The 57,671-nt window shown below is 37.9% G+C and carries 67 protein-coding genes and 1 riboswitch; of the genes, 5 read left to right on the top strand and 62 right to left on the bottom strand.

Annotated features, from left to right (window positions below):
- Positions 1-185: 185 nt before the first annotated feature.
- The 4 genes from rpoD to ACP3VS_RS14565 all read right to left on the bottom strand — a co-directional run bounded on the left by rpoD (position 186) and on the right by ACP3VS_RS14565 (position 4,848).
- The gene (gene rpoD, locus ACP3VS_RS14580) at positions 186-1,313 is read right to left on the bottom strand and encodes an RNA polymerase sigma factor RpoD (protein WP_012295242.1); all 1,128 of its coding nucleotides are present in this window, start codon (positions 1,311-1,313) and stop codon (positions 186-188) included.
- Between the two features lie 32 nt (positions 1,314-1,345).
- Complete coding sequence (dnaG, locus tag ACP3VS_RS14575) at positions 1,346-3,178, bottom strand: DNA primase (RefSeq protein WP_012295243.1); 1,833 nt, start codon at positions 3,176-3,178, stop codon at positions 1,346-1,348.
- A gap of 207 nt (positions 3,179-3,385) precedes the next feature.
- Positions 3,386-4,198, bottom strand: a complete 813-nt coding sequence (locus ACP3VS_RS14570; protein WP_008178459.1) for a pyruvate, water dikinase regulatory protein — start codon at positions 4,196-4,198, stop codon at positions 3,386-3,388.
- A gap of 17 nt (positions 4,199-4,215) precedes the next feature.
- Positions 4,216-4,848, bottom strand: a complete 633-nt coding sequence (locus ACP3VS_RS14565; protein WP_008178461.1) for a helix-turn-helix transcriptional regulator — start codon at positions 4,846-4,848, stop codon at positions 4,216-4,218.
- 679 nt (positions 4,849-5,527) lie between these two features.
- Between ACP3VS_RS14565 and ACP3VS_RS14560 the strand changes: the two genes are divergently transcribed.
- On the top strand, positions 5,528-6,913 hold the full coding sequence (locus ACP3VS_RS14560) for a glycine--tRNA ligase (protein ID WP_012295244.1): 1,386 nt from the start codon (positions 5,528-5,530) through the stop codon (positions 6,911-6,913).
- Between the two features lie 50 nt (positions 6,914-6,963).
- Here ACP3VS_RS14560 and ACP3VS_RS14555 read toward each other — a convergent pair whose 3' ends face one another.
- Positions 6,964-8,682, bottom strand: a complete 1,719-nt coding sequence (locus ACP3VS_RS14555) for an HD-GYP domain-containing protein (protein ID WP_031417025.1) — start codon at positions 8,680-8,682, stop codon at positions 6,964-6,966.
- A 749-nt stretch (positions 8,683-9,431) separates the two neighbouring features.
- On the opposite strand from ACP3VS_RS14555, the gene ACP3VS_RS14550 reads away from it, so the two are divergent.
- Entirely contained in the window at positions 9,432-10,835 is a 1,404-nt protein-coding gene (locus ACP3VS_RS14550) for an S-layer homology domain-containing protein (protein ID WP_036162156.1), read from the top strand.
- Between the two features lie 24 nt (positions 10,836-10,859).
- Here ACP3VS_RS14550 and recO read toward each other — a convergent pair whose 3' ends face one another.
- The 13 genes from recO to rpsU form a co-directional block, all read right to left on the bottom strand.
- Complete coding sequence (gene recO / locus ACP3VS_RS14545; RefSeq protein WP_036162158.1) at positions 10,860-11,648, bottom strand: DNA repair protein RecO; 789 nt, start codon at positions 11,646-11,648, stop codon at positions 10,860-10,862.
- Positions 11,649-11,839: 191 nt separating this feature from the next.
- Positions 11,840-12,757 carry a GTPase Era gene (era, locus tag ACP3VS_RS14540; protein WP_036162160.1) on the bottom strand — a complete coding sequence of 306 codons (918 nt, stop codon included), beginning with the start codon at positions 12,755-12,757 and terminating at the stop codon, positions 11,840-11,842.
- Positions 12,744-13,157 carry a cytidine deaminase gene (locus tag ACP3VS_RS14535; protein WP_008179431.1) on the bottom strand — a complete coding sequence of 138 codons (414 nt, stop codon included), beginning with the start codon at positions 13,155-13,157 and terminating at the stop codon, positions 12,744-12,746. The genes era and ACP3VS_RS14535 overlap by 14 nt, the downstream gene beginning before the upstream one ends.
- A gap of 65 nt (positions 13,158-13,222) precedes the next feature.
- Positions 13,223-13,573: a diacylglycerol kinase family protein gene (locus tag ACP3VS_RS14530; RefSeq protein WP_012295251.1), complete on the bottom strand. Its 351-nt coding sequence runs from the start codon at positions 13,571-13,573 to the stop codon at positions 13,223-13,225.
- A complete protein-coding gene (gene ybeY / locus ACP3VS_RS14525; RefSeq protein ID WP_012295252.1) occupies positions 13,574-14,047 on the bottom strand; it encodes an rRNA maturation RNase YbeY in 474 nt (157 codons plus the stop codon).
- Positions 14,048-14,055: 8 nt separating this feature from the next.
- Positions 14,056-16,176 carry an HD family phosphohydrolase gene (locus ACP3VS_RS14520; RefSeq protein WP_426389070.1) on the bottom strand — a complete coding sequence of 707 codons (2,121 nt, stop codon included), beginning with the start codon at positions 16,174-16,176 and terminating at the stop codon, positions 14,056-14,058.
- Positions 16,177-16,443: 267 nt separating this feature from the next.
- Positions 16,444-17,400, bottom strand: coding sequence for a PhoH family protein (locus ACP3VS_RS14515; protein WP_031417032.1), 957 nt, complete (start codon positions 17,398-17,400; stop codon positions 16,444-16,446).
- Positions 17,401-17,402: 2 nt separating this feature from the next.
- Entirely contained in the window at positions 17,403-18,515 is a 1,113-nt protein-coding gene (locus ACP3VS_RS14510) for a sporulation protein YqfD (protein ID WP_426389067.1), read from the bottom strand.
- A 1-nt stretch (position 18,516) separates the two neighbouring features.
- Positions 18,517-18,765: a hypothetical protein gene (locus tag ACP3VS_RS14505; protein ID WP_012295256.1), complete on the bottom strand. Its 249-nt coding sequence runs from the start codon at positions 18,763-18,765 to the stop codon at positions 18,517-18,519.
- A 55-nt stretch (positions 18,766-18,820) separates the two neighbouring features.
- Positions 18,821-19,300, bottom strand: coding sequence for a hypothetical protein (locus ACP3VS_RS14500; RefSeq protein WP_426389065.1), 480 nt, complete (start codon positions 19,298-19,300; stop codon positions 18,821-18,823).
- Positions 19,301-19,325: 25 nt separating this feature from the next.
- The gene (gene floA, locus ACP3VS_RS14495) at positions 19,326-20,330 is read right to left on the bottom strand and encodes a flotillin-like protein FloA (RefSeq protein WP_008179446.1); all 1,005 of its coding nucleotides are present in this window, start codon (positions 20,328-20,330) and stop codon (positions 19,326-19,328) included.
- Positions 20,331-20,333: 3 nt separating this feature from the next.
- A complete protein-coding gene (locus tag ACP3VS_RS14490) occupies positions 20,334-21,662 on the bottom strand; it encodes an NfeD family protein (protein ID WP_031417037.1) in 1,329 nt (442 codons plus the stop codon).
- Positions 21,663-21,963: 301 nt separating this feature from the next.
- A complete protein-coding gene (rpsU, locus tag ACP3VS_RS14485) occupies positions 21,964-22,137 on the bottom strand; it encodes a 30S ribosomal protein S21 (RefSeq protein WP_004227078.1) in 174 nt (57 codons plus the stop codon).
- A 256-nt stretch (positions 22,138-22,393) separates the two neighbouring features.
- Positions 22,394-22,533: riboswitch (cyclic di-AMP (ydaO/yuaA leader) on the top strand.
- A 113-nt stretch (positions 22,534-22,646) separates the two neighbouring features.
- Here rpsU and ACP3VS_RS14480 point away from each other — a divergent pair.
- Positions 22,647-23,984, top strand: a complete 1,338-nt coding sequence (locus ACP3VS_RS14480; protein WP_036164226.1) for a TrkH family potassium uptake protein — start codon at positions 22,647-22,649, stop codon at positions 23,982-23,984.
- A 26-nt stretch (positions 23,985-24,010) separates the two neighbouring features.
- The gene (locus ACP3VS_RS14475) at positions 24,011-24,667 is read left to right on the top strand and encodes a potassium channel family protein (protein WP_012295261.1); all 657 of its coding nucleotides are present in this window, start codon (positions 24,011-24,013) and stop codon (positions 24,665-24,667) included.
- A 48-nt stretch (positions 24,668-24,715) separates the two neighbouring features.
- Here ACP3VS_RS14475 and ACP3VS_RS14470 read toward each other — a convergent pair whose 3' ends face one another.
- The 8 genes from ACP3VS_RS14470 to ACP3VS_RS14435 form a co-directional block, all read right to left on the bottom strand.
- Positions 24,716-25,285: a manganese catalase family protein gene (locus tag ACP3VS_RS14470; protein ID WP_031417041.1), complete on the bottom strand. Its 570-nt coding sequence runs from the start codon at positions 25,283-25,285 to the stop codon at positions 24,716-24,718.
- Positions 25,286-25,309: 24 nt separating this feature from the next.
- Entirely contained in the window at positions 25,310-25,573 is a 264-nt protein-coding gene (locus tag ACP3VS_RS14465) for a spore coat protein CotJB (RefSeq protein ID WP_144787431.1), read from the bottom strand.
- Positions 25,570-25,794: a spore coat associated protein CotJA gene (locus ACP3VS_RS14460; protein ID WP_031417042.1), complete on the bottom strand. Its 225-nt coding sequence runs from the start codon at positions 25,792-25,794 to the stop codon at positions 25,570-25,572. Before ACP3VS_RS14460 ends, ACP3VS_RS14465 begins: the two co-directional genes overlap by 4 nt.
- Positions 25,795-25,920: 126 nt before the next feature.
- On the bottom strand, positions 25,921-26,592 hold the full coding sequence (gene deoC, locus ACP3VS_RS14455) for a deoxyribose-phosphate aldolase (protein WP_012295263.1): 672 nt from the start codon (positions 26,590-26,592) through the stop codon (positions 25,921-25,923).
- A 524-nt stretch (positions 26,593-27,116) separates the two neighbouring features.
- Positions 27,117-27,656 (bottom strand): hypothetical protein, encoded by a 540-nt coding sequence (locus tag ACP3VS_RS14450; RefSeq protein ID WP_426389059.1) that lies wholly within the window; start codon positions 27,654-27,656, stop codon positions 27,117-27,119.
- Positions 27,657-28,193: a replication-relaxation family protein gene (locus tag ACP3VS_RS14445; RefSeq protein WP_426389057.1), complete on the bottom strand. Its 537-nt coding sequence runs from the start codon at positions 28,191-28,193 to the stop codon at positions 27,657-27,659.
- Between the two features lie 4 nt (positions 28,194-28,197).
- Complete coding sequence (locus ACP3VS_RS14440) at positions 28,198-29,493, bottom strand: FtsK/SpoIIIE domain-containing protein (protein WP_426389055.1); 1,296 nt, start codon at positions 29,491-29,493, stop codon at positions 28,198-28,200.
- Positions 29,494-29,674: 181 nt separating this feature from the next.
- Entirely contained in the window at positions 29,675-30,559 is an 885-nt protein-coding gene (locus ACP3VS_RS14435) for a helix-turn-helix domain-containing protein (protein WP_426389053.1), read from the bottom strand.
- Positions 30,560-30,732: 173 nt separating this feature from the next.
- Between ACP3VS_RS14435 and ACP3VS_RS14430 the strand changes: the two genes are divergently transcribed.
- Positions 30,733-30,936 carry a helix-turn-helix domain-containing protein gene (locus ACP3VS_RS14430; RefSeq protein ID WP_036123276.1) on the top strand — a complete coding sequence of 68 codons (204 nt, stop codon included), beginning with the start codon at positions 30,733-30,735 and terminating at the stop codon, positions 30,934-30,936.
- A 107-nt stretch (positions 30,937-31,043) separates the two neighbouring features.
- On the opposite strand, the gene ACP3VS_RS14425 is transcribed toward ACP3VS_RS14430, so the two are convergent.
- From ACP3VS_RS14425 to ACP3VS_RS14250, 36 genes are all read right to left on the bottom strand, one after another.
- Entirely contained in the window at positions 31,044-31,514 is a 471-nt protein-coding gene (locus ACP3VS_RS14425) for a hypothetical protein (RefSeq protein ID WP_426389051.1), read from the bottom strand.
- A gap of 105 nt (positions 31,515-31,619) precedes the next feature.
- Positions 31,620-31,958 (bottom strand): aconitate hydratase, encoded by a 339-nt coding sequence (locus ACP3VS_RS14420; RefSeq protein ID WP_426389049.1) that lies wholly within the window; start codon positions 31,956-31,958, stop codon positions 31,620-31,622.
- Positions 31,952-32,176 (bottom strand): transcriptional regulator, encoded by a 225-nt coding sequence (locus tag ACP3VS_RS14415; protein ID WP_426389048.1) that lies wholly within the window; start codon positions 32,174-32,176, stop codon positions 31,952-31,954. Before ACP3VS_RS14415 ends, ACP3VS_RS14420 begins: the two co-directional genes overlap by 7 nt.
- 126 nt (positions 32,177-32,302) lie before the next feature.
- Complete coding sequence (locus tag ACP3VS_RS14410) at positions 32,303-32,959, bottom strand: M15 family metallopeptidase (protein WP_426389046.1); 657 nt, start codon at positions 32,957-32,959, stop codon at positions 32,303-32,305.
- On the bottom strand, positions 32,956-33,360 hold the full coding sequence (locus tag ACP3VS_RS14405; RefSeq protein ID WP_036217002.1) for a phage holin family protein: 405 nt from the start codon (positions 33,358-33,360) through the stop codon (positions 32,956-32,958). Before ACP3VS_RS14405 ends, ACP3VS_RS14410 begins: the two co-directional genes overlap by 4 nt.
- Positions 33,361-33,416: 56 nt before the next feature.
- Positions 33,417-34,193 carry a DNA-methyltransferase gene (locus tag ACP3VS_RS14400; protein WP_207889419.1) on the bottom strand — a complete coding sequence of 259 codons (777 nt, stop codon included), beginning with the start codon at positions 34,191-34,193 and terminating at the stop codon, positions 33,417-33,419.
- 169 nt (positions 34,194-34,362) lie between these two features.
- On the bottom strand, positions 34,363-34,524 hold the full coding sequence (locus tag ACP3VS_RS14395) for a hypothetical protein (RefSeq protein ID WP_426389043.1): 162 nt from the start codon (positions 34,522-34,524) through the stop codon (positions 34,363-34,365).
- 1 nt (position 34,525) lies between these two features.
- The gene (locus ACP3VS_RS14390) at positions 34,526-34,879 is read right to left on the bottom strand and encodes a hypothetical protein (RefSeq protein ID WP_426389042.1); all 354 of its coding nucleotides are present in this window, start codon (positions 34,877-34,879) and stop codon (positions 34,526-34,528) included.
- Between the two features lie 2 nt (positions 34,880-34,881).
- The gene (locus ACP3VS_RS14385) at positions 34,882-36,546 is read right to left on the bottom strand and encodes a phage tail protein (RefSeq protein ID WP_426389041.1); all 1,665 of its coding nucleotides are present in this window, start codon (positions 36,544-36,546) and stop codon (positions 34,882-34,884) included.
- Between the two features lies 1 nt (position 36,547).
- Positions 36,548-37,195: a phage tail protein I gene (locus ACP3VS_RS14380; protein WP_426389039.1), complete on the bottom strand. Its 648-nt coding sequence runs from the start codon at positions 37,193-37,195 to the stop codon at positions 36,548-36,550.
- Positions 37,188-38,318 (bottom strand): baseplate J/gp47 family protein, encoded by a 1,131-nt coding sequence (locus ACP3VS_RS14375; protein ID WP_426389038.1) that lies wholly within the window; start codon positions 38,316-38,318, stop codon positions 37,188-37,190. Before ACP3VS_RS14375 ends, ACP3VS_RS14380 begins: the two co-directional genes overlap by 8 nt.
- A complete protein-coding gene (locus ACP3VS_RS14370) occupies positions 38,308-38,610 on the bottom strand; it encodes a hypothetical protein (protein WP_426389036.1) in 303 nt (100 codons plus the stop codon). The genes ACP3VS_RS14375 and ACP3VS_RS14370 overlap by 11 nt, the downstream gene beginning before the upstream one ends.
- Positions 38,611-39,285 carry a phage tail protein gene (locus tag ACP3VS_RS14365; protein ID WP_426389034.1) on the bottom strand — a complete coding sequence of 225 codons (675 nt, stop codon included), beginning with the start codon at positions 39,283-39,285 and terminating at the stop codon, positions 38,611-38,613.
- A 10-nt stretch (positions 39,286-39,295) separates the two neighbouring features.
- On the bottom strand, positions 39,296-39,487 hold the full coding sequence (locus ACP3VS_RS14360; protein WP_426389032.1) for a hypothetical protein: 192 nt from the start codon (positions 39,485-39,487) through the stop codon (positions 39,296-39,298).
- A complete protein-coding gene (locus ACP3VS_RS14355; RefSeq protein ID WP_426389031.1) occupies positions 39,487-40,503 on the bottom strand; it encodes a phage late control D family protein in 1,017 nt (338 codons plus the stop codon). The genes ACP3VS_RS14360 and ACP3VS_RS14355 overlap by 1 nt, the downstream gene beginning before the upstream one ends.
- Complete coding sequence (locus ACP3VS_RS14350) at positions 40,500-40,715, bottom strand: tail protein X (protein WP_036217015.1); 216 nt, start codon at positions 40,713-40,715, stop codon at positions 40,500-40,502. The genes ACP3VS_RS14355 and ACP3VS_RS14350 overlap by 4 nt, the downstream gene beginning before the upstream one ends.
- The gene (locus ACP3VS_RS14345) at positions 40,708-43,683 is read right to left on the bottom strand and encodes a phage tail tape measure protein (protein WP_426389029.1); all 2,976 of its coding nucleotides are present in this window, start codon (positions 43,681-43,683) and stop codon (positions 40,708-40,710) included. Before ACP3VS_RS14345 ends, ACP3VS_RS14350 begins: the two co-directional genes overlap by 8 nt.
- Before the next feature lie 148 nt (positions 43,684-43,831).
- A complete protein-coding gene (locus ACP3VS_RS14340; protein ID WP_426389027.1) occupies positions 43,832-44,233 on the bottom strand; it encodes a hypothetical protein in 402 nt (133 codons plus the stop codon).
- Positions 44,234-44,260: 27 nt separating this feature from the next.
- Positions 44,261-44,782, bottom strand: coding sequence for a phage major tail tube protein (locus ACP3VS_RS14335; protein ID WP_012295287.1), 522 nt, complete (start codon positions 44,780-44,782; stop codon positions 44,261-44,263).
- A 17-nt stretch (positions 44,783-44,799) separates the two neighbouring features.
- Positions 44,800-46,230, bottom strand: coding sequence for a phage tail sheath family protein (locus ACP3VS_RS14330; protein WP_426389025.1), 1,431 nt, complete (start codon positions 46,228-46,230; stop codon positions 44,800-44,802).
- A gap of 1 nt (position 46,231) precedes the next feature.
- Complete coding sequence (locus tag ACP3VS_RS14325) at positions 46,232-46,537, bottom strand: hypothetical protein (protein WP_426389023.1); 306 nt, start codon at positions 46,535-46,537, stop codon at positions 46,232-46,234.
- Positions 46,527-47,012, bottom strand: a complete 486-nt coding sequence (locus ACP3VS_RS14320; protein WP_426389021.1) for a hypothetical protein — start codon at positions 47,010-47,012, stop codon at positions 46,527-46,529. Before ACP3VS_RS14320 ends, ACP3VS_RS14325 begins: the two co-directional genes overlap by 11 nt.
- Entirely contained in the window at positions 47,012-47,563 is a 552-nt protein-coding gene (locus ACP3VS_RS14315) for a phage tail protein (protein ID WP_426389019.1), read from the bottom strand. The genes ACP3VS_RS14320 and ACP3VS_RS14315 overlap by 1 nt, the downstream gene beginning before the upstream one ends.
- A gap of 12 nt (positions 47,564-47,575) precedes the next feature.
- Positions 47,576-47,908: a hypothetical protein gene (locus ACP3VS_RS14310; RefSeq protein WP_426389017.1), complete on the bottom strand. Its 333-nt coding sequence runs from the start codon at positions 47,906-47,908 to the stop codon at positions 47,576-47,578.
- Positions 47,901-48,266: a hypothetical protein gene (locus ACP3VS_RS14305; protein ID WP_233301332.1), complete on the bottom strand. Its 366-nt coding sequence runs from the start codon at positions 48,264-48,266 to the stop codon at positions 47,901-47,903. Before ACP3VS_RS14305 ends, ACP3VS_RS14310 begins: the two co-directional genes overlap by 8 nt.
- A gap of 13 nt (positions 48,267-48,279) precedes the next feature.
- Positions 48,280-49,311 carry a major capsid protein gene (locus ACP3VS_RS14300; RefSeq protein WP_426389015.1) on the bottom strand — a complete coding sequence of 344 codons (1,032 nt, stop codon included), beginning with the start codon at positions 49,309-49,311 and terminating at the stop codon, positions 48,280-48,282.
- 3 nt (positions 49,312-49,314) lie between these two features.
- Positions 49,315-49,686, bottom strand: coding sequence for a head decoration protein (locus ACP3VS_RS14295; RefSeq protein WP_426389013.1), 372 nt, complete (start codon positions 49,684-49,686; stop codon positions 49,315-49,317).
- A 15-nt stretch (positions 49,687-49,701) separates the two neighbouring features.
- Positions 49,702-50,715 (bottom strand): head maturation protease, ClpP-related, encoded by a 1,014-nt coding sequence (locus ACP3VS_RS14290; protein WP_426389011.1) that lies wholly within the window; start codon positions 50,713-50,715, stop codon positions 49,702-49,704.
- Positions 50,705-52,270, bottom strand: a complete 1,566-nt coding sequence (locus ACP3VS_RS14285; protein WP_426389121.1) for a phage portal protein — start codon at positions 52,268-52,270, stop codon at positions 50,705-50,707. The genes ACP3VS_RS14290 and ACP3VS_RS14285 overlap by 11 nt, the downstream gene beginning before the upstream one ends.
- Positions 52,271-52,294: 24 nt before the next feature.
- Positions 52,295-52,528 carry a DUF6148 family protein gene (locus tag ACP3VS_RS14280; RefSeq protein ID WP_426389009.1) on the bottom strand — a complete coding sequence of 78 codons (234 nt, stop codon included), beginning with the start codon at positions 52,526-52,528 and terminating at the stop codon, positions 52,295-52,297.
- Positions 52,529-52,531: 3 nt separating this feature from the next.
- On the bottom strand, positions 52,532-54,343 hold the full coding sequence (locus ACP3VS_RS14275) for a phage terminase large subunit family protein (protein WP_426389007.1): 1,812 nt from the start codon (positions 54,341-54,343) through the stop codon (positions 52,532-52,534).
- Positions 54,336-54,881, bottom strand: coding sequence for a hypothetical protein (locus ACP3VS_RS14270; RefSeq protein ID WP_426389005.1), 546 nt, complete (start codon positions 54,879-54,881; stop codon positions 54,336-54,338). Before ACP3VS_RS14270 ends, ACP3VS_RS14275 begins: the two co-directional genes overlap by 8 nt.
- Before the next feature lie 146 nt (positions 54,882-55,027).
- Positions 55,028-55,222 carry a hypothetical protein gene (locus ACP3VS_RS14265; protein WP_396628888.1) on the bottom strand — a complete coding sequence of 65 codons (195 nt, stop codon included), beginning with the start codon at positions 55,220-55,222 and terminating at the stop codon, positions 55,028-55,030.
- A gap of 381 nt (positions 55,223-55,603) precedes the next feature.
- Entirely contained in the window at positions 55,604-56,185 is a 582-nt protein-coding gene (locus ACP3VS_RS14260) for a tyrosine-type recombinase/integrase (RefSeq protein ID WP_426389003.1), read from the bottom strand.
- Complete coding sequence (locus ACP3VS_RS14255; protein ID WP_426389002.1) at positions 56,182-56,625, bottom strand: ArpU family phage packaging/lysis transcriptional regulator; 444 nt, start codon at positions 56,623-56,625, stop codon at positions 56,182-56,184. The genes ACP3VS_RS14260 and ACP3VS_RS14255 overlap by 4 nt, the downstream gene beginning before the upstream one ends.
- 189 nt (positions 56,626-56,814) lie before the next feature.
- Entirely contained in the window at positions 56,815-57,405 is a 591-nt protein-coding gene (locus tag ACP3VS_RS14250) for a hypothetical protein (protein WP_426389000.1), read from the bottom strand.
- Positions 57,406-57,671 lie beyond the last annotated feature (266 nt).

The following is a 57,671-nucleotide window of genomic DNA, read 5'->3' as shown; positions in this document are numbered from 1 at the left end:
TCTCACACTTTTGGGAAATACATCTGTATAAAGTAGCAAATCTCTCATTTCCTTCATTCTAATTATCTATTATTAGCGAAAACAAGTTTGCGGAATATCGAGGCTAATTACCTTTTCAATGGTATAAAAAAGGAGCTATCCAACTAGGTATTTTTACACTAGTTGGATAGCTCCATCTATTTAAATTATTCTAAGAAGTCTTTTAGACGTTTACTACGAGAAGGGTGGCGTAATTTTCTTAAAGCTTTCGCTTCAATTTGACGAATACGTTCACGTGTTACGCCAAAAACCTTACCTACCTCTTCTAAAGTTCGTGTACGACCATCATCTAAACCAAAACGTAAACGAAGTACGTTTTCTTCACGGTCTGTTAAAGTATCTAGGACATCTTCTAGCTGTTCTTTTAACAATTCATATGCTGCATGGTCAGATGGAGATTGTGCTTCAGAATCCTCAATAAAGTCTCCTAAATGAGAATCATCTTCTTCTCCTATCGGTGTTTCAAGAGATACTGGTTCTTGAGCAATTTTTAAAATTTCGCGTACTTTTTCTGGTGTTAGATCCATTTCTTCACCAATTTCTTCTGGCGAAGGTTCACGGCCAAGATCTTGTAAAAGTTGACGTTGTACACGGATTAATTTATTAATGGTTTCGACCATATGAACCGGAATACGAATGGTACGTGCTTGGTCTGCAATCGCACGCGTAATAGCCTGACGAATCCACCATGTAGCGTAAGTAGAGAATTTAAAACCTTTGCGGTAATCAAATTTTTCAACGGCCTTAATCAGCCCCATATTCCCTTCTTGAATTAAATCAAGGAATAGCATTCCACGACCTACATAACGTTTAGCGATAGATACTACCAGACGTAAGTTTGCTTCTGCAAGACGTTTACGTGCTTCTTCATCACCTTGTTCAATACGCTCAGCAAGTTTGATTTCTTGCTCTGCAGATAGTAAATCAACTCGACCGATTTCTTTTAAATACATCCGTACAGGGTCATTGATTTTAACACCCGGTGGTACACTCAAATCATTTAAGTCGAAAGTCTCTTCGTTTGCTTCTTCTTTCATTAGACTTTCTTCTTCAAATTCTTCTTTTCCAATAATTTGAATGTCTTTATGCTTTTCAAGATCCTCAGCAAAATGGAAAATTTCTTCGTTTTCCAATTCATAAGGTGTTAGTTTCTCTGAAATTTCTTTCATAGAAATTTCACCCTCTGTTTTTGCCTTTTCTTGTAGGAATTTTTTTGCATCATCTAATGTAATTTCTACTTCTATCTCTTTTGAACGTTCTGACTTGTCCGCCATAAACCTTCCTCCTTCTAAACAACCGAATCGGGTTAAATCGCCGATAACGATTTTCTTAAATGAATAATCTGTTGGGCGATTTCAAGTGCACGTGCATACTCATGCATCTTCTCCGCTTCCTTTGACTCATGCATCTTTTGATAAATTTCTTGCTCAATTCTATATTTTTGAAGCTGACGGATTGAGTCCACAACCTCTGCCTCTGCTTGATCAGGATCTCGCTCGACTAAAGCCGCTTCCATAACAATCTTCCGTAATTCAGCGTCATCCAAAATCTCCATAAAGCGTTGATAATCAGGATGACCATATTCCTCATAAAATCCTACTAAGCGAACAAAAACAGCCATATAAGCATCTCGTACAAATGGCTCTTTTTGCTCACTCCGTAATACCCTGTCCACTACATCTATATTATGAAGCATATGGGCCAGTAATAAACGTTCGGCACGTTCAGCTGCATCCATAGGCTTTTGTTGTTGCGTGACTGGCATTGAAGGCATTTGTGTCGGCATTTCTGGTTTTGCAGAACGTACCTGATTAGCCTCCAGCTTTCGGAATTGGGCATAAATGGCTTCTTCCGAGATATTTGTTTCATTTGATAGCTGTCGTATATACAAATCTCGTTCAACTGGCGAAGATCTACCTGTGAGCTGTTCAAGGACTTCTTGTATATATTGAAGCGTATCATTTTCAAATTGAAAGTTCTTATTTCGTCTAGCATGCATCATCATAAAAGCAATATACGCATGAGGGTTTTCCAAAATTTGTTCCTTAAATGCTTGTCCGCCTAACGTGCGAATATATTCATCAGGGTCCAACTTTTCTGGTAACACAGCAATATCTACTTTCATGCGCTCCGTATGCAAAAGCTGTGCCGCTCTTTTCGCTGCATCAAATCCAGCATTATCACCATCATAGCAAATCGTAACTTGCTCAACTAAGCGCTTTAGCTTTGTGATATGCTGATTTGTTAGGGAAGTACCCATTGTTGCTACGGCATTCATAACACCTACAGAGTTAGCTGCTAATACATCCATAAAACCTTCCATCAATACTACTTGACGATTTTTTCTGATAGAAGTTCGTGCTTTATCTAGGTTATAGAGCACTTCACTTTTTTGAAATATTGGTGATTCTGGGCTATTTAAATATTTCGCTTCCTCACCCGTTGATGAAAGTATTCGTCCTGAGAAGGCAATAATTTTACCATTCTCATCTCGAATCGGGAACATGATCCTTCCTCTAAAACGATCAAAATAACGTTCTTCTCCCTCTCGCTTAATAATTAACCCACTTTCCGCCATTTCTTGTAAGTTATAACCTTTTCTTTCAAGCAATATTGTTAATGCGTCAAAGCTGGGGAGAGACCAACCAATGTTATTAGATTCTATAAGCTCCCTTGTAAATCCTCTTTCTAGCAAATAATTTAAAGGTTCTTCGCCATCCTCTGTATTTAACAGTAGATGGTGGAAAAAATCTGCTGTAAAAGCGTGTGCTTCTTTCATCCTTTCTTCCGCTTTAGAAATCTTTTTTGTTCCTCCAGGAAAAGTTGGCTCAACATCTAAATGTATGCCAGCTCGTTCTCCAAGTTTCACAACTGCATCAGGAAAAGATATGCCTTCAATGTCCATTACAAAAGTAATGGCATTACCCCCTGCACCACAACCAAAGCAATGGAAAATTTGCTTGTCCGATGATACAGAAAAAGACGGTGTTTGTTCTCCATGGAATGGACAGAGGCCAAACCAATTTCGCCCACGCTTGGTCAGCTGCATGTATTCACTAATAACATCAACGATATCCGATTGTGTACGAATCTGTTCAATTACTTCCTCTGGAATCTTCCCTGCCAAATCCATCACCATCTTTAATAATTACGTTCTAGAAACACAATTCGCTATTCGTTTTAAAATTCCTTTATTTCTCGACAAAAAATTAGGATTTTTCTCTTATAAATATTTTTACCACAATTTTATTATTATAAAACAAAAATTAGTTTTTATCTATACTAATTTCAAAATCCACTCAAAAAAACCGCCTCTATGAACCGAGGTGGTTTATTTTCGTACAATTTATTTACAAGTCAAAATATGTTCAATGATGGTATTGGCAGTCTCTTCCACAGCTTTATTAGTCACATCAATTACTCGACAGCCTATCTTGCCGACAATTTTTTCAAAATGTTGAATCTCTTCTAAAATACGATTATGTTGTGCATAGATGGCATCATCATTTAATCCAAGAGACATTAATCTTTCTTTCCTTATAGAATTTAACTTCTCAGGAGAAATGATTAATCCGAAACATTTTTTAGGGTCCAACTGTAATAGCTCTTCGGGTGGTTCTACTTCAGGAACTAAAGGGACATTCGCCACCTTATATTTTTTATGTGCTAAATATTGTGAGAGGGGCGTTTTAGATGTTCGGGATACGCCTACCAACACGATATCGGCCTGTAATAATCCACGAGGATCTCGTCCATCATCGTATTTAACTGCAAATTCTATTGCTTCAATTTTTTTAAAATAATCATCGTCAAGCATATGAACAATCCCAGGTGTCTCCAATGGATTTTCTTCCATAAAGGTTGCCATTGATTGTAATGCAGGACCTATTATATCGACAGCATGTATCTTTTCCTGTTCACATAAATCACGTAATAGCTTTCGCATTTCTTGACGAACAAGTGTGTAAACAATAAATGCTTGTTGTTGTGCTGCAAGGAAAACAATCTTACGAATAAGCTCCTCCGATTGAATATGTGGAAATCGTCGGATAACAGTATTCTCTAGACCGGGCCGAAACTGGCTAATCACTGCCTTCGCAACTTGGTCGCCAGTTTCACCAACAGAGTCAGATACAACAAATACGCGTAGTCTTTTCATGCAGCTCTCCTTCAAATTTAGTCATTTTGCGCAAGAGATAAGAAAGCTCGTGTAATCGTTGTTTTTGTAAGACGGCCTATAATCGTCAAACCACCCTCTTGTGGTTCGACTACTGGTAGCGAATCAACTTCTCGTTCAATGAGCTTGTTCGCGGCAACAACCAAAGAATCTGATCTTTCACAGTACGAAATATTAGGCATACGTGTCATAATTATATGTACAGGAATTTTATTTAAATCCTGCGTGCCAATACTTGTACGCAGTAAATCTTTGCGAGATAGTACGCCTGTCAAAAACTCATTCTTATCTACGACAAAGAGTGTACCAACATCTTCTGAAAACATAAAGCAAATTGCATCATAAACCGTCATTGTTTCTGGGACAACTACAGGGCCTGAATGAAAATCCTTTACTTTTAAATTGTGAATACTATCCATCAATGTAACGGATGCCTTTTTCCCTGAATAGAAATAACCAACTCGTGGTCTTGCATCTAAAAATCCCGCCATCGTAAGGATCGCTAAATCTGGTCTTAAAGTCGCTCTAGTCAGATTGAGACGTTCTGCAATATGTTCCCCAGTGATAGGACCGTTTTCTTTCACAATTTGTAAAATGTTTTCCTGACGTTTATTGAGTTCGATTGGACTCACCGCCTCAAATCTAATAGTGTTATACTTATGCTCAATTATTATATACTATAGAATGATAGGTATGCAAAGTATTACACTAATTCTATATAAAAGGTGTTATAATAATGCTTTGTATGATTAAAGCAATAGTTCAATTATACAACAGTCTGTATAAAATAGCAGTAATCTGTGGTGAATTATAGCTGATATGTGTACAGGATTTTAGATTAAGGCTAATTCCTTTCATTTTTTTTATTTGATTTTTGCTATGAAGGCTGCTGTCCTAGTCGGTTAAAAACCAACATCTTCGACCATGATAGTAAAAATACTGGTTTTTAATAATGATTGCGAATCAAAGAACTACATGCTACAATGTTGACACATACGCTTGCTCTATCTTTATATTCGAGCAAATTGCGTTATACAGGCGATGATGGGAAAAAAGTATCTGTTCCATTCAAGAGCGAGTAGAAGATGGTGAAAGTCTACATAGTAACAGAGAAAAGGCACTCCCTGAGCTAACTTTTTGAAAAGAGGTTTTAAACGTTTTGTTTAAAACAATCAGGGTGGAACCGCGGGTATTAGCACTCGTCCCTGGGCATACATTGTGCCCGGAGACGGGTGCTATTTTCATTTAGTCTACACTGAATGAATATCTTTAGCGTTTTACCGCTAACAAAATTTTAAAGGAGGCTATTTTATGGCTAACAAATCAATGGAAACAATTGTATCATTAGCAAAACACCGAGGCTTTGTCTTTCCAGGCTCAGAAATCTACGGTGGTCTAGCAAACACTTGGGATTATGGTCCACTTGGTGTTGAATTAAAAAACAATATTAAAAAAGCTTGGTGGCAAAAATTCGTTCAGGAATCAGAGCACAATGTTGGTATCGATGCTGCCATCCTAATGAACCCAAAAGCTTGGGTGGCTTCTGGTCACGTTGGAAACTTTAATGACCCGATGATCGACTGTAAATCATGTAAGGCACGTCATCGCGCTGATAAAATCATTGAAGACGCAGCGTTAGCAAAAGGCGATGAAATCATTGTTGATGGTATGACATTCGATCAAATGAAAGAAACAATGATTAAATACGATGTAGTATGCCCTGATTGCGGAAAAGCGGATTTCACAGATATTCGTCAATTCAACCTAATGTTTAAAACATTCCAAGGTGTAACGGAGTCTTCTACAAACGAAATTTTCTTACGTCCAGAAACAGCACAAGGTATTTTCGTAAACTTTAAAAATGTTCAACGTTCTATGCGCAAACGCACTCCATTTGGTATTGCACAAATTGGTAAATCCTTCCGAAATGAAATCACACCAGGTAATTTTACTTTCCGTACACGTGAATTCGAACAAATGGAACTTGAATTCTTCTGCAAACCAGGCGAAGATCTTGAATGGCACTCTTATTGGAAAGAATTCTGTAAAAATTGGTTATTAAATCTAGGCATGAAAGAAGATTCTATGCGTCTTCGTGACCACGAGGATGATGAACTGTCTCACTACTCTAACGCGACAACAGATATCGAATTTAAATTCCCATTCGGTTGGGGAGAGCTGTGGGGTATCGCTGACCGTACAGATTATGATTTGAAACAACATATGGAGCATTCAGGTGAAGATTTCACTTATATTGATCCTGTTTCAAATGACCGTTATATTCCATATTGTATCGAACCATCTTTAGGGGCTGACCGTGTGACATTGGCATTCCTATGCGATGCATATGATGAAGAGGAGTTGGAAGGTGACGATAAACGTACTGTTTTACGTTTCCACCCAGCAATTGCACCATTTAAAGCTGCTGTCCTACCTCTTTCTAAAAAATTATCTGATGAAGCTACAGACGTTTGGGCTGAACTTCGCAAAGCCTTCCCAGTTGATTTTGATGAATCACAATCAATCGGTAAACGTTACCGTCGCCAAGATGAGATCGGTACACCATTCTGTATCACATATGATTTTGACTCAAAAGAAGATGGTCAAGTAACAGTACGTCACCGCGATTCTATGACACAAGAACGTATGCCAATTTCAGAAGTGAAAGCATATATTGAAAAACATCTTCAATTCTAATCGTTTTAAATAATAAGGAGGGGGTCGCCATTGTAGGCAACTCCCTCTTCTTATGCTTTATAGGTTGAAAATAAACGCTCTTGCATTTTTTCCTCAAACGAAAACTTTTTCACGCTCATACCAATCAAGCTAACAAGTAATTCCTCTATATCCGCTAATGAATAATATAGAAAGGCTCCTTCTCGCATCGGACGAACTCGCTTTTCAACAGTTTGTTCATCCTCAATAAAATAAGCAACATTAACATCACAATGCCCCATTAGCTGAGTAATACGTTGATCATCACCTGGATTTATGAAGAAAGGTACAATTTTATCAATATACAGAATACTTTGCACAAGCTTAATGAAGAAATTTTCACGAAGGGTTGTTTCCACAACTAGAATGGTCGTTTTTTCATGCTGATAGTCCATATACAAAACGTTTAATTGCTCTTCTAATAGTTTCTTTAAAATAGAAATAGAATTTCTATATTTCGTCATATCCGTTTGTATTTCTCTTGTTAACAGACGTAATATGCGAAAAGCTGGTAAGAAAATTTTTAGGACAATTTCTTTCGGGTGTAAATGATCAATTAATTTACTAAAATGCATTCTTAAATTAGGCTCGTCACACCTGATTAATTGTTCCACGAATAGGTTGAAAATCTCTTCAAAGCTATTTGCACGATAATCAATCATTTTTGCGATTCTAACACTATAATTCAAGGGCAGGTTCATGGATTTTTGCTCATCCAATAATTTCACTTTGGGCAAGGTAGGAAATAAATCATAAACAAGCTCGACTTGTGCACTACGATTATCTGAAAGCATTACAACGGAGTTGACAGGGTAGATGCCTAAACATTCTACAAATTTATGCATAAATTTTTCGTTATACAAATGTCGGTCCTTGTATAAAACAGCTAGCGCATCCGTTGCTCCATAACCATCGTGATAGACTCGCTTAGACGTCATCGCTGAATACACATCAATGATTTGTAGCAACTGTACCCCTTCACTCATATCATCTGCACAGAGCTGATTAGGATAGCCTTTCCCAGCAAAGCGTTCATGATGATCTCGTGCTAAATAGGCGATTTCTTCCTCGTTATTTTCTAAAAGTAACTCATAGCCCTTAGTTGTATGTGTTTTAACAATTTCAAACTCATCCTCTGAGAGTTTTCGTTTTAAATTTAAAATTTCTTGGGGGATAAAGACCTTTCCAATATCATGGAACAAATAACCTCTTGCTAATGTTTCGATATCTGTCAAACCTAAATAACGAGCAAAAATGGTTCCTAATACAAATACATCAAATGAATGGACAAAAGAATATTCATCCCATTCCTTTAAACGCATAAGTAACTCATAGCGATGTTTCTCTTCTAAAATCTTTTCAAAAACCCCGCGAACATAAGCAGTGTCTTGTATGCTTTTTAGTATTTGACCATAACGCAATTCATGGACAACATTCTCTAGGGTTGTCATAAAAAGTTGATGGACAGTTTCTTTATAGTCATCGATTGGGTCTTTTTCCTCCATTAGTGGTGAAAATAAATCTTCGTATTCTCTCGTTCGCTGAGCACTTAAATCATGAACAATTCGAATCGAATCCGATGGTAGATAGACAGATAATTCATCCACTTTTCGAAGTTTAAGTAAAGCAATAATTCGCTCCGTTAACACTAAATCCTTTTTAGCCAATAAACGATAATCCGAAAAAATATCTTCCGCTAAAATATCATTCGCTTCAACTTCACGAATACTTAAGGTTACTTTTCGTAGCATATTTTCTGCCACATACGCAATGTACTAAGCACTATGTGACTCCCTCCTTCTTCCATAGGACTGCGTTATTCTGATAAACGTATAAAAATACGCTTTGCTGATAGAGGCTTGTTTTCTATTTCATAGGCATGTCAGATCTATATTAAGTACATTTATTTCGACAGGGGATTAAACGACTAAGTTATTTTAAAAAAATATAAATAAGAATATCTATACCAATTACAATATCATAGGTTAAAATACCTTTTCAACTAGTATATGGGACTTGAGTGATTAGTTTCTACTATTTATATATTGAAAACCGCATAAAAACACATGACTATTTTCACAATATTGTATTCTTAGATAAAGAATAAAATGGAATAACACGATATTTAGACTCACAAAATAAATATATAAATTTATTATTTAATAAAAAAAACTAAAATTATGTAAAAATTTTATTTTGTAAAAATTGAAATTTTATTCATTTATAACATAGCTTAATAGGAACTGTTGGTTTAGGATTTTGACGATTCATGACCTATTACATAATACAAAGGATATAATTTCCTCTATTCGCCGCTCCAAAATTTTGGTATAAATAAGGTATTATAGTTAGTTTTAGCTGTTAAATATTGAATAATTAGCAAGCTAAAACTATACCACCCTTTCCACATTCATTCGTCCGGAAGTCTGAACTGATACATAGGAAGGTCCGCAACATTCATACTATAAAATTTTTAATATTACCATTTGGAGGAATACTTTTGAAGTCTCAGCGTTTATTTCAACTAGCGATGGCATCAGCACTTGCAACAAGTGCGATTGTCATTACACCAACAGCACATGCAGCAACATTTTTCCCTGATGTCAATCCAGCAACAGAAGAAGGAAAGGCTATTATGGAATTAGCCGGACGTGGCATTATTTCTGGCTATATGGATGGTACATTTAAGCCAGCTAATCCAATCACACGAACACAAGCGGCTAAAATTTTAGCAGGTATATTGAAGCTAGATACGATTCATGTCAAAAACCCTCAATTCAAGGATATTAAGCCGGGATCGGAAAACTACGGAGCCATTGCGGCCTTGGCAAATGCGGGTATTATTAATGGTGCAAATGGTTATTTCTACCCAAATCAAAATATTACACGTGAACAAATGTCAAAAATGATTGCAAAAGGTTTTGGCCTGACAAGTTCAACTAGCGCAAAGCTACCCTTTACGGATGTAAAGAGGGGAACTGAATTTGAGCCTTATATTCAAGCTTTGTTTGACAATGGCATAACAAAAGGAACATCACCAACAACCTACGGACCAAAAAGCAATGTGAAGCGTTCCCAGTTAGCCGCTTTTGTAGTTCGTGCTGAAAAGATGCTTGGAAATGCAACTGTTTATGCTAGCCAATTTAACCAAGAATATATCATGGCTGTATATGGTGGTATCGAACCTGCAGAGGCTATTTTCACATGGGATGAAAATGAGGATATGTCGGAAGCTATTACGATGAAGCCTCTAAAAGAAGGTACAGGAAAATTAGTGATAACTGGATTTTCCGATGATTCAGAGGATTTTATAGATATCTTTTATTTAGTACATGTTAAAAATGTAAATGGCAAATTGAAGGTAACTCTTGAACAAGTACAAGAAGGGGATTATACAGAAAATTTACCACTGGATTTATCTGAGAGCAAACTATCATTTGTCCCAACACAGGTCACTGTGCAAAATGCGAATGGGCAGGCACTTGCTTCTAATTTATATAATTTCAATACAACTGATCAAACTTTGTCTATTTTGCAAAATGGAGAGTTCATTGTTACCTTTTCAGATGGTGAGCATCAACAAAAGATGGCTGCTGATGTATACTCGCTTGATTTAGTTCGCTATATTGATTTGTACCATTTTACAGATGAATTAACTTTGACGACACAAGCATTGTCTTTTGAACCAGCTAGTGTGGCTCTAGAGGATTTAGGTTTTGAACCCGCCTCTGTAAAAGCTACAATTGTTAAAGGACAACTTCTTATTACACCTAAAGCGGAAGGCTCAGCTGTTCTCCATTTAACAGGTAAAAATGGAGAAACGGAGTACCTTTATATTGAAACTAAAAAATTCGCAGGTCAATGGGCATTACTATATAACCTAATGTCAGATGGAGAATTTTAAATCACATAAAATGCCAGAGGAATGTTAAGGTTCCTCTGGCATTTCTTCGTTTGTAGGGCGTATTTGTAATTCAGGGGTTCTTTCCAGTTGCTCGATGAATTTTCTCGTTTTAAAACGAATTCCGGTTTGTTCCTCATAGATAGTTGTTATAATTTTTTTGATAAAATATTTCGTTTCCTTTTTTAATTCTATTTTCCCAATTTGATCGATGGGAACGGTATAAAACATACGGATAAGCTTAAGCTGCGTTGGCGTTAAACGAATAATATAGGGATCATGCTGATAACAGCGATGACATAAAAAACCTCCTTGTGCAAAGGAAAAAGCAAATTCCCCATCTACAGCACCGCATGCAGCACAGGCATGTAATATAGGTTGGACTCCTGTATAGGGTAGCATCTTCCATTCTGCAAAGAGTGTGATGGATTCAGGGTCATAGCCATCCTCTATCGCTTGTAGTGCTTGCAGCAGAACATCAAAGGCGAAAGGCTCTGGTTTTCCTTCTTCTACGACTCGCTCCACAAGTTCCATAATATAGCTAGCATAGGCAGTAGCCATAATATCCTCTCGAATATGGCGCATTGAATTCAAATGCTCCCCTTGCTGTAATGTGCCCATACCAGTATGGTGTTGTACCATAAACATGCCATATGTAAATGGTTGTGTGACCGAAGCTAATCTACTAGAAGGCTTTTTAGCACCTCTCGCCATAGTAGCTACCTTTCCTGCCTCTCGTGTAAGCAACGTAACGATTTTATTGGACTCACCATAAGCGCGTACTTTTAACACAATTCCTTCCCATTTATGAAGCATAGTCCCCCTCCTTTCCTGTAAACTGTCCATGAAAATAGAGCTCTCCAAAATGTTTTGGACAGCTCAAAGTAAAAACTATCAATTTTGTCTAGGTATAGAGAAATCTCTCACCATTTAGGAGGGTATTCACACCGCCAATGCCATAAACTTATTTTTTGACGGTGTTTCCCTACCTATGTCAGCAAAGCCTGTTAATACTCATCATCTCGGAAGCCGAAATCACGTAAATGTGTTGATTTATTACGCCAATCTTTTTGGACCTTGACCCATAGTTCTAAATAGACTTTAGAACCTAAAAGCATTTCGATATCCTTTCGTGCACGTGTCCCTACTTCTTTTAATAGGGCTCCACGCTTACCAATGACAATACCTTTTTGTGAATCACGTTCAACCATTATCGTGGCTGCTACATGAATTTTATCATTGTTCTCCTCATCTCGACGGATTTTATCAATAACAACCGCAATAGAATGCGGAATTTCTTCGCGTGTTAAATGTAACACTTTTTCACGAATAAGCTCAGAAATGATGAAACGCTCTGGATGGTCCGTCACTTGATCTGCAGGGTAATATTGAGGCCCCTCTGGTAAATACTTCGGCAATGTGTCCAATAAGCTTTCTACGTTATTGCCTTGTAACGCTGAAATAGGAATAATTTCAGCAAATTCATAGCGTTCCTTATAGCTCTCTATAATTCCAAGTAATTCATCTGGATGAATCTGATCGATTTTATTAATAACAAGGAATACCGGCGTCGAATTTCCCGCCAACATTTCAAGAATAAATTCATCGCCTTTGCCAAGCTTCTGCTCAGCATTAACCATGAACATAATCACGTCCACTTCACGCAATGTATTTTTGGCAACTTTCAACATAAAATCGCCAAGTTTATGTTTGGGCTTATGGATACCTGGTGTATCAATAAAAATCATTTGGCTATCAGTTGTTGTCAGTACACCTTGTACTTTATTTCGTGTTGTTTGTGGTTTATCACTCATGATCGCAATTTTCTGGCCAATGACACGATTCAAAAATGTCGATTTGCCAACATTCGGGCGACCAATAATAGAGATAAAGCCTGACTTATAGCCACTTCTAGTTTCCAGCATTCTCTAAATCCTCCGTTGTAAATGCAAACGGTAATAATTCGCCCACTGACGTTACCGTAACATCACCTTTTAAATTCGTTAAATAAACAGGCATCGTCGGTGCGCAAAATTCCATCATCACCTGACGACATGCTCCACAAGGTGCGCATGGGCCTTCTGTATCTGCAACAATGGCAATAGCCTCGAATTCATAAGTACCTTCTGACACAGCCTTAAAAAATGCTGTACGTTCAGCACAATTCGTCATACTATAGCCTGCATTTTCAATATTACAACCGTGAATAACTTCTCCGGCCTTCGTTAAAAGAGCTGCTCCTACTTTAAATTTTGAGTATGGAACATATGCTTTTTCACGCGCTTTTTTAGATTCCTCTAGTAATGCATGCATATCAATTGTCATCTATCATATTTCTCCCTCACGTTAGTATAATACAGTTCTTTTTTCATATCAGATACTCACTTCGATTACAACCATTTGGGTAGGAAGATAAGTAATCCGATTATAGCACTGAATAGCGCAAATACAAGCACAGCACCTGCTGCGATATCTTTTGCCTGCTTGGCGAGTGGATGGAAGTTCGGCGAAGCCAAATCCACAACCCTCTCAATAGCTGTATTGATCATTTCCAATGCAAACATAAGTGCTATTAATAGTAGCACAATATACCATTCCGTTCGAGACAAACCTGTAAAATAACCAGCCAGTATGACAATGACTGCACTCACAATATGTGATTTAAAATTTTGTTCTGTACTTGCAGTTATAATGCCTTCAAACGCATAGCCAAATGATCGCAAGTATTTACGCAAATTCATTTAATCTCGTCCTAAACCAAAAGTTTGTAATATTTCATCTTGTTTTGTAAACATTACTTTTTCCTCTTCAGGCTCCATATGGTCATAACCGAGTAAATGTAAGAAGCCATGGACCGCTAAAAAACCTAACTCTCTTTCAAAGGAGTGATTGTATTCCTCGGCCTGCTCTTTTGCACGATCTGTAGAAATAATAATATCGCCTAGTACACGGGGCATTCCTTCAAAAGTTACTGCCATTTCACCTTCACCTAGTTCCTCCAATGCAAAGGAAATGACATCGGTTGGTTGATCTTTCCCACGATACTCGCGGTTTATATCTTGAATCGTGTCATTTGTGACAAACGTTACAGAAACCTCTGTTTCTGGTTCAATGCTTTCTACACTCGCTGCATGTTGCAAAAGCTTTTCTACAAGCTCTGTATGCTGTGCTGCAACTTCATTTGTTTCATCAGTAAAATCAATTGTTAAAATCATAGATCCTCCTACTTATCTGCCTTAGGATACTCAATACGTGAATGGAAAATTCCGTTCAATGTTTCGCAAAGTACTCTCTCTATACATTTTAACTCTTTTATTGAAATATCGCATTCATCAAACTGGTTATCTTGTACTCGATCGTCAATGATAGCTCTTACTAGCTTATGAATTTTCTCAGAATTTGGCTCTTTCATTGAACGCACTGCTGCCTCTACACTATCTGCCACACTTATTACGGCCGCTTCCTTTGTTTGCGGTTTAGGACCAGGATATCTGAAAGTAGCTTCTTCAATGGATTTCCCTTGTTCTTTCGCTTTAAACAAGAAAAACTTTAACAGACTTGTCCCATGATGCTGCAGCGCAATATCAATAATTTCCTGAGGCATTTTATAGCGTCTTAACATGTCAGCACCGTCAGTTGTATGGGCAATGATAATTTCTGCACTTGTTTCAGGAGGCAATGAATCGTGCGGATTAATACCTGACATCTGATTTTCAATGAAAAAAGCGGGTCTCTTCGTTTTTCCGATATCATGATAGTAACACCCTACACGTGCTAGTAAACCATCTGCTCCTATTTCTTCGCAGGCAGCTTCAGCTAAGTTTGCGACCATTACACTATGATGATATGTTCCTGGTGCTTCCATTAGTAATTTTTTTAGTAATGGATGATTCGGATTCGATAGCTCAATTAAACGTAATGACGATAATAAACTAAATGCTGACTCAAAGAATGGTAAGAGCCCCATTGTCAACGCTCCAGAAAGCAATGCAGATAACATGGCTGCAACAAAGTAAAACACTAATTCTGGTAAACCATAGGATGATTGTGTCATTAATAAATAAAAGGCGATAAACGCCATATTCACAAGGGAGATAACCGCAACTGCCTGTAAAATATGTGAGCGCTTTTCAACACTACGTAAAAAGAATAAACTTGCAAACCCTCCAAAAATGATATAAAGCGTAATTTCCATTTGCATAACGGATGAATAGCCTTCTTGAAAAATAACGCCAGCTGAAGCAGCAGTCATGACTGTAACAAGCACTGCGGCTTTATCATCTGCCAGCAGGCGCACAAGCATTGTAGCCAATGCTGTTGGGAAAAGAAAGGCAATGGTCACATCAAACCCGCCAGAAACTAAACTAATGAATTTCATTAGCACGATGGTCAAACTATAAACAATCACTGTTACCAACAATGCATTACGTTTTTTCCGTTCGTTAGCCTCCCAGCGCTCGAATAAAATATACATAAACACCATTTGGAGCAGTGTTAAAATTATGAGTCCTGCAATCGGTTTTAAGGAAGCTTGATTACTAATCATCCCTAAAAGCTCTAATTGTCGAAATGCCTCTTTATCAATAATCTGGCCTTCCTGCACAATAATCTGACCTTGTAAAATTCTTGTAGGCTCAACGCTTTCCTTCGCTTGCTCTCTTCTTATTTTTGTTTGCTCTTCGTTAACGGTTTCATTTTCAATGATACTTGTACGACCAATTAAAACAACCGTATTGAATATTTTATCGGGATACCCTCTTTGTCCTCTAATCTTCGTCTCAAAGTCATTTTGAGCGACAAAGACATTTTCAGGTCGAATGGATTTTTGTAAGTATTCCTCTACTGTTTTGGATAATTGGATACTTGTTCTATTTAAATCCTCATCGCTTTGCACTAATAGTCCTTCTAGCTGTGAATCCGTAAAGATGAGTGGCATTTGATCTTCATCGAGCGATTCAAATTTTTTGCGAAGCTGCCCTACTTGATCGGCAATTGCAATTGGTTCCTTGCTATTGGCCACATCCTTTTTTACCTCTAGTACATAATCAAATAACGATGTGACAATCGCTGCTCGCTGCTTGGCGACATCCTCCGAAAATTGATAGACCGGGCCTACTGCATTTGCGGCTTTTTCCCGCTCTTGTTGTGTCTTGTAGGTATCTTCTATTGTTTTAGTAGATCGTACGGTTTCAGGCGCTAGCTGTAAAGGTTTGAAATCATATGTAACTCCTTTAACATTGCCATACATCAAGCCAAATTGTAGGCATCCTGTTAAAATGAGAATGATGATAATAAAATAGCGAAAACCGATAAGCTCAGTAAATTTTCGAAGTTGTTTCTCCATCTGGCACCTCCTCTATCTACCTACTATCATACCAATTCAACATACATTTTTCTCGAAAAATGTATAAGAAAGCAAAAAACAGCTATACAAATTCGTATAGCTGTCACATTTTTTTCCATATTTTGATCATTTTCTTAATTCACAGTCATGGGGCAGACTTTTTTTAAACACGGTGCCCCTGTCGCTTCGCTTTCGGGGCAGACTTTTTTAAACACGGTGCCCCTGTCGCTTCGCTTTCGGGGCAGACTTTAGAATGGCTTTGCCATTCTAAAGTTGCTGTTCTTCGTAGGCTTGGATGATTTTGGCTACTATTGGGTGGCGGACGACATCACCTTGTTCTAACACTTGGAAATGAATCGATTTTACATATTTTAATGTGCGTTCTGCCACGATTAAGCCAGACTCCGTATTTTTAGGCAAATCGATTTGTGTTTTATCACCTGTGATGACCATTTTCGAACCAAAGCCTAGTCGTGTTAAGAACATTTTCATTTGTTGATGAGTTGTATTTTGTGCTTCATCTAATATAACAAAAGCATCATCTAGTGTACGGCCACGCATGTAAGCCAATGGTGCAATTTCAATGGTCCCGCGCTCAATTAATCGTTGCGTCTGTTCAGCCCCGTAGATATCATTTAAGGCATCATAGAGAGGTCTTAAATAAGGATCTACCTTTTCCTTTAAATCACCTGGCAGGAACCCTAGAGACTCTCCTGCTTCAACAGCAGGACGAGTTAAAATAATACGCTTGACATGCCCATTTTTAAGTGCCTGCGTTGCCATGACTACCGCTAAATACGTTTTCCCAGTACCGGCTGGACCAATACCAAAAACAACGTCTTTATGACGGATTGCTTGTATGTATTCTCGTTGACCAATTGTTTTTGCACGAATGGGTTTACCTTTGGTCGTGCGTGCTATTTCTTCATCATAAAGCTCTGCGAAATATTCAATGGTACCTTTTTGAGTCATTTCAATAGCTGTCGTTACATCACGTTGATCAATATTAATTCCTTTGCGAATGACCTTCAATAATGCATGCAGCAGAAATGTTGCCTGTTCCTTAGCACTTTCTTCACCCGCAAGTTGAATTTGTTCACCACGGGTAATGATATGAACATTAAGTGCTTCCTCAACTAGCTTCATATTTGCATCGGAAATTCCGAGTAGCATAACCGCTTCGTTTGGATTATCCACTTGTAATACAGTTAACTGTTCTGACATAATCATTCTCCTTGTAGGCCATGTATTGGACTTGCAATGTTTTCATTGACTAAAAATAGAACTTTCCCTTCAACTGTACCATTACCCCACTTTGCCTGTAAAAGGTTTTCTTTTTTGATGATTGATTTGGCAGGTAACGAACGTATTACTTTTTCATGAAGAAGCGGGATAAGTAAAGACTCGATTTTCGATTCATCAAGCTCCACCTGCATCGTTTTCGTTTGCTGCTCCTCTACAATTGAAACATAAGGGTCTAGCCAATTCGGTAAATCCTTTTTTTGCACATAATCAACCTTTTCTTGATGAATACCTTTCACCAAAACGCGCCATTGCTTTTGTTGCAATGTTTCCATTGTAATTTTTGTAGGAATTTTAAAGGTACATTCAAGCCAATAATCTGCAAAAACCTCGCCCTTTGCGCCGACAAAAACATAATCCGCTCCACTTTCAATCACGCCACTAACAAGAACATCCCCCTCATAGGCTGTATCATTCACTGAAATTTTCCGCTCGCCATTTTGGATATCAAAGTGAGTAATAATACCACTTTTGGTTGCTACTAATTGCGACGCTAATTTTTCATTTGCCTGCTTCGTTTGTTTAGGCGATTCCTGTGGCCTTAGTACAACTCGCCCTCCATTTTTTTCAATATGCACCCACGAGAGCTCTAGATGCTGTTCTAACAGCTTTTGGCGAATAACCGTATTAGACGGTAAATTTTTTTTAGAAAGCGGTGTTTCTATTTGAAAGGTATCATGAAACGTTTTACCTAGGCGCTGCTCCAGTTCTGGTGTTGCTGCTTCAATGTCTACCTTCCAAATCACCTGCGCACCAAGTATTGGAATGGCAATCATTAAAGCCAGACCAAGCAAAGTCCAAACCTGAGCTCGAAAAACTTGCTGCTCATCGGCGTAAAATACAGCCATTTTCAAGCGAAAGCCTCTTCGTATACGACGAATTTTAGGTAAATGATGCATCGTTGTTTCAAACGAAACCTCTTGTTCTCTAAAGACGACACGCTTTAAAGGAACATGTTGTGCGTGCAATGCTTGAATAAAAGGATGAACATTTTCATGGCGCTTTATACGTATAATGATTGGCCGATTATTCCACATTTTAACTCACACCCATATTCTTTGTCATTTTCATATGAATCTCTTGTAAGTTTTCAACAGAGAGATGAAGCATTTCTTCTTTTAGTGCATGAATTTTCACCAAATCAGCCGTAACAGTAATATGATAATCTGCATAAGCAAACGAACAGGTCGTTGCATCTGCATGAATAAAACGGTAAGGTCCAATAATTTTTAATGATTCATATTCTGACAATTCAAGTAGTGGCGTTAATTGAAATAATTTTTTCATAAAAAAATGCCTCCTTCTTCGGCAATATATGCATCGAAAAAGGAGGACATGCTAGTTATTTTCTTTTTGCTTTTGGAGGGCCTAATATTTCAGCCATTACCACAGCCTGCATGAGAGCATTTTTAGATTGCGGGACTTGAAAAGGAGAATGTGTCCCAGTTACTTTCACTTCTTCTTTCCCAGCTGCTAATCGTCCTTTTTGCTCTCGGATAAACGAGCGCTTTGGCACATCCGCTGGAATGACAGGTGGCGCAACATAGCTTGGGACTTCCTTCGTCACTTGTTCCTCAACCAATTTCTTAGTCTCTTGAACCTTTTCATTTTCCGGAATCCAATCCCCTATAAATTCTCGAGCAAAATCTTCAAAACTTTGTGGTTTTTGATGATGCTGTGGAGTTTCTTCAAGCACAGGTGACTCTACACGTGTGTCCTTATTATTAAAAGGAGGCATTGATTTTTGTGGTTTTTTATTTTTTGATTTTCCGAAAATAGAGCTGACTATGGCAATTATTGCAATAATAATTAATTGTTCCATTTGTTAGTTCTGCTCCTTTCCGTTTTTAAACATTTGGTTCGTTTGTTTCTGGTTTATCGTTACTTACTTTTGAAATGGAATCACGCATAGCCGTATCAGCTTGAATATTACGATAGTTCATATAATCCATTATGCCAAGATTACCTGAGCGTAATGCTTCTGCCATCGCTTGAGGTACTTCTGCTTCTGCTTCTACTACTTTCGCTTTCATCTCTTGGACGCGGGCAATCATCTCTTGCTCATTCGCTACAGCCATTGCACGACGTTCCTCAGCCTTTGCTTGAGCAATGTTTTTATCTGCTTGCGCTTGTTCAATTTGTAATTCTGCCCCAATGTTTTTACCGATATCTACATCAGCAATATCAATGGATAAGATTTCAAAGGCTGTTCCAGAATCCAAACCTTTTGATAAAACGGTTTGTGAAATCATATCCGGATTTTCTAATACTTCCGTATGGCTAGTTGCTGAACCAATTGTAGAAACGATCCCTTCCCCTACACGGGCAATAACAGTTTCTTCACCAGCACCACCAACTAAACGCTCAATGTTGGCACGTACGGTAATACGCGCTTTAGCCTTTACCTCAATCCCGTTCATTGCTACACCTGAAATAAATGGTGTTTCAATCACTTTTGGGTTTACAGACATTTGAACTGCTTCAAGTACATCTCGCCCAGCTAAATCAATTGCAGCACAGCGCTCAAAGGATAATTCAATATTCGCACGGTGTGCAGCAATTAATGCATTGACAACTCGGTCTACATTACCACCAGCTAAATAGTGACTTTCAAGCTGGTTTATCGTTACAGGTAAACCTGCTTTATGTGCTTTAATCAATGGATTTACAATTCGAGACGGAATTACACGACGTAAGCGCATCCCAATTAATGTGAAAATACTAACACGGACGCCTGCAGCCAGTGCAGAAATCCATAGTGCTACTGGTACAAAGGTAAAGAATACCGCTAGTACAATAAATAAAATAACCAGTCCAGCTATAGGACCAATTAATGCTAAATCAAAACCCATTTCCTATTCCTCCATCTCTTTTTTTGTTTGTCTCACGACAATACGTGAGCCTTCAACTTTAATAATTTCTACATGTTTATTTGCATCGACATAGCCACCCTCTGATACAACATCAATGCGTTCACTGTCAAGAACCATTGTACCCGCTGGACGTAAAGGAGTAAGTGTAGTCCCTACTTTTCCTAACAATTCTGTGCGATTGACGTTGGAGACATAGCCCTCTTCTGTCGTAGTTGCATCCATTAACACCAGCCTGTTTAAGACATGCAGTTTTTTCCCGAAAAATTTCATCAGAATCACCATTCCTATAATCGCTATTACAAGCGCAATGAGAATTGCTATTATCATTTGCATAATATTTGCACCTGCCAGTAATAAACTTAGTATTATGAGCACACCACCTAAAATACCGACAATTCCACCAGGAACAAAAAACTCTGCCACTACAAGTGCTAAACCAATAATCAATAACAATAAGGATTCATAGCCAGCAAAGCCCGCAACCATATGTCCAAAGAAAAATAAACCAAGCGCTGATAATCCCATTATACCCGGAACGCCAAATCCTGGCGAATAGAGCTCCATGACAAGACCTAGACTTGCAATGGATAATAAAATTGGAACAATAATTGGATTTGTAATAAACCGAGCTAATTTCTCAGAGAATGTTGGTTCGATTGAAACGACATCACGATCTTGTAAGTCTTTTTTCTCTAAAAGTTCCTGAAAATTTTTCACGGTACCCTCTGAGTATTTGACCTTTAATGCCTCCGATGCTGAAAGCGTTAATAAATTTTTTCCCTCCGCACGATACTCTGGCAATTCATAATTGGAATCAGCCATTGCTAAAGCATACTTTGGATCTCGACCAGATGTCTCTGCTGCTGCTGACATTTGAGCAAGCCACGCACTATTTGCTTTCAAATCAGCTGTATTACCCGCTGAATCGATAACCGCTGCAGCACCGATTGTTCCATTGGGCACCATGTAGATTTCATCCGCGTGTAAGGCTAAAAAAGCTCCTGCTGAATGGGCATCCTTATTAATAAAAGCAATTGTCCATATATCCGTTGCATCCATAAGCATGGCGATATCACTTGCTGCATTTACAAATCCGCCAGGCGTATGTATATCTAAGATAATCGCTTTCGCATTGTTTTCTTTAGCCTCATTAAAAGCTCGTTCTAAAAATGCGTGAAGCCCTCGCTCTACTTCATTATGAATAGGAACGTGGTAGACCTTACTGCTTGCAAACGCCGAAGTTAATGGAAACGCTAACAAAAAAGTCATCCATATTACTAGTAAATAGCTAAGGATTCTCCGTTTTCGCACCTTTTTCCCTCCCTTCTAACATGCTTCTCCTCTGTATATACGGTCAAACATGTAAAAAGTTTCACATATCTGAAAAATTATTTCGACTATTTGTACATGTTGCTTACAACTTAGTATTACACAAAAAAGCCGAATGAATCTAGTTGATATCCATCCGGCTTTTTCATATGTACGTAAATCGAGCAATGTAAAATACCTGAAATTAATTACATCTGTAATTAATTCCAGGTATATCTTTGTCTGCTCAGTGAATCATACGATTGCGTGTTATGAACGTAGGGATTTTTAATGGGAAATTAAATTACCACTTACGTTTACGTGCAGCTTCTGATTTCTTTTTACGTTTTACGCTAGGTTTTTCGTAGAACTCGCGCTTTCTAACTTCTTGAATTGTACCACTTTTTGATACAGTACGTTTGAAGCGGCGAAGAGCATCTTCAAGCGATTCGTTTTTGCGAACGACAGTTTTTGACATCTCTCTTTCCCTCCCTCCGAACACACGTCAATACACAATTTAGGCAAATCACCTTCTGTTGTGTACTAAAAAATTATATCGTATTGTCTAATAATGGTCAATAGAAAGTGTGCGAAAATATCAAGTGAATTTTTGGTTTTATTTCTAATTGGAATTCGAAGAGCAAATTTGGCTCCCAATAAAAAAATAATTGTATTTTTCTATTCATATAGGGGTTTACAAAAAATAGAATATGGGCGTAGAATAATCACATTCAATTTAATACTGGCCAAATCTCAAACATTGAGAACGGAGGACCCAATATATTGGGGTTAATTCTGCACATGCAGAAAGGATGAGAAACTCTTTCGCCATCCTACCCGTCAGCTAACTTCGTCGGCTAAAGCGAAGGAGGTCCTATTCGACCACCTATTAGCATGTTTTCTCCTATTCTTTACATGCTTTTTTAGTTGGTCTTTTTTTATGCATATTTAAAATCAAGTAATTTAACATCTATAGAGGAGAACAAGATGAACACTTTTAGAAACACATTAAATCCTCCCAAAATTCTTGTACTTGGCTTTGCACTTATTATTATCATCGGGACTTTTCTTTTAACGATGCCTCTTTCTACAGAAGATGGAAAAGGACTTTCGTTTTTAGATGCATTATTCACCGCTACATCAGCAACTTGTGTAACGGGATTAATTGTTGTCGATACAGGTGATACATTTTCAGTTTTCGGAGAAGTAGTCATTTTATGCCTAATCCAAATTGGTGGTTTAGGATTCATGACATTTGCAACATTGTTATTTTTACTACTCGGGAAAAAAATATCTTTAAAAGAAAGACTTTTGCTTAAGGAAGCATTTAATAATATTTCCATTGCTGGTCTTGTTAAATTAGTAAAGAGAATACTGCTCTTTACAGCATTGATTGAAATAATTGGTGGTCTTATTTTATCGATTCGTTTTTCTTTTGATATGCCTATAGGAAAAGCTGTATATTTTGGCTTTTTTCATGCAATTTCTAATTTCAATAATGCAGGTTTTGATTTAATGGGCGGATTTAATGGAATGACAGCTTATGTAGATGACCCATTCGTCGTTTTAACAATTTGCGCGCTCATTACAATTGGAGGCTTGGGGTTTATTGTCATGAATGAACTATATGAATATCGAGTTACTAAAAGACTTTCCGTTCATACAAAAATTGTTTTAGCGTCTACAATTATTTTAACGGTAAGCGCTACAATTTTGATATTTTTGTTTGAATTTGGAAATGATAAAACACTTGGTCCTTTAACTGAATGGGGCAAAGTATTAGGTTCTTTTTACCAAGCTGTTACACCAAGAACAGCAGGTTCCAATACACTGGCTATCGGTGACTTAACACATTCTACATTATTTTTAATAATTCTCTTAATGTTTATTGGAGCTGGATCTGGTTCCACTGCAGGTGGTATAAAAATAACAACTTTCGCAGTATTAGTTGCTACAATGTGGTCACAAATCCGGGGAAAAGAAGATGTTGTTTTATTTAAACGTAGAATTGTCACTGAGACTATCTTAAAGGCTTTGACTGTCACAATGTGTGGCGTACTTATCGTTGTTGTGGTGACAATCATTCTTAGCATTACTGAACAACGTCATAGTTTCATGATGTATTTATTTGAAGCAACCTCTGCATTTGGTACTGTCGGTCTTTCGATGGGGTTGACACCTGAGTTATCCCCTACTGGTAGAATTCTCATTATTTTAACGATGTTTGCTGGAAGACTAGGTCCATTAACCATTGCTTTCGCTATTACAAAACGACGAAAAACAGAAGCCTTTCGACATCCTAAAGGTAATATTATGATTGGATAACAAAATTAGAGGAGTGTGCTATAGCTATGGCTATTAAACAATATGCAGTTATTGGCCTAGGAAGATTCGGAACAAGCGTTGCCCGCAGGCTCCACGAAGCTGGACAGGAAATTTTAGGAATTGATATTAACGAAGAAAGAGTGGAGGATGCAGAACCCTATGTTACCCACGCTGTAGTAGCTGATACAACTGAAGAAAAAGCTTTAACCTCTATTGGTATAGGAAATTTTGATTGCGTTATAGTGGCTATAGGTAACGATATGCAGTCAAGTATTTTAACGGTATCTCTATTAAAAGAACTAGGGATAAAAAAAATTATTGCTAAGGCCCTTGGTAAAAGACATGGGCAGGTTTTGGATAAAGTAGGTGCTGATTGGATTATTTATCCCGAGCGAGATATGGGAGAGCGCGTGGCAAATCAGCTATTGTCTCCGAATATGCTGAATTATATCGAATTGTCTAAGGAATATAGTATAGAAGAAATTATGATCCCTTCAAAAATGGCTGGGCAAAATCTGCGAGATTTAGATTTGCGTGCGAAATATAACGTTAGTGTTATTGCCATTGTTCGAGTAGGAGACATCATTATTTCCCCTTCCCCTGAGCAAAACTTGGAACAGGAAGATATTTTAGTGATGATTGGTCATCGAAAAGATCTCGCTTTTTTTTCAAACATACAATAACAAAAAAAGGCTGTTTCAAGACCCCTTGATACAGCCAGCCACTTTTTCTTAGAAAATCTTCTGTTGATCCCTATCATCTTTTAAAATTTCTACTGCCTCTCTAAAACGTTGAGAATGGACAATTTCACGTTCACGTAAAAACTTCAAACTGTCATTTAAATCGGTATCATCAGATAAATCAATAATCCATTGATAGGTGGCACGTGCCTTTTCCTCAGCCGCAATATCTTCATATAAATCTGCTATTGGGTCCCCTTTTGCCTGAATATAAGTTGCTGTAAATGGCACACCAGAAGCATTTTGATAGAATAAAGCTCTGTCATGATTTACATAATGGTCCCCTAATCCCGCTTCTTTTAGCATTTCTGGCGTAGCATCTTTTGTAAGCTTGTAAATCATCGTAGCAATCATTTCTAAATGGGAAAACTCTTCAGTCGCTATATCTGTTAATAATCCAACCACTTTATCAGGAATCGTATAGCGTTGATTCATATAACGAAGGGCTGCTGCTAATTCCCCGTCAGCTCCTCCATATTGCTCAATTAAAAACTTAGCAAGCATAGGGTTACAAGTACTAACCTTTACCGGGTATTGAAGTTTTTTTTCATAATACCACAAGAATAAATTCCTCCTAATGATTTGTTATACTTGCCACGGCCATGGGGTATCAACCCAATTAAAAGGATAATCTGAATAACTTCTTCCAAAATTCATTAATGGTCCAAACTTTTGTTCAAAATTCACTTTGAGCTTCATACTTTTTTCGGTGTTTTCATTAAATTGTTGAATAGCAGTATAGTCATGTGGATGTGTATCTAAATAGAGATTTAACTCAACGATGACGAAATCAATTGCCTGTATTTCTTCAAGTAAGGTATAAAATTCGGGCGGCATCTTTTTAGTCATGCTTTCTCCCTCCTTTTCATCGGAAATGGATAGGGGCTAAATAATTGTGGCCATAGTGTTCCCGCCCTAAGTGTCTCTCTCGGGGTTTGGAATTGGGGGAGTCCAGGTGGTTGAAAGCCCATATATAATTGTGGTGGCGTAGCATAATACTTTACTTCGATGGGCTTGCAGGGATCAAAGGGACTAATATAGGGCTTCCAATACTTATACTGCGTAAACATGACATCCTCCTTTCTATATTCAAAATCATCAGTGGAGTATATGTGATGGTAGTAGGCATTATTCTACATGCAAAAAAGCCACTAGCTTCTTACAGAGCTAGTAGCTTAATATCCATAAAGAAATTATTAATAATTAGAATCTGCTATTAAACCATTCATGATGGCTACGCCAGAGCTTGCACCAATACGAGTTGCTCCTGCTTCCACCATGCTTTTCATATCCTCTAAGCTACGAACACCGCCTGAGGCTTTAACACCAAGTTCAGGACCTACTGTTTTACGCATTAGGGCAATATCTGCTGCCGTTGCGCCACCAGTTGAAAAACCAGTAGATGTTTTTACATAATCAGCACCAGCTGCCACAGCAAGCTCACATGCTTTTACTTTTTCTTCATCTGTTAATAAACATGATTCAATGATGACTTTTACAAGTGCGCTGCCTTTAGCTGCTTGTACAACTGCAGCGATGTCAGCTTGTACAAGGTCATAATTTTTATCTTTCAATGCGCCAATATTAATGACCATATCTACCTCATTTGCACCGTTCGCAATTGCATCTTTTACTTCAAATGCTTTCACAGCTGGTGTATTGGCACCAAGAGGGAATCCAATTACCGTACAAACTAACACGTCTGATCCTTGTAATAATTCACTACTGTGTTTCACCCAAGTCGGATTTACACATACAGAGGCAAAATTAAATTGCTTCGCTTCTGCACATAGTTTTTCAATTTGTTCTTTTGTTGCCTCAGCCTTTAATAATGTATGATCGATCATACGCGCAAAATTTTGTTCCATTTTTTAACGCTCCTTCTTCAATCAAGATGTACGTACCTCTTCGAATCATACCATTTTTTCACGTTGTCGTCTAATTTCTTTCTATTTAAAAAGATTGTTGGTGTTGTCCTTGTGAATGTAGCTTTTAATTATTAGCTATAATGAGGGTCCGTTCAAGTAATAGTATCCTTGAACAACTTTTACATAAGTATAGTTTACCCCCTAGTGAAACAATTAGTCCTTTAAAAAAAGAGGACAAAAACAAGCATAAAAAAATCTTTAAAGTATTGATTTTAAAAGGTTTATGTTATCATAAATCACGTATCTAAAATAAGTACACTACAAAATAATTTAAAATGAGAAGAAACACAAGGTAATGTGAAGTTGAAAGGATGATATACATTATGAGTAACGAGCGATCAAAAATCGTGAGTTTCCATACTCTAGGTTGTGGAGTAGTAAACAATAATATGATTGCGTAGGAACCTATTAATATCAACGTCTCACCCCCTTGGATTTTTCCCTCTAATTCACTACTTTTTATATTAAATCGCCTCTCCTATTGTCTTTAAGATTTCTAAAAACAATGGACTTAGGTTTATCAATACATAACCTAAACCAGCATTCATAATCATTGACCACGCTTTTTCAGAATTTCCAAGCATGAAGAAGAAACATGCACCTACCATGATCACTGAAGCTATAGGAAAACTAATTGCTACTAATATTTGAACGACAGGATCTAAAGCAGTTGCTAATATTTCTAAAGACTTATCAGCAATGATTCCAGTATGTTGAGGTATTGTATTAACAGGGATTGTGGATAGTGTGGATGGTATTTGTGCAGTGACTGGTTCTATTGCTTGTTGTATTGGTGCACTTACAGGTATAGCTGCGGAGGAATAAGTGTTATTGAATTTATTGAACATGAATAGTCCAGTGCCAATGGCTGTTAATGTTGGAACTGATGCAGCCAAAGCTACATGTCTTAAAGTTGCATACTTTTCATCACTTTCAAATCGATCACTGTAATCCGTGTATTCATTAAACGGTACCACTTCAGGTTTAATACGTTTCTTAAACATCTATATTCCCCCTCTAATTTCATTAATTGTGTACACCTTGCACTTTAGCCCTCCACAGGATGCTTCTAGCTGTTGCCTACGCAATTCTGTTGTTGTTAGCCATACAAGTGTTGGGTAATAACCTAATTGCTTCACAACGCTTGGCATGAGCTCCTTATAGCTTTTAATCTTTTCGCGATTTTCCTTCATCGTTTGAATATTATCAACCTCTAAAAAATGTTGAAATCCATTTCGTGAGAACATGCTATCCACAACGATACTATTGGTGCTATCCGATATTTTGACTTCATTCTTCCAGTCATGCGGACACTTATAAAATAGCCAGAATTCGTTTCGCATGATTGTATGTTGAACATGTGCATTTTTCCTGCGAATCTTGTCACAGTCAACATACAGTCGCCCTAAATTGTTGAGGTAATAAATTGTTTCATAACTATTCCGAACGGATGATAGATAGCAGGATAAATTGTGGAGGACCCTATTTGTATTTCGCTTTTTACCTAAATTAAAATACCGACTAAGCTGATCACGCGTCATAAAATCAAACTTCTTCAAAAGTAACAGTATCTGTTCGTCTCGGCTGGATAGCTGTTTCTTCAACGCGCTCCCCTTTCGTAATGATATGAGGTTGAATAGTATCGTGGATAATTTGAGGTGTGATTAGTGGTGTTTGAAGTATTTCTCTTTTGTCGGCTGTTTGGTAAATGGCGCGACCTTTAATCATTGGTAATGACTCGGCACCCTCTGTATCCAGTACAACCCTTGAAGCTACTCCTGATTGCACTCTAAAACATAGCTTGGCATCAGCATTTTGCTTAACTTGTCTAGGGATGACGTCACCTACTGGATACTGCGTGGCTACAACTAGCCTAAAGCCTAAGCCTGCACCTAGTCGTACGATCTGTGACATAAGCGTCTGGCATTCCAGTTTTAATCGTTTCTCTTCTTTCGTCACTGCTTCTGCTGCATTCAATTCGCCTACTTCATCAATGACAACAAAGTAACGTTCCTTTATCCCTGCCTCTTGTACATTCTTCTTTCCTATGCGCTTTAATTCACGTTGTATATGCCGCATTTGATCATATGCCAACTGTAATGTGTGGAGGGCATCATGTGGTTCGTAGGCAATGGAAATCGTTTGTTTAATATTTTCATAGTCGCACAGTTCCACTCCACCTTTTAAATCAATTAGGTAAAGGTTGGTGTGCTCTGGTACACACTGTACCAGACTGCAAATAGTCGAATTAATGAAGTTACTCTTTCCATACCTTGTGGCACCACCTAAAACTACATGTGGCACCATTTCAAAGTTATGATACTTAAACTCATTCATAGCCCTAGTAACGCCTACTGGCACACGCCAACCTTTGCCTGAAGTATATGGCACTTCCTTCGCTAATGGCTTTTCATACACTCGAACAATTAACAGACCATCATAAGACAATTCAAGTTCTTTTTGCTCCGTCAGCTTTGCCTTCCACAATTGTTGAAGTTGTAGAAGAAGGTCTCTGTTTAAATCCAGTTGTCGTAAATCATTAAAGGTAATATTCTTTCTACGATTATTCAGCCCATCCTCAAAGACCTTTAGTTTAGCTTCGTAATCACTGAATGAGCGACCAAGCGGAATCCTGTACTTATATTCCCAACCCCACTCATATTGTTTTTTCTTAACAAGTTGCGTGGTTAATGTATCTTTACCATCTCGAACATTTAATCCAGACAAAGACATAATGCGTTGGATCTTCCCTGAATCATTTGAGGATAGTCCCCTGTGTTTTTGAAATGCCTTTAACGCAATTCCACCCATCAATCCAGTTGTTAATATTTCAAACAGCACACTTTCACCCTTTCTTTCTTAATCAGCGTCACGGTTCTCTTACATAGTAAGAATCGCATATAATGAGCAGTCTAAAATGAAGTGCAAACCATTGATACAACAACATCTCACATATGCCCGATGTAATTCTCACATGGCATTAAATAAGGCACAGTATCGGGTATACGAATGGGCATAAAAATCACCATTCCAACCAGTTATCCAATGAGGCAGTACTTATTGATTGTGGACGGCTATCACGCTCATTCAGCCAGTTATAGAAAGGCACAGGACGTTCTTTAGCAGGAGTTTCTTCTATAGATGAAGATTTGTCAGGCTTCACTTTCGAACGTCCTACAGCCTTGTTATATGCTCCTGTGAATACGGCTCTTAATGTGCTTGCAATAGTTAAAGTACCTTCTTTAATGTCCATAGCAATTTTAAATAGCACGTTCTTAGCTTTTATAAAGTCAGGTGTGTTTTGAACCTGTGCAGCTAATACAACTTTGTGTAACTCATCTTTCAAGTTGTCAGCTAAAGGCAAGCTATTCATGAAATCAAATAGCATCACCTGATATTCATTCATGTATTCCTTACGAGCTTCTTTTTCAGCATGTGCTGATTCATATACTTCTTGTAAATTGCTTGTTTTAAAAGAAGAAAGATAAAAAGAACTAGATGGTTGGTTTTCAGATTGTGGACGGCAAACCTCGTCAGTACTAGCTTCATCGACTGTCTCTCGTTGGGACACGCTCGATGGGACATAAGGTAAAATGCGATAAATACTAGCCCCTTTGATGCCGTTTAATTTAGTACTTGGTACTTTTTCGATAATGCCTAACCCTGCTAGTTTCTTCATTGATCGATAAACCGTCTTTGTGCTTATCTCTAATGCTGCAGCAATAGTACTCGCTTTCAAGTGGCATACACCTGTGTGTTCTAAGCTGTGTGATGCAAGTTTGTAAATGATGGCTCTTTCTGATTCTGTTAAGTCGTAATAGTGAACAGCCATGTGGTCCTCCACACTCTTATCCATATCTGCTATTGAATCGAATGTTATGTATTGTGCTAGGTATTCGAATGTCATTTGTATTCCACCTCATTTCCACGCATAAATAAAATTATTAAATTTCATTATTTATTGATTTGAGTATAGATTATTAAATTTAATAATTCAAGTATTTAATAAAAATTATTTATTAAATTTATGGATTTGTGTATAATGGGATTTAAGGAGAATATAATTAAAGAGGTGAAATCATGGAACTAAAAGTTAAATTAAAAGAAGTGTTAAATGAACGAGGAATGTCACAAGTGGAATTAGCAGAAAAGACAGGATTAACACGTACAGTAATTAGTGAACTCGCTACTAATAGAAGAACCTCAATTAACCGTGAACATATCACCAAAGTTCTACAAGCTCTAGAAATTACCGATTTAAATGAAATGTTTGAGATTAAGTAACAGATAACTAATTAGGGTTGTCTGTTTTTTTGTATGTTGTGGGAATAAATTTGCAAGTACAAAAAAAGACCAGGTACTCAATTTCATTTGAGCACCTGGGATCTCTTTTAAATTAAACAACGTCCTATTTCTTCTAGCCACGTTTTCCCGCCATAAACAACAAAAGTTGTTTCATTACCTTTCACATCAAAAACCTTAATTCTTTGTGAAATAAAAAGATTTAAGCCAAGTTCAGCTCGATCTACATCCTCCAAACTAATTTCCCAATATAATTTAGGGTTAATGTTTAGTGCATGTGCACAAAAAATAAGACGTTGATTTGTTAATAGCAAACGGCCACCATCTGATTTTGTTGCACTATAATAGATATTCGCCATACCTGACCGTATTGGCAGCTCATTTGCACACATCTCAATTTCATGGAAAAAGATTTTTTTATAGGTTGGTTTAAATTCATTTAAATCATATGTTAACTGTTTTGCTTCTGATGTGATGATGTAACTGCCACAGTACTCACATATAGAGTCTTCAGGATTAAAAGTTGCAGCACAGTTTGGGCAGTTTAGGGCTTTAACCATCGCTTCATCGCTCCTAATATGTATTTATTTATAAAGTATACTTTAATTTACTTAATGTACCAATACTTTATAAACCATAGACCAGATACTCATACTCGTACCTGGTCACTCTAACTGACTAATTAATAATTTTTCTACCTGAGTTTTCAAAGCCATATTAGCGTAGCGCAGCACAACATCATTACCAGCTGTAGCTATATGCATATCGCTAAAATACTCATCTATCTTTTCTACCTTTACTAATCTTATCTTGTCTTTTGCTAACAACCTTTTTGAATTGTAGTAATCCTGTGTTATGTCTTTTAATAACTTATCAAGGATTGATAAATAAACTTTACTCATTTTCAAATTTTCAATTACAGAAAAGTCACGTTGTAATGATTGAACTGCCATTTCTAGAATTAAAAATTTATGAAAAAGTTTCCGTTGTTCAGGTTTCAGCATACAACGGAACGATCCTTGTGGATGACCGGAACAACCGCCAACACACTATCAATCATAAATGTTCGTTTGGCTTGCCTTGTAAAACAATATGCTTGAAACGAATTACCAACAATTTTAATAATCTTGATACGTCTTTTTGACACTGTTCCATCTTTGGCCATGTACATCATATTTAATAATTGGTCACGTCGCATAGCTTTAATTAGTTGTTCTTTCATCATTCCGCACCTCTCAAATAAGAACATTCGTTTGTATTATTTCAGAACATATGTTTGCATTTTGACAAGTATTAATTTGTGGAAATAAAAAAAGCCCATTACCTCAATTGGTAACGGGCATCAGTTTTATCGTTGGGAGATAATAATTTTTAAACCTTCAAAATCCCCACTTGTCATAGTTCCTGAATCAAATTTATCAAGCCACGATTTATCAATCTTACCTTTATCTACAGCCTGTTTAATGTAATCACGTACAGCATTTTCAGTAGTTGGGTTGGTAAATCTCATTGTGTCATCATCCTTTTCTTTTGGTTTATCTTTAACGATTAGTTGTACTTTCATCTTGCTATTAGATGGTACAATTACTTGTCCTTCTAGCTTGTACCCTTTTGGCATAACCCAATTTAAAGGAATCTCGAAGTGTGGAGCATCATAATTTCCTGCTTGCCAGTAACCACCCCACTCAATACCTAGTTTTTTAGCAATTGCACCTACCTTTGATAAAGTTGAAATATCATATAAATTTCTTGGAGGCGCAACAGCAATATCCCAGGCTCTACGTGATGTATGATTACTTTTGAGTGTCCATGTAACTTTTTGCCCTGGTCTAGTTCGACCTTGCTCATATAAGTAATTTTGGCGTGCTTGGCTGCGATATGTTTCTGTGATAAAAATGTCTACAATTCCAGCTTTGAAGCATTCCTGAAAAAGTAATCGACAAGCTGTTTGAGCAGCTGCGGATAATTCACTTAAATCACGGCATGTTTGAGTTACGCTTGTCATTTAACCTCACCCTCTCCTGTTTTATCCTTCACAATTGCTAAAATATTTTTTACAAAGTCAGGCATTGGCAAGCCCATTTTAGTACCATTTTCTGTGATCGATATAAATTCCAATACACAAAATGCAATGGCTGCCCCATCCCCTGCATACTCAATACCAGGAATCACAACAGATAATAAATAAACCGATCCCACTAGCATTAAGTAATAAATCTTGCGTATGATACCGTTAAATCCTGTACGACTGTTTAAGTTTTGATTGACGACTCCACTCATGATGCCAGTTGCATAATCAATTGCCATGAAACCGATAAGTACCGTCACTGCCATTCCTAGTCCATCAACTGAATATGAAATTATTGTGCCAATCGCTCCACTTACTGCAGCAATCCATTTTTCCATTAGAACACTTCCTCTATGCATAATAAAAAGCTACAGTCATACAAGACTTGTAGCTTTTAAACTTTTATAATTTCTACTTGTGACAATCCTAAAATTTCTCGATTTTCATTAACACGATCTTTGCCCTTCTCACAGTATTCAGGTTCTAATTCAAATCCAACCCATTTCCGCTTTGTATTGTCACATGCTACTGCAGTAGTAAATCCACCCATACAATTGTCTAACACCGTATCACCTTCATTTGTATAAGTGCGTACTAGATATTCAAATAATGCAATTGGCTTTTGTGTTGGGTGCCATGTGCCACTATCTCGAGGAAAATCTACAACTGACTTAGGGAAATTCTTTTTCTTTACGACATAATGCTTATTGTTTAGTGTTTCATTATTTTTCCCCAAGACTTGCATTTTTGGTGAATTCCTAATAACTACTTTAGGTTTAACAAACTCAACACCTTGTGGATTGTAAGTAGGTAGTTTTTTATAAAACACACATACATTCTCGTGATTTTTCATGGGCATTCGATTAGCATTAGGAAACCCCGTTACATGATTGCCTTTCTTCCAAATCCACTCATATCTGAATAACTTAAAATTTGACGCTACTAGCTTGCTAGTAAATGGCTGGCTTGCTGTTAAAACAATTGCCCCATTGTCTTTGATTATTCGCTCATACTGCTCCCATAAAAGATCAAATGGGATTATTGAATCCCACTTACAAGCTGTTGTTCCATATGGCAAATCACATAGAATCATATCAACCGATTTGTCAGGTATGTATTTCATACCTTCCAGGCAATCCATATTGTAAATTGTGTTATTGCAAATTTTCATAGCTTTTTTCCTCCCGATATGTAATAATTGGTATCGGATAGGAACACTTGTTCTTATTTAGTGATTATGAGGCTCATTAAAGTGAGCCTCTTTTTTACGTTATTTAGTATTCAAATTCCCAAGCGTTTGGGATTTTAGGCATAAAAAATAACGCTAGCTTATGCTGCGTCTACTTATTTTCGTTATCGTTTATTAAATGCTCGGATTTTTTCTCTTGAAGTGATACATCTATTCCTTCTTTTAAATCAGGTCGTTTAGTAATGCATTCTTTATACGCCAAAGATCCAGAAGTAATACGATATACTAGGAAATCAATGATAACTTGATTCATATTATAGCCCCTCTTTCTCTAAAATAAGTGTTTGTATTATTTCTTCTAGTTGAGCGATTTTTTCCGAATCAGAAATTACTGGTTGTATAGGCTCTAGTGAATCTACGAAGTCTTTATATTCTTGCTCAGTAACTTGCGTGATGAACTCGTTATCTGGAACTGTATAATCAGTAACGTTATAAATAAGATAGCAAATCGTATAATCGGAGTTGTAGATAGCTGAGCTGTGGACAACCGAGTTTGATGAGTTAATATCCAGACCATGATAATCCATGTTTCCATTAGGTTGAACAACATCAGTAATCTTCAAATAAGCTAATAGAACCTCGTTATTTGGTGTGTTTTCGTTTGACATGTTTATATCTTCCTTCCTATGTTTGTTAATAATTCTGCAAACCCAAGTACAGCTCCAGCACTTCCATCATTACTGTTTAACCATGTTTCTCTCCAAGCGTTATTTTCTCGGTTAACAATACCACTCCAAGTATCGGCGGTTATTAGCCACACGTTCTTTTGCAACAGTCTGGTCATCCCATATCCACCTGCATAATATGCAGTCATTGAATGTTCCATAACCATACTCGTATTGAATATCCCATATCTTGAACCTGATATATCGCCCTTATTACCTATTAGTTTCAAGTCGCTGGAGTTTATGAATGGTTCGATAGCTATTAGTGCACTAGGATTGTAAAACGATGGTGGTAAAAATATGACTCGTCCAGCTATCCCAGTAGTCCAGTCATACTCCGTAACCCTATCAAATTGTCTCGCTACTTGAACAAACCCATGGCGAACCGTGTCTATATATGTGTAATACTTGTTAGAGGGCTCTGGCAGAGTAACAGTGTTAGTAGCTATCCCAAGAGCATTTCTGTGAATAACTTGGAACTTCATTGTATTGTTTGAGTCGTTCCCGGTAACCTCAAGAGATACTCTACCACCATCATCAGTCTGTCTATGAACCTTACCGTTATCTCGTCTGACTGTAGTATTTTGGATATCGGTATAAGTATCTATTTTACCATGCGTGATATCTATAACCCCAACGACTCCATCGATAGTTACTCCTCGTCTTAGATTCTCTGGTTTCAAATCCACGAGATCTAAAGTACCAGGGATAATACCACTAAGGGTTCCAACAGTCTTTCCTTTTCGAACGTCACTTGCTACCGCATCACCATACTCACCTCCTTCACCCTGTAAGATAAAAGCCCCTGTGCCTGTGAATACTGCGGGATTTGTAACTGTGGCATTGTATCGCAAAGTATAAATAGCATCTTTTTTAAAATTCTTAACTAGGGCACCGTTAGAATTTAATACCACTTTTTGAGGCAAACTATTAACCTTAATCACAACATTACTAGTACTAGCTGTTGGACACTTAATTACCAGACCCATACCGTCTACGTAGTCAGCTATTACAGTACCAAGCGTGACACTGTATACATTCGACGCAAATGTCGGTGTTGTATGAAAAGGATGCTTCACATAATCGACCTCATGGTTTTTAAGTTGTTGTTGTGCATTTTCTAGACCAGAAACAACCACTGCTACTTTGTCATCTACATACTTCTTACTTGCATAAATAACTGACGGATCAACTTTTAGAGTCACTGCACTTGCATTCGTGACTTCAAAAATAGCTTTAATATAGAGATCCTTGGAGCTCCCTTCAGCAAAGTTAGGCTTGTACGTTAGTGGTAATTTTCCAATGGCCAACAAAACATTATTGTCATCAAAAATACCAAGCTCACGTATTTCAAAACCGCCCACGTTTCCTGGTATTACTGTTTCGACATTAACCCAATTGGGGTTAGTGGTATCAGCGGTAACAGAAGATATATTGCCAATCCACATTTGATTACGGAGGGCTGTTGCCTCTTGTGTGGGCGTATAATAGGCACCATTCCCATCTCCCACGCCTAACTTCGCAAAATTTACTTGTGTTTGATTAATTACAGCGTTGGCAATCGCTGCTAAACCTGCATTTGTGAGTATAGTATAAAAATTTTCGCTCACTTTAATTTCCTCCTTTCGGATAAAGTGTTAGTCGTTCTACATTTGCTGTATTAGCAGCTGCAACATTAATTTTTGCATTCGTAGATAAATTTGTAACTGTGTATGGATACACAACAATTTCTTCACCTGTAAGAGTTGCAGTACCGATATGAACCTTGTTTTGTTTGGAAGTTAGAATAATATCTAACACTTCAAGCCAGGAACGATTGTTTTTGTATGTTTTAATTAAACGTTCCAAAAGTCTAATTGTGGTGTCATCCACACCCTTATCTGACACATCTATACGTGCTTTGAAATAATATGGGTCGCCTCCATATTCAAACCACTCTTCTATACGGCCTTGCAAATTCAGCAGTTCAAATACACGTAACAATGCAAATTTCGTCCCTTTCTTTCGATGCACATGTAAAGCATTTCTTACAACGTTTTTCTTTTCTTCCAGTGTAAGTCCTTCGTAAAAATCCACATGTTTCTCAAAAGCTAAAAAATCGACTAACAAGCTTGGTGCATCTTTTAATAAATACAGATTTGAAATTGCTCTGAACTCTTCATACAACTGTGTAATTTGAATTTCAAAAGCTTCAGTTAAAGCAACTGTGAAGGGATCCTTTTGTAAAGAATAGGGTAAAAGCTTTGTTAAATCAGTCATCAATGAACCCCATAAACGTTAACTTTGGTTCATTCGCAACTGCAATTTTTGTCTTTTCAATTTCTGTATAGTTCACCCCAATTACCTCCACACGCTCTGCTAATTTTTCAGATTCTGTACTTTTTAACCTTTTCACGACTTCACTCGGATTCACATCACGCCCAAGCTTGGACCGTTGCCAAACCAAATACGTTTGATATTCAGTGTCGATTTTCTGCATGAGCTCATCTGCTACCGTTGCTTTGCTGTTTGGTAGCCAATACTGTACTTCCAAATCAAAATTTTGTACGTCAGGAATAGTCGCTATGACATTGTCAGTAAGTGGTCTTATGTTTTCTGCAGAACAAATGGCCAAGATTTTATCTAGATGCTGTTGTGTAGGAATCTCACCATTTTTAAGCAAGGCCACAATGCGCGTTACACCTGGTGAAGGACTGTCTACCTCTACATCTACTATGTCCTGACTAGATGTTAATGCGTAATATTTGTAAGCTAAATCGGGGCCAGCTACTGAAAATTTCTCTGGAGCCAAGCGAATACGTTCTGCATATGGATCATCTTCTTCTATTTCTGCCCCACCACTCGATACAACCGTGTTAACAACAGATTTAACATAGGGTAAAGGATCAACTAGTGTAACTGTCTCACCAGGTAAATAATCGTTACCGATTTCGCCTACTTCTGTGCAAATTACTGGCAGTTCAATGTAATTAGTATCAATAGGTACTACCGCAATTCTGGTAGTCTGGAAATAAACATCTGCAATTTTTACCCTTGTTCCTTGTGGTATTGGCAAAGCCACACCCCTAGCAGTCTCTAAATTGAATCCTATTACTGTAGTAGCTGCTTTTTCTTCTAGTCTAGGTGTGTCTAGTTCGTCACCTTTTAGATCAAGCATATCGTCCGAAGCGTACGCCAACAGCATTTGCTTCAATGCATGTTCAGCTCGATTTCGTTCAAATGTTACAAAGACGGCCAACGATTCAACAAGCTTTCGCCTTGGATCAGCACGCTGAAACTCTTGTCCTGTCTTATCGTTTATATGCTGCAACATTTCACTGACAATGGATTCAGGAGACTTCTCGAAAAACGATATATCAGGTAAATTAAATCTATTCGCCATTCACAGACACCTGCACTTTCACCTTGAAAATACCTTGTTCGGCATCCCCTGTAATTTCAATTGCTTCTATAACAGCTCTTGGCTCAAATTGGTTAACAGCCCCCACTACCCTTGCACTATACATGGCTTTAAGGATTGGGAGGGGTCTATCAACAACTGATTCTATGCCAAACCCACGGTCCAAAGGGCAGTCCATTGCAACAGTAGACATAATAAAAGCGACATTCTGTAATACCTCTTGTACGCCTGTCGCTCCGTAATCTATTTCTTTCATGGCTTCTACTTCATACAATTAACTCACTCCCTTGAACGTTGAATATTTTGTACTGGCTGTTATATATTTTCCACTGCCAAGATGATACCAATCACCTTTTTTCTCATACACGGTTAATGTATTGTTCTTTGATGCACAGCCAAGGATTTTATAACTTGTACCTGGTCCATTTCGAATATTAACCGACTGAACAGTTATGGTAATGGTTCCACTCTTTTTCTTCGATGTGTTGCTACTGTTACTAGCTGTTGCCTTTTTAGCAGTATTTTGAGTCGTCTTTTTTGTTGTTTTAATGGTGATGGGGTATTCCATCATGTCCACTGTCGCTTCTATACTAAGTACATTCCCTCGGTTATCGATGTTTTTATATGTTTCGTTAATTTTGGTTATCACAAATGCGTTATTAGAAAAAGGACGATTCCCTATAATCAGTACCGCCCTTTTTCCTTTTCGTACATAATCACGCCATTTATCCAACTCTTTAATGGGATTTACGCCCAAATCTGCACGTAAGACCATATCAAATGTAATTGGATCAATCTCTGGTCCATCAAACTCCATTATCGGTTTTTGATGTTTAATTGCATGTTTAGTGTACCTGGCTTCTGTGGTCCGATTTAAATTATCGAATGTATGGACTTTATCTCGCGAAACTTCAAACACCAAATCCCCAAAGGTTCCGATTATGGCCATAAAATCACCTCTATTCTAATTCTCCTAACATATAGCTTTTGCCATTAGAGAAAGAGCAGACAACAGTCGCATCTATTTCTGGTAACATCGTTCCTTTAAACACCTGTATTTCTCCTGAAACCATATCATTACTTTCTAAGCGTTTCACACGAATAGTTCTTGCTGAAGGATCAACATTCACAACTTGGCATTCCTCTAACATCAATATCCCTCCAGGCATCTTCGTAAATATAGGGTAGTGGAAGAATCATTTTGAATCACCTGTGAAGCAATGTACTTTCCATTTAGTTTCCCAAACTCTACTAAATTGAATGTCATTCCTGCGTATAAAGGCACCAATGAATATACTTTTAAAGTGACGGTAGTAGCCTCTCTGTTTTTTTCTCTAAGTTTTTTCTTGGCTATTCGTAATGCTTCTGCTTGTGATGACACCTGTTGTTTCACATTTAAAACTCGACCTGTTTTAGGTGGATTTTTAGGCGTGAAAGTAGCCGAAATGGTTTTCTTTTTTAACGTATGTGTCACTTTGCAAGCCTTGTATGTGTCGTGTAATGTATTTGTAAAGCTTCGTTCGATTACTTTTATTACATCCGTTTCTTTGCTTTTACGTCTGATGTAATACTTAGCTTCTTGTTTTTCATAATCTTCTTCATTTAGGACCACAATGCTATTATTAGCGATTTTTAAGCAAAGCCCTTCATCTTTACATAGACGATAAATAAAAGCTAAATCAGTTTCGTTGTCTTGTTCAATTCGATCTTTTGTAGGGTTTTCTGACGATTGCCATACAAGTTTCATGCCGTTCCTCTTTGCAATTTCACTAAACACACTTTTTAACTTTACTTTTTCCCAAGCTTTACTCTTATGTTCCCCTCGCAAACTCGACTTCTCAGATGTTGCTAGGGCCATAATGGTTATAGTTGATTCATTCCCGCTGATTGTATCCACTTCAAATTTCCCTATCTGTTGTTTAAAAGAGTCGCCTTCCCAGTTCAATTTCTCAATATCAGCTTGTATAAGAGATCCTTTAGACGGAAACCATGCCCCCAACCATAATGCTTCTGAATCCTCTAACTCAATATTCAAATCATCAATCTCTCCGGATAAATGATCTGTATATGTCCAAGAAATTAAATGTTTACTTAACGTTTCATTAATATTTTGATGGTTGTAAAGAATATTGAGCCGAGTACTTTTAGCAATCTTTGTTGTACTCATAGTTCTTCATCCTCCCCTAACCACTCAGGGCGTTCTGTCACATCTTCAAGCAAAACATCTGGAACATTTAATATAACCCCACCACTAAAGATTAAAGTGTCTTTGCATTGAGGATTTGCGTCAAATAAAAGAGGAAGCAAGTATTCGCTTCCCCACAATTTGTATGCTATTAAGTCCCACGTTTCGCCTTGGGTAGTTCGGTAACTATTCATATTGCGTCCTCCTAGATGGTGTGCCACCAGGTACTGATGCATTTTTAACGCGCGATGCTAAATTATTTAACTCAGCAATCACATTTTGCGTAGCTGTTTGAATACCTTGCATACTATTAAACAGGCTAGCCGCATTTGCAATGACTGCAGCTAATGTTGACATATTAGACGTTGATTGATCCGTAGCCAATTTCAAAGAATAAAATGATGTCACAAACGAAGTACTGACTTGGCCAGTATACATTGTCAAATTACCCATATTAGCAGCTGTAATACTTGCGCTATTTTGTAACGACATAAAAGAAGTACCTACTGTTGTACTAGCTAGTCCTACCCCTGTTGCTAACTGCATCATATTTGTGTCGACTAGTTTTGCATTGGTAGACATGGCTGTTATGGCTGTACTTGTAGTTTCAAAGGTAGTCGCTAATTTAGTAGCAGATGTATTTAAAGCCGTGGTATCAAGCCCTTTTGAAGTATCTGCACTTGAACTTGGTGCTTTACTTGGTGTCGATTCAGATTTACTTACAGCTGCAGGTTTAGGTTCACTACTACCTCTCACTGTATCTACAGCTTTTCCTCCAAACCATCTACCGCCTACATATCCAACAGCTCCACCCAACAAACCGCCTACAGCTGTGCCGATACCTGGTGCAATGGCTGTCCCTATAACAGCCCCTAATTTCGCACCACCTAAACCGCCTGCTAGACCACCAGCCGTTTCCCCTGTCGCTTTCACTTTGTCATTTGATTTATAAATGCTATATGCATCCATAGCAAGGCTCAGTGGCAACATGGCTCTACCACCTGCCTTACTTATCTTACTCCACATGCCACCTGTCCGAGGGGGAGTAGTTGCAACAGGTGCTGGCGTTGTAGGTGTTGGTCTAGGTGGTGTCACTGTTCCTGTTCGACTTGGACCCCTACTATTACCACGGGACGGTGCCGGACTTGCTGTTGTCGTAGTTGATCTATTCCCACCACCATATGGTGTAACTGTACCCGTTTGGTTCGGACCCATACTATTATTATTAGATGGTGCTGGACTCGCTGTTGCTGTGGTTGGTCTGTTTCCACCGCCATAGGACGTAATCGTGCCCGTTTGACTTGGTCCCATACTGCCACCGTTACTTCCTGAATTGGAAGGTGCCGGACTAGAAGTGGCTGTAGTTGTAGGAGGCGTTTGATTTGCTGAACGCCTAGATTTATACAAATCTTTGCCCCATCTACCTGCGCCAATAGCTCCCTTAACTAGTGTGCCTCCACCCATCATCCAAGCTGCCGCACCTAGCCCTAGTGCTCCGCTAAAATTACCATCGAGTGCACTTGAAACCGCCCCACTTGCTGCTCCAGTTAGCCCCGCAATCCACGCCTTACCCGCGATTGTTCCCAATTGCGTAAAAATCCGTCCCATTGCTTCGCCACCTGAACCAGATAACCAATTTTCTACTTTTTCAATGGCTGTATTTAACATGTATTCTACTTTTTCGCCCACATCCATATTGCTAAATAATTCATACTTTTGAAGCTCTTTATTATATTGGTTAATCGCCTTTTGAGCATCTTGTGGGTCCATGTTTGGTTCTATTTTCGGTTTAATCGGTTTTGATGTACTAAATGGTGCAGTAATATCACTTAGAATCTTTGCTGTAGCTTTACCTGCTTTTTCAATACTGCCCATGTTCTGATCAAGATTTCCTGTTATTCCATCGAAAAACTTTTGAAATACCGGCAAGACTGGTTTCATAAATTTGATTTGGGCACCCTCGATACTACTTTTTAAAAGTTGAAGGGAACCCGCATAGTTATCTACCATAGTTGCAGACATTTTTGCTGCAGTTCCATCTGACTTCTCTAATGCCGTTGTCATTTTTTGAAGTTCATCTGACCCAGTTGAAAGTAGAATAGCCCAATGTTTAAATGCTTCTGCACCGAAGAGTGTTTGTAGCGTACTAACTCGCTGCTTATCACTCATCCCTGCTGTACCTTTTTCTATCTCTTTTATCAGGGAAGGAAGTGACTTCATTTTTCCTTGAGCATCAAAAAACTCCATGCCTAATTTTTTTGTTTTTTCCGCTATTTTACCTTTGTCCTCGGCTAATCGACCCATTGAGCTAGCAAATGCTTGACCTGCAACTGAACCCTTCAAACCTTGGTTAGCAAGTGCCATCATTGCTGCAGAAGTTTCTTCAAGGGACCATTTAAATTGATTTGCGGTAGGAGCTGCATATTTCATAGCTTCGCCAATCATCTCAACATTTGTATTAGCGTTAGCTTGAGCATATGCAAATACGTCTGCAGCATGTCCTGCTTTATCCGCGCCCATACTAAACGCTTGCATCGTATCACTCGTTATATCTGCTGCTCGACCTAAGTCCATAGCACCCGCTGCCGCAAGATTTAGCATACCAGGCATTGCCGAAATGATTGCATCTGTTTTCCAACCAGCTAACGCTAGATATTCCATACCCTCTGCAGCTTGAGTAGCAGAAAATACTGTTGATTTACCAAGGTTTTGTGCCGTGTCATCGAGTCTTGTCAAATCAGTACCTGTTGCACCAGATATAGCAGAAACTTTAGACATTTGCTGTTGGAAATTCCCTGCTGTATTAAGTGACGACATTGCTATACCTGTAGCAGTTGCTGCTACTCCAACTGCCGCTACACTTGCCACTGTTTTTGTTGTATTCATCCCATTGTTAAACGTGCTCTTTAAAGCAGTGATTCGTCTTTGGCTATTTTCTAGTTGCCTTAATTCGCGAGACAACCTAGCTGTACTCTCAGCATACTGTGATTGGTGAATAGTACCTTGCCTAAAATCACGACCTAAACGATTCATTTCTTGTTGTATAGCTCTCGCTCTACTACTTAAATCGTTTAATCTTGAAGTAGCACCCCTGAAAGATGAAGTTAAAGAGCTGCCGATAGCACCGTTTATTTGAACAGTTGTTTCAAATGTTCTCGACACTACTTATCAGCTCCTTCCAATTCTTCAAATGCTTCTAACCAAGCATTCAAATCACCTACACTTTGTTTCTCCCAATACTCCATGCTACCAGGAACACTTCTACCTAACTGTATAAAGATTTTTCTATATTCCTTAGCAACATTGTTGCCTACCATTGAATGAAAAAATTTCTTGTTCGGAAGGCCACTTCTAAATAATCTGCTCCATGCAATCTCTTTAAATCATCCTCAAAGATTCCTGATGCTCTAGACATCAATTTCAAAATAACTGTTTGATTCCATAAGTCGTCAAAACCTGTACCCACCGCTCGTAATTCAGCATCAATTTTTAAAATTTGTGTACCTGTCATTTGGGTGAAATCAAGTTTCACCTCATTTAAAAACGTCCCATCGATTTCGATAGGACGTTTAATAGGTACAATAATGATTTCTGGATTTTTGTTTTCAGTTTCAATTTCTTCAACTTGAACAGGTACCTTTTCGTTTACATTCTCTTTTTCCTGCTTTAGATTTAATGTTAGTTCTTCAGCATTTTTCTCTTTGATTTCCATTAGTAATCTCTCCTATCAATATCTTTTTTACATTCCTAATGCAGCGCGTAATTTTTCCATGTAGTCAACTTCTCCCACACGGTAGATGTAATTTAATTTATCAATCTCAACCAACGTTTTTCCGTTGTACTCCATTTTGATGTATAAGATTTCAATTTCTGATGATCCCTCATATGGAGATCCCTTTGCTGCTTTTCCTAGATCGTTATTTATTGGCAACCCGCGCATAACAATACGGTTAACACTGAATTCATGCTCACCTTTAGCTCCATCATATTCTTGGTTCGCTAATCGGAAATCCAGCTTAATCGCCTTCGGTTTTAGGAATTCTAATAATTCATTATTAATCATTCGCCAGTTTATAGTGGCTTTCATCGATTCCAAGTGGCTAAAGTTGGGAGAATCATATTCCCCCATTACTCCGCCTCCACTTACAGTTTCTGTTTTTGGGTTAAATGATGGTAATTGTAAATCAGCTACTCCCTTTAATTCAGGGCTGCCATTCGCGTATGCTCTAAAATCATTTAATTTCTCAGGGATTTTTGACATTAAATTATGCCCCTTTCTTAGTTAAAAATAGTTTCATAGTATGACGTATCCACTTGTAAAATATTTTCGATTTCTTGCGCTGGTGTTGGCTCAGCAACAAAATATCGGAAAACCACTTTACCATTTAGTAATTGGTCATTTGGATTATCTTCTGCGCGGGCTTCTACTCTTCCACCAATAATTGCTCCATCACCTTGTAAACCATTCATCCACATGTTCATTTCGTCTACAATCTCATCAATCAAGCGTCTGCGGATTGGGCCATCTACTTTCTCCCAAGTTTTTAGCACAATCGAGTTACCAATGAAATTATGCATTATACGTGTTGCGTGGAATTTGTCTTTCACGTCAGTTACATCTGGGTAAGCCGCTGTGTAATTTCCCCAGGTTACAAATCCATTCACGAAATTTAATGCTGTTACAATCCCTTGATCATTTAAAATCTCTGCCTGATTTGGTTCTAGTTCAACCTCTTCATATTTATTGCCTTTTTTGATAACAATTTTATCAATTGGAATAGGTTTATTTGATGCAGATTCATAGGGATAGTTGTTATTTATCAAGCAAACTTTTAAGACGTTACAAGCAAATAAAGTTGATAGGTGATACACCTTGTCCTTTCTCATACCAAGTGGCCAACAAACTGCTTCGTTTTTACCTGTGTAGCCATTGTCATTTTTCCATTCAAATACATCTGTGAACACTGCAGTTTTTGTTGTATCAACATCTGTTAGGGCTACTGATTTGAAGTACGTATTAATGGAAGTTGCTTTTGCTCTCATTACTGCAGCTACATCTGGAACTGATGAAAATTTCGGAGCAAGTAATAGACTAGGTACTGAACGTAAACGTGGAAATACTTTATTAACACATTCCAAACCAGACGCTTTACCCGTTGCAACATCATACCCACCAATTACATGCTCTTTTGTAACAAGTGAAGGGTCCAACATATCGTATTCAGCTACTACAGTTGTTTGAGCTGTTAAAAATGCGATCATTAAAAGCCCATCTTCATTAAAAGTAGCAATATAATCTTCATCTTCTTTTAAAGTGGCACTATCAGCAATCAACTTTAGGGATTTTTTAAGAATCCCTTCATTTTTCAACGTTGCCTTTTGATTTTCAATTGTTACAGTTTCTTGTGTAATACTCTTTTTGTGGACTGCAGGATCTAATATGTTTACAAAGACGAAAGGCCCCAAGCCATATTCCACAAATGCTGCGTCTGCTACTTCGCATAAATCATAGTTTTCCCAGTTTTTTGAGTAGCCAAGATTCTTTTTAAAATCAGTTAAAGAGGTACATTTGATAGGCCTATTCACATTATCAATGCCCTCTGTTAAATTTATAGGTGCTATACCAAACACAACAGGTACAATACTTGAAATTACAGTGGGTGTACCAGGGCTTGTCGGCATCTCATACACGCGTGAGCCATGAGGCATATTACTTCACTCCCTTAAAATATTCGATTACCTTGTTATAAAACATTGATTCTACTGTACTCGAATCGTTTAAACGCATTTGAACCGTAGTCAATTCTTTAATAGGCACAAACAATTGTTTAAATGCCGTACATTTTTCTAAATGTTCCTCTAAATTCTTAGGGTAGCCCCCTTTAAAAACAGAAAAACGCTGTACCCCTTTCACCTGTGGGCCAACGTAAATTAATTGTTCTTGCTGTTCTTTTGTCTTTTTAATAGCATCTCCTACCTTCTTTGGTGATGTATTTTCAGATACTTTAATAGTCATCTAACACACTCCCTTCCCAAACAACTTGTGGTAAATTGAACTGCACTTCCATAACACCATGCCACATTGGTTTTGGGTGATCCTCAAACAATGCCATGCCTATTTTCCCTGTTAATGAGGCCGCTTCAATTACCTGTTTTTTTCCTAATGAAATTTTTATCCTATTCATGACATTCAACGTATCCCGCCAGCCATGCTGTTCATCTTTGCTAAAAGTTCCAATTAATAACCTTAGAGTGACCACGTTTTCCTTATATTGTTCATCTTCTTCACCTAAATATCGCACAATTACATACGGATAATCCTCTTGTTCAGTATCTTCTCCCCTACGAGAAGGATTCTTTTTAGGTGGTAAATAACCATCATACACAGTTGGGGCTTTTTCTATATTTTCATCTTTTGTAGGTAATCGCATTTCTTTTAATGCCTCATTCAGAAAATCTACAAGGTCATCAATTAGAGTAGTATTTAACATCATGCTCCTCCTCTTAACAGTCGATCTAAATCATGCTCTATTCGATTGTTAAGGACTGTTTGGCCGCGATCAATAATATCTTCAATAAGTACATCTTTCCCCATCATTTGCGCTATGGAAGGTCCATATCTACCCTGTATAGGAAGGCGACTTCTTCCTACACGAGTAAATACGTTTACATGTCCATTTCCAGCTCTTGCAACAAACCCATTGTCAATTTTCTTTCTCGAACCTTGCCTTAAAACACGGGCTGTTACCTGGTCATTCTTCGGAGAAGAAGGTCTTACATCGAATTTCATAATAGGTGTTACTGGACCACTTGCTCGTATTTGAGCTGATAAACTGTTAGCAGTTGCTTTGCGAATTTTAATTCGTTTCTTAACATCCTCAGCTTTCACAATATAATGCTTACGGATTGCTACACTACTCCGAGTTCTTACTGCAGTTGCTGAACGGTTGATAGCACGCCACAGTATTATTTTCGCTTCTCTTGGCGTGTTTTCAAATAAGCTCTCAATTCTTTCAACGTTTTCAAGTCTGATTTGGATCATTAAATTTACCCCCTAACTTTCGTGGGCTGACAGAACAATTTTAATAACTCCATTCTGATCTTTTGCTTCTTCAACAAAATAGCCTTGGCCATCTAAAATTATTTCACTACCAACTTTAGGGATATAGAAATCGCTACTTTTAACGTAAACAGTTTTATAAAATTTAAATATTTCTTGCGCAGCATCTAATTGATCACGTCCAAAGCCTTTTAAATCTTCTAAACTACTGTCTACAACTATTAAATCTAAATTTTGACCATCTAATTCGTGTTCATCGGCCATTTCATCGACATTAAAAAAAACGTCCAAATCCTCCAAAATGAAGTCTTTAAACGTTTTATTCATTAGAATCATCCTCTAATAGCAAATCGGCTTTACCTTGTTTTATAATCGCCTCTATTATAGGCTCTTTCTTTGTCAATCCTGTTAAATCCACGCCTACTTCCTTAGCAACACGTTTTAGTTCTTCTGCGTTGTATAATTCATCCAATGCAGATCGTAAGTCTTCAAATTCATCAGGTGGAATTACTTTTACATCTTCGACCACTCGTTGCTTCTTCATTTCTTCCTCAGGTGAAATGACATATTCAGCAGACTTTAACCGTACCAAGCGTTCAGCCTCCGATTCCTTTAAACCATCGAGAATATCACCTTTTTTGTATTCAACATTATTATGTCGAATAGCATGCTTTGCTCTAATCATTTGCTACCCCTCCTTAAAGGACTTTTGCAACAAACCACCCGTTAATTTCTTTTGGAATAGGTAGTGGTTTTGAACTTAATTGCAACATTTTACGATCTGGATTCTTCTCAACCCACGTATCTGGTACACGTTCTGTTTCGTAAGTTGTAAAATCATCATCTTTATCTTTAATAAGAGTAATTGCTGCATAAGCCATGGAGAAATCTGTTTCTGATGAAAGTAAAGCAAGCGACCCTGCTGGCACTAACGGTTCTGCTTTCTTTGTTTCTTCATTGAAGTAATAAGCATTATAAGAATATAAATGACCTACTTCTGATAGATAACCAATGTACGTAGCACCTGAAGGCAATTCATTAATGGCAATTTGTCCAATATTAACATTTCGAATATTTAAGAGCTTTAAGATTTCTTCATCTTTTAATAGCTCCTCAGCTACATCCCCTGCCATAATGACATGATCTGTATTTACAAATCCTGTTTCTTGAACAATTTTACGCCAGCGTTTTAAATCAGCTAGTTTAGAAGAGGTATTTGTAGACCAGAGATTTGTACCAGATAGCGTTTCACGATTTACATGACCAAAACTAATCAAGTAATCCACTCCATCACCTTTTACATCGATTTCTCCATTAAAAATCGCTTGTGCACACATAACTTCCTCACGACGTGTCACCATCTCATCTAAATCTTTCAAATCATCCAACAGTTTTCTAGCAGCACGCTGATCAGGTGTTTGTGAAGAGTAAAGATTTTCACCCATTGAACGTTTTTGAATATCTGCTGCTGTCGTTACTTTTAAAGGTGCTACAAGTGGAGGAGAAAACGTTTCAGTTCGGTACCCACTATTTTCAACAACTTTCCCACCGATTTTTTCACTTACATAAGGCGCGATTTTTAAGCCACCAATTTTAATATCTACATCTACCTTTGGATTAGGAGAAAATTCTTTATGCGCGAAAAACTTATCACGTAAAAATGTGGTTGCTTTTGGCATGCGATTAACAAACTTTAACATTGTACGTGGTTCAAATAAATTTACTGCCATGGATTATTCCTCACCTTTCGTTTGTGGAATTGCTGCGATTGTATCGCGTAGTGTAATCCCGATATTACTCAATGCTTTTTTATATTCAATAACATTTGATTCTGTTGGTAAGATGATCTTTCGTGAATTAAATTCGCCACGTTTGTAACAAACAGCTGCTTTTGTTTCCCCTGTAGCAGTCGCTACCGCATCGGCCATAATACCATATACTTCTGTTGCTACACTTTCTTTAGTCATTGCAACGGCTTCACCTTTGGCATCCAGCGCAAATACTTGTCCTACTGATAATTCTTGTTCGGGTGCGACTTTGATTGACTCTGTCACTACTTTATCTTGAAAGCCTGCTAATAGGTTCTCATGTTCAAGTACATACATTTTTTGATTCCCCCTTTATAAAATGCCATCAATCAAATTGTCTACTTCAGCATCTTGATTTGGTGTAGGTGCTTCTGAAGCTTCAATTTGATTTAATGGCTTTGCATCCGCAATACGATTTTGTAACTGTTGTTGTGTTTGTTCTTTTTGTGCTTTCAAAATTTCCATTGCTGTGTCTGCAGCTGAAGCACCTGTTTCAAATTTAGCCTTGTTTACAATAGCTTCAGTTCCAGGCTGTGATATATTTTCAATGTCTTGAATACGCTGACGTTCATTATTTACTGCTGCTTTTTCAATTTGATTAACAAGCTCTGGATGCTCATTTTTTAATGTCTCTAAGTCCATCTTTTGACTTCCTCTCTCGTTTTGTGTAATTGAATTAATTGTCGAATTCATGGGGTCCACCTTTAGTTGTTGGCGAAGTTGGTCTAACACGCTTTTAGGAATAGCACCTTCCACTAGTGAAGGGTGTTCAATACTAGCTACGGCATCTAGTTCATTTTCAAACATGATGGCATCAATAAAGCCATTTTCCTTTGCTTCACTAGCAGTCATCCAGGTTGTGCGATTCATCATTTGTAATAACTCTTTTTCTGTTTTTGAAGTCTTGGAACGATATGCATTGGTAATTGTTTGATTGACCTTTTGTAAAAAGTCACTCGTAGCATCCATTTCGTTGTAATCTCCCCATGCACTGGTTGAAGCATTGTGAATCATCAGCTGTGCTACTGGAGACATTTCTACATGTTGGCCAGCCATTGAAATGACGCTGGCTGCACTTGCTGCCATTCCTACAATTTGAACTTTGACTTTTCCGTTAAAGGATTTTAAAGCCGTATAGATTTCAGCTGCGGAAAAAACAGACCCCCCGCCTGAATTGACCACAACAAGCAATTCTCCGTCTTGGTTTCGTAAAGCACGATCAATAGCTGTGTTTACTTTCCCTGGACTCGTTGCAGGAATTGCAAAATAATCATAAATCCATTGATCTGCATCATTGATAATTGGTCCCTTAATCTCAATCTTCATCGTTTTCATTCACCTCCTTTTTTTGTCGGGCCTCTGTTGCCTCTACATATGCCAAATCAAGCCCAGCTTTTCGTCTAGCATCTTCCTCACGTATACGTTGTGTATAATTCCGCCAGTAATCACCACCTGTAAGTTCTACTGTTTCGCGTGCTCTAGTACTGAATCCTTCGTCTACACGCTTTTTAGCCGCATTTACCTCTTTCAGTGGATCAAGTTGACCTTGTGATGGTCCATTCCATTCAGCTGTGCTATATGCTTGCCTTACTAAAGGATTCTCTAAAAATCCTGGTGCTTTGATTCTTCCAATTAAAATGGCCTCTGTTAACCACTCTTCATAAATTGGCTGGCAAAAACGGCTGGCTACAAACTCCCTTCGCATTTTAAACATTTTCCAGGCTTCTAGTAACGCCGCGCGTGATGCAGAATAACTAGAGGTAAAGTGTTTCACTAAGACCTCATAAGGAATCTCCAGTGCTGCGCCCATTTGACGAATGATTGCTGTTACAAATGGATCAAATGAAGCGTTATTTCGTGCAGGATTTGACATATTCGCCTTTTCACCAGGGTTCAACGCAATCACGGAACCTGAAGCAAGTTCCACTGTCGTTTCATCTGCTTGGTCCACCTGATCATCTTCTGGAATACCTTCTCCAATAACAGGACTAGAGCCATCATCATCTTCCGAAACTTCTATAAATACCGTCATGAGTGACGAAACCAATGCTGCTGTTATTTCTGCCTCACTATAACGATCTAATTGCTTCAAACTTTCGATTACAGGAGCCAACAACGGAACCCCTCGCCGTTGTTCTGGCCGTTCAGATTCCATCAGGTGCAGTATATTTTGTCGTCCACTTAACTTTCCAAACTTTTCAACACGCTTCCATTCTTTTTTACCAGAATCCATTCCTAATGGATGGACATTGCAAATATGATAGGCCCTAACTTCTCCATATGGCCCTAATTCAACACCGTTTATAATGTTCTTATTGGCACTACTTGGAGAAGAAATGCGATCACTTTCAATCAATTGCACACGTAATCCATACCAATGCTCCTTGTGATTTCTGTGAGGCAAGGTCACAAAGGTTTCTCCACTGGCCAAAAACGACAGAAAAGCAATTTGTTGTAGTTCATAGAAATTGTGCATTTGCATTGAATCACACATTAATGATTTCGCCCACAAAGAAAATTCTCTTTCTACTTGCGTTTCCCATTCATCCGCCTGTTGTACAGTTAAACCTAAAAATTCATGGTCGATTTGACTATTTAACACTAAGCCGTATCCAACAACATTTGTACGAATGGTTTTCAATGCGCCTGTAGCAAGTGGGGTATTCATATACAGATCTCGTGATCGTTCTCTAAGCGTTTCTAAGTTATCATCAATATCTTCTTTCGTAGAGCCACCTTTTGACCGCCATCCGCGCATCGATTTCTTTTGTTTACTGGCCCCACTATTGGAATAGCCTGTATTCATGATCTCTAATTGTTTCCTAGCACTAAATCTCTTTAATGCTGTGCGTGGAGCTATAGCTGCTATTGCACGTTCCATCCTATTCAATTGTCGTCACCACCTTTATAAATCGCGTGGAACAATTCGAACAGTTCTACGCCTACTACGTCCACTCGATACCGATTCTGCCTTTGCTAATTCCTTTTGCCAAAACTTAATTTGTTCTCTCACTTGTGCCAAGTTAGCACGATCAAGACGCCTATTATCAATCGTATAGCTTTGTCCAGTTGCAATTGCTCCTTCAGCATCAAGCCACATTTGCAATCTTGCATTACATTGTTCTACTGAAAATGCCAAGCGTTACACTCCTTTCGATAAAATTTTTCGTTTGCGTCTTTTTCTTGTCTTTACTGACTGTTTATAAATATTTCCTGTAAGATTGTGCTCTGCCAGGTACTCTAAATCTGGGTTAAAAATTCTAAATGCCGCAAAAGCGTACACACGCAAGTCAAACGGTTCATTTCGAATACTTGAAGAACGTTTTACCCATTGGTATGTAACTACCCCACCAACAGACCGTAATTTTTTATATTCAGCTGTTAAACCTACAAAATAAGCCTCGTCATAACCTTTATCCTTATTTAAAGGAAATAGGCAATAACCAGGCTTTTCTGCGTTTTCAATTTTCAAACGACCATTGATTGTATCCTTTGCTTCATCTACCCCTAATGTGTACAAGTATGTATCCTTTTTACGGCCTACTTTGGAAGGTCGATTTATAAAAGGTATACCTTTACCACCTTTACCTTTAATGGCAAAAATCCTACGGTGTTCACGCGCTTTGCAGTACTCATAAACTTCTGTTGTATAGTGACCCCCTGAGTCTACACAAGCTGCTGAAATACTTAATGTAACACCGTCAGGGCGCGTCCATTCTTTTGCCAAGAATGTATCGACTTGGTCCCATACAGCTTGTTGTCCAGGATCCCCCATAAATATCTTATAGGCAATGCCTGCACTCTTTTCACCAAGGCCCCAACCAACAATCTCAACTTCTAAACGGTCATCCTGTACATCGACACCGCCTGTTAAAACCAAAACATCTTCTGGAACTTCTGCTTCATAGTTAACCCTGCGGTGCATGATTTTTATATGATCATTTTCTTGAAGCTTTTCTTCCCATACTTCACCTAACGTGGTATTTTTCCATGTTTTAAGCTTTTCAGGACCTTTCTTTTTTGCTTCTTTGAATTCATAAATAATCGTTTCCCATCGTTCCCATGGTGAGGCGAGTGCATTCATATGAAATCCTAGTTTCCTTGCATCAGGGTTTCGATGAATCCATTTAGCTGGCCTTGCTTTCCACTCCATCTCATTATGCTGTTCTTTGCAAGATACACATTCCATCAATACACCTTCAAAGCGTATTTGTTCCCATTCATAGGGTTGAAAATGACCACATGAGGGGCACGAAACACACCATTGTGCTTTGGTACTCGATTCATATTCAGCTTCTATACGTGAGGTTTCTGCATCTGTAGGCGTGGAAACTGATATTTTTTTTCTATTCCAAAAGGTTTTAGTCCTTTTGTGACCTAAACTTAACGGATCCCCTTCCTTACCTGCTGAGGTAGGGAAACGGTCTACTTCATCCGCTAACACTACTCGAATGGGTCTTGAAGCCAAACCCGCTGGACTATTTGCACCTACTAACGTCAAATGTCCTCCAGGGAACTTTTTATGAAGTAATGTATTATTACCGTTCCTTGATTTTGGATCTCCTACTTTTTTGGTTAGTGCAGGTGTATCACGTATCATGGGAGCAATTCGGTCTTTCGAATAATCTTCCGCTGTGTCAACGGTTGGCATAATTAACAAAATGGGTGATGGATCATATGAAATAAAATAGCCAATGATATTATTAATAATTTCTGACTTTCCAACCTGTGAAGAAGCTTTGATTACGATTTCTTCATAATCTGGATTATTTACTGAATCTAATATCTCTCGTTGATAGGGTGCTCTATCCGTATTCCATTTACCAGGTGCTGCAGAAGATTCAGGTGATAAATAACGTTCAGCATCCGCCCACTGTGACACAGTCCATTTTGGTGGTGGCGCAACTAATTTGGCTATTTTTCTAAATAAATTTAATGTATCTTTTTTAACCATCTGCAATATCCTCAACTTCGACAGTATCCTCGACATCCTCTACAAACATGGACGGATCATACTCAGATAATTCATTCAAAGCTTCGTTAACGTTTTGTTCTAAAATGGTTTCAATATACTTGGGTTCTGTTCGATTTACTAAAAATGGGGCACATACTGACGGTATCGCAAGCATCCTTTGTCTGAAGTTCATCATCATATTATTCATGACTTCCTCCACTTCACCTGATGAGTGCATCTCTTTCTTTATGTGTGCTAATTCAATCTCTGCTTTTTCACGTTTTGCCTTTTCATGTAACCACTTTTCATAGTCAAGTGATTCTGTTACATCCCCTTCAGTTAAAGATTCTGTATTCAGTTTCAAAAAGGTAATGTACTTACTCACAGTATCGATCAGATTGAACCGACCATGGCCAATTCGATCCACCACCCCTTCTTCTACTAATTGTCGAACACGCCTTGGGGTCATATTGAACATTTTTGCAATGACAACTGTATTCACAACCACAGCATCATCCATTTCCGATTTAGCGTTCATTTGTACTCACCTCAATTCAGGATGGAAGGAACCCATTTTTTCCCGCTATATCTAGACCGTTTTTGGGGCTCGCGAGACCCGCAGGCTTCGTATATATGGCTAGGAGAACCTAAAAAAATAAAAAAGCGATACAGAACGTGTCTGCATCACTCTTGTTTGTATGGTTTAATTGGTTCACTAATCATTGATACAAGCGAAGGTGCACCATTCACTGCTTTTACTAAGCTCGCAAGGGTTGATAGCTCATCATGTGTTGCCATCACTGGATCTAATACCTTAACTCTTTTAGTGATTAGGTCTGCAACAGCCTCGTTCATTGCATCTACTTTGCTTTGTTCCAACGTTAAACACACCCCACATATTTGTATTGTTATTCACATATTGCACAATAACATACTAGCATAGCTAAAAATGAAAAGTGTTCCAATAGTGTCCCATAATTGTCCCATTTTTGTTCCATTATTATTCTTCAATATACTTTTTCAATCTATCCACAGCTTTATTCACACATCCACCACCTTAACATAACATATATTCTGTTAACGTCATTTGATGTTTAAAAACCTACATACACCAACACTTCTCTCATCCTTTACCCATTGACATTTACAGTACGTAATTAAAGCAATGTCTTTATCTCACTAAATCATTGATATGTTATGCACAACTTACAGTTTCCGAAAAAGCCCAAAATAAAAAAGCAATCCAATTTACAGATTGCTCTATCCTCTAAAGTCTAATTTGCCATATGCTCGATCAATTGCATCTTGGTTGACCCCAATATACTTTAAAGTTATGTAAGGGGCACTATGTCCAAATATGTCTTGTAGCAAAGCCACATCTTTTGTTTCTTGATAGATATGATACCCAAACGTTTTTCTCAAAGTATGTGTTCCTATTTCTTTTAATCCACACGCTACAGCTGCTTCTCTTAAAATATCGTATGCCCTAACACGGGTTATCGGTTGGTTACGCCCCTGCCTTGATTTAAACAAATAATCATCCATATCCAAATCATTGCAATATATAGCGATTAATTTCTTTAAATGCGGAACTATCGGAACCCGTTTTTTAGTTGTGTACTTACGACTTTTCTTTCTTGATCTCTTTGTCTTTATTTCATTTACAAAAAAGACATCTTTATTAAACACATCAATCTTCTTAACAGGCAATATATCACTTATACGTAACCCTGTATAAATACCGAAACAAAACAATAATTCATCACGGCTATTTCTATTGCTTAAAAACGATTGTACTTCTATCACTTTATCAATATCTCGTATAGGTTGGACAAAGTTCATTGTACCACCTCAGCCATTTGATACACTTCAATACCTAACCCTATTGCCAGCTTATATATTGCACGATTCCTCAAACGGTAATATTTACTTTTAGACATACTAAGTTCTGTATAGATTTCATAGTTGTACATTGGTTCTGTCTCTAAAAAGGCCGATATGACAATACGACGTTCTATAGATGTCAACCTACTCAGACCTCTATTAAACCAAGCAAAAAATCTCTCATACTCTTTTTCTTTATCCACAAATTCGATGGCTGCCCCTTCCACGCTGGACTGTTTAATATTCGAAAAAGTCGGCATTTCTAACGTATATTTCGCTGTGATTGAAGGCATAAAATCATCAGGTGTCGTCAACATGTAAGTTCGATACTGTCTAAATATATTTTCAACCTCCTTTTGTGTAGCTTCTCCATCGATGTTTTGCAAGATCTCTATCATAGTAGTGGCCACCTTTCTTTAAAAAAATAAAAGAACAACAAGCACACACATTGCTCCTATATTTATCAACTCAATTATGTTAATAAATATGAAATACTTAAAAAGTATAATTTGGCTGAGTAGTAAGTTGCTGTTGCTCTTTTTTATACTTTCTAAAATTTTCCTTTCACTCAAAGTGTTAAGTACTTTTTATGGCAATCTAAACATTATAGTTACTGCAACTCCATTAGCAAATGCACCTCCAGCTGTAGTTACTCTTACTGATAAAAGATTACATTGATTGACCGAGAAATTTGCCACTGTAGTTGCACAACAATTTGGAGTTGCAGCTGAACTTGGACCAGTAATAGTTGCCACAATTCCTGTTGAGCTAGGAGCACTAAAGCCACAATTTGAGCTTATAAAAATCTCTGCTGATGTTACTTCACCAGCATTTAACACATGATCCCGAATATTATAAGTAATTCTTGTTATTATTGCATTTTGAGGAATTACAATAGTATTTCTTACAAAGTTTGCAGAAGAAGTACCTAAGCCTAGAAAATCGTTATTTCCTATAGATTGATCTGTTCCCAAATACACCTCCATGATTCCAGGTCCGGTTGCTCCCGTTGGTCCTGTCGGTCCTGTTGCTCCTGTTGCCCCCGTTGCTCCTGTTGCTCCCGTTGCTCCTGTTGATCCGGACGCTCCCGTTAATCCGGTTGCTCCCGTTGATCCGGTTGCTCCCGTTGATCCAATTGGAATTGGATTGCAACCACATTCGTTACACTTAAATCTCATTAAACAACCATTACTTATATTTTTGCATTCACACTTTAGAAAATTATTGTTGTATTTTTTTGATTTACTATAATGATGGTAATGGTTAAAACTCATTAACTCACCTCCTAATAGTGTTCTCTAATCATAATATTCATTGCACACTATCAGGATTGGGAGTATTAATCTAGTTAGAAAATCTAAACCTCATTATAGCAATAGGTAAAACTTTGAAGTTATCTCCATCTTTTCCCCTGCTCCACACCCAACGTGCAGCTTTCACCGCA

The organism is Lysinibacillus sp. VIII_CA (assembly GCF_049943995.1).
GTDB classification, from domain to species: domain Bacteria; phylum Bacillota; class Bacilli; order Bacillales_A; family Planococcaceae; genus Lysinibacillus; species Lysinibacillus pinottii.
This window is presented reverse-complemented; position numbering and strand designations above follow the sequence as displayed.

Bases quoted from the DNA above. Each gene is read 5' to 3' on its own strand.
- rpoD (WP_012295242.1), bottom strand. From the start codon at position 1,313: ATGGCGGACAAGTCAGAACGTTCAAAAGAGATAGAAGTAGAAATTACA.
- dnaG (WP_012295243.1), bottom strand. From the start codon at position 3,178: ATGGTGATGGATTTGGCAGGGAAGATTCCAGAGGAAGTAATTGAACAG.
- ACP3VS_RS14570 (WP_008178459.1), bottom strand. From the start codon at position 4,198: ATGAAAAGACTACGCGTATTTGTTGTATCTGACTCTGTTGGTGAAACT.
- ACP3VS_RS14560 (WP_012295244.1), top strand. From the start codon at position 5,528: ATGGCTAACAAATCAATGGAAACAATTGTATCATTAGCAAAACACCGA.
- ACP3VS_RS14555 (WP_031417025.1), bottom strand. From the start codon at position 8,682: ATGCTACGAAAAGTAACCTTAAGTATTCGTGAAGTTGAAGCGAATGAT.
- recO (WP_036162158.1), bottom strand. From the start codon at position 11,648: ATGCTTCATAAATGGGAAGGAATTGTGTTAAAAGTACGCGCTTATGGT.
- era (WP_036162160.1), bottom strand. From the start codon at position 12,757: ATGCTGGAAACTAGAAGTGGCTATAAGTCAGGCTTTATCTCTATTATT.
- ACP3VS_RS14535 (WP_008179431.1), bottom strand. From the start codon at position 13,157: ATGACAATTGATATGCATGCATTACTAGAGGAATCTAAAAAAGCGCGT.
- ACP3VS_RS14530 (WP_012295251.1), bottom strand. From the start codon at position 13,573: ATGAATTTGCGTAAATACTTGCGATCATTTGGCTATGCGTTTGAAGGC.
- ybeY (WP_012295252.1), bottom strand. From the start codon at position 14,047: ATGATTTTAACAATTGATTTTACTGATGAAACAAATGAAGTTGCAGCA.
- ACP3VS_RS14520 (WP_426389070.1), bottom strand. From the start codon at position 16,176: ATGGAGAAACAACTTCGAAAATTTACTGAGCTTATCGGTTTTCGCTAT.
- ACP3VS_RS14515 (WP_031417032.1), bottom strand. From the start codon at position 17,400: ATGTCAGAACAGTTAACTGTATTACAAGTGGATAATCCAAACGAAGCG.
- ACP3VS_RS14510 (WP_426389067.1), bottom strand. From the start codon at position 18,515: ATGTGGAATAATCGGCCAATCATTATACGTATAAAGCGCCATGAAAAT.
- ACP3VS_RS14505 (WP_012295256.1), bottom strand. From the start codon at position 18,765: ATGAAAAAATTATTTCAATTAACGCCACTACTTGAATTGTCAGAATAT.
- ACP3VS_RS14500 (WP_426389065.1), bottom strand. From the start codon at position 19,300: ATGGAACAATTAATTATTATTGCAATAATTGCCATAGTCAGCTCTATT.
- floA (WP_008179446.1), bottom strand. From the start codon at position 20,330: ATGGGTTTTGATTTAGCATTAATTGGTCCTATAGCTGGACTGGTTATT.
- rpsU (WP_004227078.1), bottom strand. From the start codon at position 22,137: ATGTCAAAAACTGTCGTTCGCAAAAACGAATCGCTTGAAGATGCTCTT.
- ACP3VS_RS14480 (WP_036164226.1), top strand. From the start codon at position 22,647: ATGAACACTTTTAGAAACACATTAAATCCTCCCAAAATTCTTGTACTT.
- ACP3VS_RS14475 (WP_012295261.1), top strand. From the start codon at position 24,011: ATGGCTATTAAACAATATGCAGTTATTGGCCTAGGAAGATTCGGAACA.
- ACP3VS_RS14465 (WP_144787431.1), bottom strand. From the start codon at position 25,573: ATGACTAAAAAGATGCCGCCCGAATTTTATACCTTACTTGAAGAAATA.
- ACP3VS_RS14460 (WP_031417042.1), bottom strand. From the start codon at position 25,794: ATGTTTACGCAGTATAAGTATTGGAAGCCCTATATTAGTCCCTTTGAT.
- deoC (WP_012295263.1), bottom strand. From the start codon at position 26,592: ATGGAACAAAATTTTGCGCGTATGATCGATCATACATTATTAAAGGCT.
- ACP3VS_RS14450 (WP_426389059.1), bottom strand. From the start codon at position 27,656: ATGTTTAAGAAACGTATTAAACCTGAAGTGGTACCGTTTAATGAATAC.
- ACP3VS_RS14445 (WP_426389057.1), bottom strand. From the start codon at position 28,193: ATGACGCGTGATCAGCTTAGTCGGTATTTTAATTTAGGTAAAAAGCGA.
- ACP3VS_RS14435 (WP_426389053.1), bottom strand. From the start codon at position 30,559: ATGACATTCGAATACCTAGCACAATACATAACATTCGATTCAATAGCA.
- ACP3VS_RS14430 (WP_036123276.1), top strand. From the start codon at position 30,733: ATGGAACTAAAAGTTAAATTAAAAGAAGTGTTAAATGAACGAGGAATG.
- ACP3VS_RS14425 (WP_426389051.1), bottom strand. From the start codon at position 31,514: ATGGTTAAAGCCCTAAACTGCCCAAACTGTGCTGCAACTTTTAATCCT.
- ACP3VS_RS14420 (WP_426389049.1), bottom strand. From the start codon at position 31,958: ATGCTGAAACCTGAACAACGGAAACTTTTTCATAAATTTTTAATTCTA.
- ACP3VS_RS14415 (WP_426389048.1), bottom strand. From the start codon at position 32,176: ATGAAAGAACAACTAATTAAAGCTATGCGACGTGACCAATTATTAAAT.
- ACP3VS_RS14410 (WP_426389046.1), bottom strand. From the start codon at position 32,959: ATGACAAGCGTAACTCAAACATGCCGTGATTTAAGTGAATTATCCGCA.
- ACP3VS_RS14405 (WP_036217002.1), bottom strand. From the start codon at position 33,360: ATGGAAAAATGGATTGCTGCAGTAAGTGGAGCGATTGGCACAATAATT.
- ACP3VS_RS14400 (WP_207889419.1), bottom strand. From the start codon at position 34,193: ATGAAAATTTGCAATAACACAATTTACAATATGGATTGCCTGGAAGGT.
- ACP3VS_RS14395 (WP_426389043.1), bottom strand. From the start codon at position 34,524: ATGAATCAAGTTATCATTGATTTCCTAGTATATCGTATTACTTCTGGA.
- ACP3VS_RS14390 (WP_426389042.1), bottom strand. From the start codon at position 34,879: ATGTCAAACGAAAACACACCAAATAACGAGGTTCTATTAGCTTATTTG.
- ACP3VS_RS14380 (WP_426389039.1), bottom strand. From the start codon at position 37,195: ATGACTGATTTAACAAAGCTTTTACCCTATTCTTTACAAAAGGATCCC.
- ACP3VS_RS14375 (WP_426389038.1), bottom strand. From the start codon at position 38,318: ATGGCGAATAGATTTAATTTACCTGATATATCGTTTTTCGAGAAGTCT.
- ACP3VS_RS14365 (WP_426389034.1), bottom strand. From the start codon at position 39,285: ATGGCCATAATCGGAACCTTTGGGGATTTGGTGTTTGAAGTTTCGCGA.
- ACP3VS_RS14360 (WP_426389032.1), bottom strand. From the start codon at position 39,487: ATGTTAGAGGAATGCCAAGTTGTGAATGTTGATCCTTCAGCAAGAACT.
- ACP3VS_RS14355 (WP_426389031.1), bottom strand. From the start codon at position 40,503: ATGAGTACAACAAAGATTGCTAAAAGTACTCGGCTCAATATTCTTTAC.
- ACP3VS_RS14350 (WP_036217015.1), bottom strand. From the start codon at position 40,715: ATGAATAGTTACCGAACTACCCAAGGCGAAACGTGGGACTTAATAGCA.
- ACP3VS_RS14340 (WP_426389027.1), bottom strand. From the start codon at position 44,233: ATGGAAATCAAAGAGAAAAATGCTGAAGAACTAACATTAAATCTAAAG.
- ACP3VS_RS14335 (WP_012295287.1), bottom strand. From the start codon at position 44,782: ATGTCAAAAATCCCTGAGAAATTAAATGATTTTAGAGCATACGCGAAT.
- ACP3VS_RS14330 (WP_426389025.1), bottom strand. From the start codon at position 46,230: ATGCCTCATGGCTCACGCGTGTATGAGATGCCGACAAGCCCTGGTACA.
- ACP3VS_RS14325 (WP_426389023.1), bottom strand. From the start codon at position 46,537: ATGACTATTAAAGTATCTGAAAATACATCACCAAAGAAGGTAGGAGAT.
- ACP3VS_RS14320 (WP_426389021.1), bottom strand. From the start codon at position 47,012: ATGTTAAATACTACTCTAATTGATGACCTTGTAGATTTTCTGAATGAG.
- ACP3VS_RS14315 (WP_426389019.1), bottom strand. From the start codon at position 47,563: ATGATCCAAATCAGACTTGAAAACGTTGAAAGAATTGAGAGCTTATTT.
- ACP3VS_RS14310 (WP_426389017.1), bottom strand. From the start codon at position 47,908: ATGAATAAAACGTTTAAAGACTTCATTTTGGAGGATTTGGACGTTTTT.
- ACP3VS_RS14305 (WP_233301332.1), bottom strand. From the start codon at position 48,266: ATGATTAGAGCAAAGCATGCTATTCGACATAATAATGTTGAATACAAA.
- ACP3VS_RS14300 (WP_426389015.1), bottom strand. From the start codon at position 49,311: ATGGCAGTAAATTTATTTGAACCACGTACAATGTTAAAGTTTGTTAAT.
- ACP3VS_RS14295 (WP_426389013.1), bottom strand. From the start codon at position 49,686: ATGTATGTACTTGAACATGAGAACCTATTAGCAGGCTTTCAAGATAAA.
- ACP3VS_RS14290 (WP_426389011.1), bottom strand. From the start codon at position 50,715: ATGAAGATTGAGATTAAGGGACCAATTATCAATGATGCAGATCAATGG.
- ACP3VS_RS14285 (WP_426389121.1), bottom strand. From the start codon at position 52,270: ATGGAACGTGCAATAGCAGCTATAGCTCCACGCACAGCATTAAAGAGA.
- ACP3VS_RS14275 (WP_426389007.1), bottom strand. From the start codon at position 54,343: ATGGTTAAAAAAGATACATTAAATTTATTTAGAAAAATAGCCAAATTA.
- ACP3VS_RS14270 (WP_426389005.1), bottom strand. From the start codon at position 54,881: ATGAACGCTAAATCGGAAATGGATGATGCTGTGGTTGTGAATACAGTT.
- ACP3VS_RS14260 (WP_426389003.1), bottom strand. From the start codon at position 56,185: ATGAACTTTGTCCAACCTATACGAGATATTGATAAAGTGATAGAAGTA.
- ACP3VS_RS14255 (WP_426389002.1), bottom strand. From the start codon at position 56,625: ATGATAGAGATCTTGCAAAACATCGATGGAGAAGCTACACAAAAGGAG.
- ACP3VS_RS14250 (WP_426389000.1), bottom strand. From the start codon at position 57,405: ATGAGATTTAAGTGTAACGAATGTGGTTGCAATCCAATTCCAATTGGA.